The organism is Confluentibacter sediminis, assembly GCF_003258355.1.
Taxonomy (GTDB): Bacteria; Bacteroidota; Bacteroidia; order Flavobacteriales; family Flavobacteriaceae; genus Confluentibacter; species Confluentibacter sediminis.
This window is the reverse complement of sequence record NZ_QKPO01000004.1, coordinates 173015-230685: the sequence shown is the minus strand read 5'-3', so window position 1 is coordinate 230685 and position 57671 is coordinate 173015. Positions and strand designations below refer to the sequence as shown.

The 57671-nt window shown below is 33.1% G+C and carries 45 protein-coding genes and 1 pseudogene (2 of these 46 running past the window's edge); 22 read left to right on the top strand and 24 right to left on the bottom strand.

Annotation, left to right across the window (positions count from 1 at the left end):
• From DKT72_RS04450 to DKT72_RS04440, 3 genes are all read right to left on the bottom strand, one after another.
• Window positions 1-65, bottom strand: the start of a protein-coding gene (locus DKT72_RS04450; protein WP_111307508.1) for a TIGR01777 family oxidoreductase. Its footprint begins 838 nt before the window's first position; only the first 65 of its 903 coding nucleotides appear in the window; the start codon lies at window positions 63-65; its stop codon lies beyond the left edge, outside the window.
• A gap of 300 nt (window positions 66-365) precedes the next feature.
• Window positions 366-1055, bottom strand: a complete 690-nt coding sequence (gene mnmC2 / locus DKT72_RS04445) for a tRNA (5-methylaminomethyl-2-thiouridine)(34)-methyltransferase MnmC2 (protein ID WP_111307507.1) — start codon at window positions 1053-1055, stop codon at window positions 366-368.
• A 2-nt stretch (window positions 1056-1057) separates the two neighbouring features.
• Window positions 1058-1552: a DUF4920 domain-containing protein gene (locus tag DKT72_RS04440; protein ID WP_111307629.1), complete on the bottom strand. Its 495-nt coding sequence runs from the start codon at window positions 1550-1552 to the stop codon at window positions 1058-1060.
• A gap of 94 nt (window positions 1553-1646) precedes the next feature.
• Here DKT72_RS04440 and DKT72_RS04435 point away from each other — a divergent pair, with 94 nt between their 5' ends.
• Window positions 1647-2711 (top strand): branched-chain amino acid aminotransferase, encoded by a 1065-nt coding sequence (locus DKT72_RS04435; protein WP_220628080.1) that lies wholly within the window; start codon window positions 1647-1649, stop codon window positions 2709-2711.
• A 79-nt stretch (window positions 2712-2790) separates the two neighbouring features.
• Here the strand turns inward: DKT72_RS04435 and DKT72_RS04430 are convergent, their stop codons facing one another.
• Both DKT72_RS04430 and DKT72_RS04420 read right to left on the bottom strand, forming a co-directional pair.
• Window positions 2791-3177 (bottom strand): pyrophosphohydrolase domain-containing protein, encoded by a 387-nt coding sequence (locus DKT72_RS04430; protein WP_111307506.1) that lies wholly within the window; start codon window positions 3175-3177, stop codon window positions 2791-2793.
• Between the two features lie 556 nt (window positions 3178-3733).
• On the bottom strand, window positions 3734-5773 hold the full coding sequence (locus tag DKT72_RS04420) for a dipeptidyl-peptidase 3 family protein (protein WP_111307504.1): 2040 nt from the start codon (window positions 5771-5773) through the stop codon (window positions 3734-3736).
• A 168-nt stretch (window positions 5774-5941) separates the two neighbouring features.
• On the opposite strand from DKT72_RS04420, the gene DKT72_RS04415 reads away from it, so the two are divergent.
• From DKT72_RS04415 to DKT72_RS04365, 10 genes are all read left to right on the top strand, one after another.
• Entirely contained in the window at window positions 5942-6982 is a 1041-nt protein-coding gene (locus DKT72_RS04415; RefSeq protein ID WP_111307503.1) for an SRPBCC family protein, read from the top strand.
• Window positions 6979-7350 (top strand): fluoride efflux transporter CrcB, encoded by a 372-nt coding sequence (crcB, locus tag DKT72_RS04410; protein WP_111307502.1) that lies wholly within the window; start codon window positions 6979-6981, stop codon window positions 7348-7350. The genes DKT72_RS04415 and crcB overlap by 4 nt, the downstream gene beginning before the upstream one ends.
• Window positions 7351-7554: 204 nt before the next feature.
• A complete protein-coding gene (locus tag DKT72_RS04405; protein WP_111307501.1) occupies window positions 7555-7920 on the top strand; it encodes a hypothetical protein in 366 nt (121 codons plus the stop codon).
• A 120-nt stretch (window positions 7921-8040) separates the two neighbouring features.
• The gene (locus DKT72_RS04400; RefSeq protein WP_162623237.1) at window positions 8041-8283 is read left to right on the top strand and encodes a DUF7683 domain-containing protein; all 243 of its coding nucleotides are present in this window, start codon (window positions 8041-8043) and stop codon (window positions 8281-8283) included.
• Between the two features lie 547 nt (window positions 8284-8830).
• Window positions 8831-9274, top strand: coding sequence for a hypothetical protein (locus DKT72_RS04390; protein WP_162623236.1), 444 nt, complete (start codon window positions 8831-8833; stop codon window positions 9272-9274).
• Window positions 9275-9630: 356 nt separating this feature from the next.
• Window positions 9631-10395, top strand: coding sequence for a DUF6090 family protein (locus tag DKT72_RS04385; protein ID WP_111307497.1), 765 nt, complete (start codon window positions 9631-9633; stop codon window positions 10393-10395).
• 168 nt (window positions 10396-10563) lie between these two features.
• On the top strand, window positions 10564-11337 hold the full coding sequence (locus DKT72_RS04380; RefSeq protein ID WP_111307496.1) for a helix-turn-helix transcriptional regulator: 774 nt from the start codon (window positions 10564-10566) through the stop codon (window positions 11335-11337).
• A 149-nt stretch (window positions 11338-11486) separates the two neighbouring features.
• Entirely contained in the window at window positions 11487-12206 is a 720-nt protein-coding gene (locus DKT72_RS04375) for an ester cyclase (RefSeq protein ID WP_162623235.1), read from the top strand.
• Between the two features lie 545 nt (window positions 12207-12751).
• Window positions 12752-13486: a phospholipase D family protein gene (locus DKT72_RS04370; protein WP_111307494.1), complete on the top strand. Its 735-nt coding sequence runs from the start codon at window positions 12752-12754 to the stop codon at window positions 13484-13486.
• A gap of 149 nt (window positions 13487-13635) precedes the next feature.
• Window positions 13636-14601: an SRPBCC family protein gene (locus tag DKT72_RS04365; RefSeq protein ID WP_111307493.1), complete on the top strand. Its 966-nt coding sequence runs from the start codon at window positions 13636-13638 to the stop codon at window positions 14599-14601.
• Window positions 14602-14671: 70 nt separating this feature from the next.
• On the opposite strand, the gene DKT72_RS04360 is transcribed toward DKT72_RS04365, so the two are convergent.
• The 3 genes from DKT72_RS04360 to DKT72_RS04350 form a co-directional block, all read right to left on the bottom strand.
• Entirely contained in the window at window positions 14672-15271 is a 600-nt protein-coding gene (locus tag DKT72_RS04360; RefSeq protein ID WP_111307492.1) for an MCP four helix bundle domain-containing protein, read from the bottom strand.
• A 198-nt stretch (window positions 15272-15469) separates the two neighbouring features.
• Entirely contained in the window at window positions 15470-16210 is a 741-nt protein-coding gene (locus DKT72_RS04355) for a LytR/AlgR family response regulator transcription factor (RefSeq protein WP_111307491.1), read from the bottom strand.
• A gap of 10 nt (window positions 16211-16220) precedes the next feature.
• Complete coding sequence (locus DKT72_RS04350) at window positions 16221-17999, bottom strand: tetratricopeptide repeat-containing sensor histidine kinase (RefSeq protein WP_111307490.1); 1779 nt, start codon at window positions 17997-17999, stop codon at window positions 16221-16223.
• A gap of 158 nt (window positions 18000-18157) precedes the next feature.
• Between DKT72_RS04350 and DKT72_RS04345 the strand changes: the two genes are divergently transcribed.
• Together DKT72_RS04345 and DKT72_RS04340 are read left to right on the top strand one after the other, a co-directional pair.
• Window positions 18158-18616, top strand: a complete 459-nt coding sequence (locus tag DKT72_RS04345; RefSeq protein WP_111307489.1) for a PspC domain-containing protein — start codon at window positions 18158-18160, stop codon at window positions 18614-18616.
• Between the two features lie 6 nt (window positions 18617-18622).
• Complete coding sequence (locus tag DKT72_RS04340; RefSeq protein WP_111307488.1) at window positions 18623-19213, top strand: hypothetical protein; 591 nt, start codon at window positions 18623-18625, stop codon at window positions 19211-19213.
• An 81-nt stretch (window positions 19214-19294) separates the two neighbouring features.
• Here DKT72_RS04340 and DKT72_RS18870 read toward each other — a convergent pair.
• The 6 genes and pseudogenes from DKT72_RS18870 to DKT72_RS04315 all read right to left on the bottom strand — a co-directional run.
• Window positions 19295-19402: pseudogene (locus DKT72_RS18870) on the bottom strand (IS200/IS605 family transposase); the annotation flags it as partial.
• A complete protein-coding gene (locus tag DKT72_RS04335) occupies window positions 19372-19542 on the bottom strand; it encodes a hypothetical protein (protein WP_235841609.1) in 171 nt (56 codons plus the stop codon). The gene DKT72_RS04335 and the pseudogene DKT72_RS18870, both read right to left, overlap by 31 nt.
• A gap of 667 nt (window positions 19543-20209) precedes the next feature.
• The gene (locus DKT72_RS04330) at window positions 20210-21490 is read right to left on the bottom strand and encodes a TolC family protein (protein WP_111307487.1); all 1281 of its coding nucleotides are present in this window, start codon (window positions 21488-21490) and stop codon (window positions 20210-20212) included.
• Between the two features lie 109 nt (window positions 21491-21599).
• Complete coding sequence (locus tag DKT72_RS04325; RefSeq protein WP_235841608.1) at window positions 21600-24800, bottom strand: efflux RND transporter permease subunit; 3201 nt, start codon at window positions 24798-24800, stop codon at window positions 21600-21602.
• Window positions 24801-24815: 15 nt separating this feature from the next.
• Window positions 24816-25829 (bottom strand): efflux RND transporter periplasmic adaptor subunit, encoded by a 1014-nt coding sequence (locus DKT72_RS04320; RefSeq protein WP_111307486.1) that lies wholly within the window; start codon window positions 25827-25829, stop codon window positions 24816-24818.
• A gap of 151 nt (window positions 25830-25980) precedes the next feature.
• Window positions 25981-26904 (bottom strand): helix-turn-helix domain-containing protein, encoded by a 924-nt coding sequence (locus DKT72_RS04315; RefSeq protein WP_111307485.1) that lies wholly within the window; start codon window positions 26902-26904, stop codon window positions 25981-25983.
• A 131-nt stretch (window positions 26905-27035) separates the two neighbouring features.
• Between DKT72_RS04315 and DKT72_RS04310 the strand changes: the two genes are divergently transcribed.
• The 4 genes from DKT72_RS04310 to DKT72_RS04295 are packed head-to-tail and all read left to right on the top strand — an operon-like array spanning window position 27036 to window position 28881.
• A complete protein-coding gene (locus DKT72_RS04310; protein WP_220628079.1) occupies window positions 27036-27473 on the top strand; it encodes a DoxX family protein in 438 nt (145 codons plus the stop codon).
• Between the two features lie 3 nt (window positions 27474-27476).
• The gene (locus DKT72_RS04305) at window positions 27477-27965 is read left to right on the top strand and encodes a glutathione peroxidase (protein ID WP_111307484.1); all 489 of its coding nucleotides are present in this window, start codon (window positions 27477-27479) and stop codon (window positions 27963-27965) included.
• The gene (locus DKT72_RS04300) at window positions 27962-28426 is read left to right on the top strand and encodes a MarR family winged helix-turn-helix transcriptional regulator (RefSeq protein ID WP_111307483.1); all 465 of its coding nucleotides are present in this window, start codon (window positions 27962-27964) and stop codon (window positions 28424-28426) included. Before DKT72_RS04305 ends, DKT72_RS04300 begins: the two co-directional genes overlap by 4 nt.
• 38 nt (window positions 28427-28464) lie before the next feature.
• Window positions 28465-28881, top strand: coding sequence for an Ohr family peroxiredoxin (locus DKT72_RS04295; protein WP_111307482.1), 417 nt, complete (start codon window positions 28465-28467; stop codon window positions 28879-28881).
• 356 nt (window positions 28882-29237) lie between these two features.
• On the opposite strand, the gene DKT72_RS04290 is transcribed toward DKT72_RS04295, so the two are convergent.
• From DKT72_RS04290 to DKT72_RS04270, 5 genes are all read right to left on the bottom strand, one after another.
• On the bottom strand, window positions 29238-30605 hold the full coding sequence (locus DKT72_RS04290; RefSeq protein ID WP_162623234.1) for an alpha/beta hydrolase family protein: 1368 nt from the start codon (window positions 30603-30605) through the stop codon (window positions 29238-29240).
• Between the two features lie 50 nt (window positions 30606-30655).
• A complete protein-coding gene (locus DKT72_RS04285) occupies window positions 30656-32641 on the bottom strand; it encodes a TlpA family protein disulfide reductase (protein ID WP_111307480.1) in 1986 nt (661 codons plus the stop codon).
• A gap of 66 nt (window positions 32642-32707) precedes the next feature.
• A complete protein-coding gene (locus tag DKT72_RS04280) occupies window positions 32708-34123 on the bottom strand; it encodes a RagB/SusD family nutrient uptake outer membrane protein (RefSeq protein ID WP_111307479.1) in 1416 nt (471 codons plus the stop codon).
• Window positions 34124-34135: 12 nt separating this feature from the next.
• Entirely contained in the window at window positions 34136-37648 is a 3513-nt protein-coding gene (locus DKT72_RS04275) for a SusC/RagA family TonB-linked outer membrane protein (RefSeq protein ID WP_235841607.1), read from the bottom strand.
• A 181-nt stretch (window positions 37649-37829) separates the two neighbouring features.
• Window positions 37830-38966: a FecR family protein gene (locus DKT72_RS04270; RefSeq protein ID WP_111307478.1), complete on the bottom strand. Its 1137-nt coding sequence runs from the start codon at window positions 38964-38966 to the stop codon at window positions 37830-37832.
• Between the two features lie 131 nt (window positions 38967-39097).
• Between DKT72_RS04270 and DKT72_RS04265 the strand changes: the two genes are divergently transcribed.
• From DKT72_RS04265 to DKT72_RS04245, 5 genes are all read left to right on the top strand, one after another.
• Window positions 39098-39679, top strand: a complete 582-nt coding sequence (locus DKT72_RS04265; RefSeq protein WP_111307477.1) for an RNA polymerase sigma factor — start codon at window positions 39098-39100, stop codon at window positions 39677-39679.
• Window positions 39680-40285: 606 nt separating this feature from the next.
• Window positions 40286-40843, top strand: coding sequence for an RNA polymerase sigma-70 factor (locus DKT72_RS04260; RefSeq protein ID WP_111307624.1), 558 nt, complete (start codon window positions 40286-40288; stop codon window positions 40841-40843).
• Window positions 40844-40966: 123 nt separating this feature from the next.
• Window positions 40967-42127, top strand: a complete 1161-nt coding sequence (locus DKT72_RS04255) for a FecR family protein (RefSeq protein WP_111307476.1) — start codon at window positions 40967-40969, stop codon at window positions 42125-42127.
• A 165-nt stretch (window positions 42128-42292) separates the two neighbouring features.
• Entirely contained in the window at window positions 42293-45604 is a 3312-nt protein-coding gene (locus DKT72_RS04250; RefSeq protein WP_162623233.1) for a SusC/RagA family TonB-linked outer membrane protein, read from the top strand.
• A 255-nt stretch (window positions 45605-45859) separates the two neighbouring features.
• The gene (locus tag DKT72_RS04245) at window positions 45860-47257 is read left to right on the top strand and encodes a RagB/SusD family nutrient uptake outer membrane protein (RefSeq protein WP_235841606.1); all 1398 of its coding nucleotides are present in this window, start codon (window positions 45860-45862) and stop codon (window positions 47255-47257) included.
• A 408-nt stretch (window positions 47258-47665) separates the two neighbouring features.
• Here the strand turns inward: DKT72_RS04245 and DKT72_RS04240 are convergent, their stop codons facing one another.
• The 5 genes from DKT72_RS04240 to DKT72_RS04220 all read right to left on the bottom strand — a co-directional run.
• Complete coding sequence (locus DKT72_RS04240; protein WP_235841605.1) at window positions 47666-49153, bottom strand: calcineurin-like phosphoesterase C-terminal domain-containing protein; 1488 nt, start codon at window positions 49151-49153, stop codon at window positions 47666-47668.
• A 5-nt stretch (window positions 49154-49158) separates the two neighbouring features.
• A complete protein-coding gene (locus DKT72_RS04235; RefSeq protein ID WP_235841604.1) occupies window positions 49159-50940 on the bottom strand; it encodes an alkaline phosphatase in 1782 nt (593 codons plus the stop codon).
• Window positions 50941-51029: 89 nt separating this feature from the next.
• Window positions 51030-52616, bottom strand: a complete 1587-nt coding sequence (locus DKT72_RS04230) for a RagB/SusD family nutrient uptake outer membrane protein (RefSeq protein ID WP_235841603.1) — start codon at window positions 52614-52616, stop codon at window positions 51030-51032.
• A gap of 21 nt (window positions 52617-52637) precedes the next feature.
• On the bottom strand, window positions 52638-55691 hold the full coding sequence (locus tag DKT72_RS04225; RefSeq protein WP_111307472.1) for a SusC/RagA family TonB-linked outer membrane protein: 3054 nt from the start codon (window positions 55689-55691) through the stop codon (window positions 52638-52640).
• 171 nt (window positions 55692-55862) lie between these two features.
• Window positions 55863-57671, bottom strand: the 3' portion of a protein-coding gene (locus DKT72_RS04220; protein ID WP_111307471.1) for a two-component regulator propeller domain-containing protein. The gene runs 1890 nt beyond the window's last position; only the last 1809 of its 3699 coding nucleotides appear in the window; its start codon lies beyond the right edge, outside the window — the gene reads right to left on this strand; the stop codon is at window positions 55863-55865.

The following is a 57671-nucleotide window of genomic DNA, read 5'->3' as shown; positions in this document are numbered from 1 at the left end:
ATATGACACTGTTTTACAATCTCCTGCCCTATAAGTCCCGTTGCTCCTGTAATTAAAACTCTCATAAAAACTTTTTTTATAAAGTTACAAAATCATAAGAGTTTAAGCTTTGTATTTGTATTAGGTTTAACACAATGATTGTTTAAGTGGAGCGGATACTTTGTGATTCAAATATTTAGTTTTTACTGAATCCTCAGAGCTTTTTTGTGGCTAAACATTTGGCTGACGCCGAATGCTCAGAGCTTTTTTGTGGCTATTCATTTGGCTGACGCCGAATGCTCAGAGCCTTTTTGTGGCTAAACATTTGGCTGACGCCGAATGCTCAGAGCCTTTTTGTGGCTAAACATTTGGCTGACGCCGAATGCTCAGAGCTTTTTTGTGGCTCTGAGCATTTCACGTTTTCCGGGTGGGCCCGGTAATTTTTCTACCTTAAAGCCAACGGCCAACATGGCTCTACGAACGCTTCCTTTTGCTGCATAGGTTACCAAAACACCATTTTCCTTTAAGGCATTGAACATCTTTTCAAATATAGCTTCTGTCCATAATTCTGGTTGGACTCTCGCCCCAAAAGCATCAAAATAGATGATATCGTAACTATTTTGTTCTTTTATTTCAGAAAACAATAGCTGTTTCTTTTTAAGCGAAAAATGAGGGATAAGCTCATGATGTGCTTCCCAAGGAATGTCATGCATCTGCTTAAAAATGGATGCTCCGTTTTCTACATTCAATGTATTGGTATAATTAAGCTGACTTATTTCTTCGGCAGAAACAGGATAGCCTTCTACGCCAACATAATGAATAGAGGTATTCAACTTTTCAGCTTCTATTAAAGTAATGAGGGCATTTAACCCCGTTCCAAATCCGATTTCTAAAATAGCAACCTCTTTAGGAGAGGTATTTAGGTCTTTTGAATGACAAAAATATTGCAACCCATGAGTTATAAATACATGATAGGCTTCTTGGATAGCACCATGTTTGGAATGATAGTGTTCATCCCACTCTGGTAAGTGAATGGTTGAAGAACCATCGGCAGTAATAATAACTTTGCGCTCCAAAATTATGGCTTAATTAATACACCATCAGCTTCAAAAGACAAGGTTCTTTTAGGCGCAACGATACTGGCAATGTCAGCCGTTGTCTTTCCTGCATCTTCTGCGTAATGCTGTTGTTCTTCTACAGGCATTTCTTCAATATAGGCTAGACCGTTAATGATAACGTCTTTACCAACGATGTCTTTTGGAACAAAAAAGCCATAATCTTTAAACTTCACCATGACCTCATTTCCATTTTCTAAATTTAAAGTCATCCAACACCCTTTTGCTTGACAAACACTGCTAACCTTACCTTTCATTTTAGAATTAATGGTGTCTCCCACACTCATAATTTCATATTGCATGGCCATATCTGTAGGGCTTAAAGCGTCTTGGTCGGAGATTTTATCACCAAAAGATTCGTATTCAGTTCTATCGGTATTGCTTATAGAATGTTGTTCTTTTTGCTTGCAAGAGATCAATATAAAAATACAAATACAAGATAATAATGGCTTTATCATGTTAATAAAATTAAAATTTAAACGATTTGTTGTAAATCTAATCATTTTTTCAAAACGATTTTGCTTAAATTTGTCTTAGCTAAGACACTAAATTATGAATACAATAACAAGTGATATAAAAATAACGAAAACAAAGGCTACAAAAATTCATGATGTAGATTTTGATAATTTAAATTTTGGAAAAACATTTTCAGACCACATGTTGGTTTGTAATTATAAAAACGGCCAATGGCAATCTCCTGAAATAGTGCCATACCAGCCTATTGTTTTAGATCCATCTGCTAAGATTTTTCATTATGGACAATCTGTTTTTGAAGGTATGAAAGCTTATAAAGACAGTGATAATAACATCTTTTTATTTCGTCCTTTAGAAAATTTTAAACGTTTGAATATTTCATCAAAACGTTTGGCTATTCCTGAATTACCGGAAGACTATTTTATGGAAGGTCTAAAAACACTTTTAAGAATAGATGCTGATTGGATTCCAACAAAAGAAGGCAGTTCTTTATATATCAGACCTTTTATTTTTGCTTCTGGTCAAGGGTTCCATGCGTCTCCAGCAGACGAGTACAAATTTATTATTTGTTGTGCCCCTTCTGGTTCTTATTTTTCTGGAAAGGTTAAAGTTTTAATTGAAGAAACCTATTCCCGTTCTGCTAATGGCGGTGTTGGATATGCTAAAACTGGTGGTAATTATGCTGGGCAATTTTATCCAACACAATTGGCTGTTGAAAAAGGATACCAACAAGTTATTTGGACAGATGACACCAACCACGAGTATATCGAAGAAGCTGGTGCCATGAATATTTTTATTAGAATAAACGACACGCTTATCACAGGGCCTACTAGCGACAGGATATTAGATGGTATTACACGTAAAAGTATTATTGAGTTAGCTAAAGCCAAAGGCATTCATGTGGAAGTTAGAAAAATAACCGTAAACGAAGTTATAGAGGCTGCTAAAAATGGTACCTTAAAAGAAATGTTTGGTGCTGGTACCGCTGCTGTTATTTCTCCTATTTCTGGTTTTGGTTACAAAGGCCATGATTATGATTTACCTGAATTGGAAGATACTTATGCTGCATTTTTAAAGAAACATATTACCGATATACAAACCAATAAATCTGAAGATCCATTTGGTTGGAGAGTTAAGGCCTAATAAGCCTTTTCCGTAGCCCTAACTTTTGGGAAGGGGCGTTTAACCCATAAAAAAAGAGAAGCAAAATGCTTCTCTTTTTTTATTTTTTTAGAATGTCATTTATATTCGGTTTAAAATAATTTGGTCCTTTTAGTACCTTTCCATCTTCTCTATAAATAGGCTCTCCGTTTTCACCTAGTTTACTCATATTACTGCGTTGTATTTCATTAAAGACTTCTTCTATTTTATACTGCAGGCCATGTTCTATAATAGTGCCACATAAAATATAAAGCATATCACCCAAGGCATCGGCAACTTCTACCAAATCGTTATTGTTTGCGGCCTCTAAATACTCTTCGTTTTCTTCTTTCATTAAATTAAAACGAAGGGTGTTTTTATCTTGTCCTAAATCTGCTTTTGGAGATTCCAGGTGTCCTATTTTAAATGCTGTATGAAATGCTTTTACAGCGTCTAGTTTATCCTTCATATATATTCCCTTTTTTCATTTCTGCAAAGGTAGAAATCTCAATTTGTTTTCATTAAATTTGCATAAAAATAACTATATGTTCAGTAAAGGTCAAATCTATTTCGCAATTTTATTCATTATTGTTTTTGCTATTGTGATTGCTTACGCTTATAGAAAAGATTTTAAACTTCATAAGAAATTTTATTCGGGGAGTATTTGGGTACTGCTTGCTTTTATTGGGTTTATAGCTTTAATTTCTGCTATAAAATTCTTTTTTAAATAATCCCTCTATCAATCTGATTGTAGGGTAATTACGATTTATCTTGTACTAATAGCTTCATACAGATTAAACCTTTTACAAAAAAAGTAGTCTTTTTTACGCAACCTTTTGTAAAATGGTACATCTATTGATTATTAAAGCCTAATAAAAAACAATAAACCCAATCAAAAAATGAAACTTTTAATCATCATCAGCGTTCTTATCGTTGTTAATTTAATTCTTTTGGCGTTTAGTGTCAATAAAAAAACAGAACCTTGAAATAGATTCTGTTTCTTTAAAACTTTTATGTAAAAGCGTTTAATTAACTTCTGGCAAGAAGTGATACTGTTTACTGTATTCCAACATTTGACCTGAAAACGTTTCAGGGTAAGTAACGTCAATGGCAGTAATCTCTCCTTTATCATTCGTTTTTGGCACTAGCACTGGGTTAACAAAACCTGAATATGGGGCTGAATTAAATTGTTTATTTCGTTCCAATATTTCTTTATGTAGTGCCTGATCTACTTTCACACCATAGGTTTCTACCAAAGTTTCTGCTGCTTTATAATCACCTTCTGATTTTATACGTTGAACGTCTCTTAATAACTGTCCGAATAGTTCACGAAGTTTATCATAATCATTGATATTGAAATAGGTTTTTCCGTCACGGGTGATTTTCTCAATCACATGATCTGCTTTTCCTTTCTCAAATACCCAGGCTGAAATCCATTGTCTGTTACGCATGTGTGCTTCTTCTACATCATCTCCTAAATTCAGGCGAATCAATTGGGTTAACAATCCGTTTCGGATATAATCATTATATCCTGCCATTCCAACTTTTTTCCAATCGTCCACCAAGCCCAATTCTTGAAGTTTGGGGTTGTATAGATAATACAGAGCCACCAAATCTGCTCGTCCTTCCTCTATAGTGGACGCATAGTTTTTAAGGGTTTCTTTGGTTTCTCCTACTCCTGGGTTTAATTTACCAGAGGCATGACCTATAACTTCATGTAAGGCGGTATGTAATTTATCTGATACTTGTCCGTACTGTTCTGAAAGCTGAAATTCTTCATCGTCATTTACAAATTCTTTTAAACGGCCTGTACTTCCGGCATTATTATAGGCGTCAATGATATTCCCTAGGGATACCGATTTACTACCTACTTCTGCACGGATCCAATTGGCATTGGGTAAATTAACACCTATAGGGGTGCTTGGTGAAGCGTCTCCGGCTTCGCCTGCTACGGTTACTACTTTATAGGTAACTCCCACAACGCTGTCTTTTTTATGCTCTGGCATCAGGGTAGAATTATCTTCAAACCATTGGGCATTATCTGATAATACTTTCATTTTTTGGGACATATCAAAATCATTGATTTGTATGATCGATTCATAGGAGCCTCTGTAACCTAATGGGTCGTTATAGACTTCTATAAAACTGTTTATGTAATCTACATTTCCTTCTGTAGCGGCTGTCCATGCCACATTGTAGTTGTCCCAAGTCTGTAAATCGCCTGTTTTGTAATAATCAATCAACAACCCTAGGGCATTTGCTTGAGCGTCATTTTCGGCCACGCCTTTTGCCAACTCCAACCATGTAATTATCTTATCAATGGCTGTACCGTATAGACCACCCGATTTATAAACTCGTTCTTTTAACACTCCGTTTTCCTTTACTAATTGGGAGTTTAATCCATAGGATAATGGTTTTTTAGGATCGGGTGCTATTTTTGTTTTATAAAATCCTTGTACATCGGCATTTGTTACATTGGGACCATAAAAATTAACCGCAGATAGGGCCACATTATCAACGCCTTTAGCTTGGTTTACCTTTTTGGCATCTTTGTCATTAAAAAGAACGTCGAAAGCCTCTCCTTCTAAAACGGTGTTGGTATCTGCCAACAGTTGTTTTAAATATTCAGGTGTGAAATCTGGTTTTATTTTATCGTTTGAATAGTGGTGATGGATACCGTTACTAAACCAAACTCGTTTTAAATACACTTCAAAGGCCTGCCAATCCTTGGTGGTTTTATCTCCAGCATATTGGGTATAAACAGATTCCAAAGCCTTTCTAATGGTTAGGTTATGCCTGTAATTTTGGTCCCACATAATATCGCGGCCAGACAAGCCTGCTTGTACCAGATAATACACTAATTTTTGCTCTTTTAGGGTGAGTTTTTCCCAGCCTGGAATTTGGTATCTCAACACTTTGATATCAGCAAACTCATCTGCTTTGTAATCAAAGGCAGGTTCTGTTTTTGTGGTCATAGGCTCCTTTTTTTTATCAGAGGCATCTTGTCCACAAGCCACCAAAAGACTTGTTGCAACCAGCATGGTTGCCATTAATTTTAATTTCATTTGTAATTATTTTATTGTTAGTCACTCTATTATTAGAATTTATTATTGAATAATCTCGATTATGGAATCTTGGATGAAGAATATTTAATTTTATGGTAACAAATGTAGTAATTTTTCAATAATAATTTTATAATACGTACCTTTGATTTTTGCCATTCTATCATCAAAATGAAAACGTTTAAATACTTCGCTTTTATATTTTTAATAGCCATTATTGGTACCGCCATTTACATAGCGGTGCAGCCTAACGAGTTTTCTTTTAGCAGAAGTCGTGTTATGAAGGCTCCTGCCCCCGTCATCTTCAAAAAGATAAATGACTTTGAAAATTGGCAAGTATTTTCTCCCTGGATAGAGCGACACCCAAATACTGAAATAACTTACGGCACGAAGCACTTTGGTGTGGGTGCTACTTATAACTGGCATGGTGCGGTTTTAGGTGAAGGTTCCATAAAAACAGTGGCCGCCAATGAGAATCAATTTATGTCGCAACACATGTCTACCCTAAAACCTTATGAGTCGGAATCTGAGATCCATTGGGATTTGGAACCTACTGACGAAGGGACTAAAGTGACTTGGAGCATTGAGGGCGAACAAAGTTTTATGGCTAAAATGTATGCCACTTTTACTGGCTCTGTTGAAACGCATATGGGTCCTGATTTTGAACGTGGTTTGTTTAAACTGGATAGCATCGTGACTGCTGATATGAAAGTATATAGCATCACCGTAAATGGTATTACAGATCATGGCGGTGGGTATTATCTGTATAATTCTGCTTCGTGTAAGATTGACGAAGTGGAAAGCAAAATGCAAGACATGCTTCCTAAAGTGAAGGCCTATGCTCTTAAAAACAATATTACTATGGCTGGTTCTCCTTTTATACATTACATTACTTGGGATGCGGAAAATAATGCGGCTATTATTTCTTGTTGTGTACCAACTACTGATAGGGTTATTACCACCGATAGCGATATCTTAACCGGGCAACTCCTGCCTTTTAAAGCCATCAAAACGACATTGAAGGGGAATTATAGTCATTTAAAAGAAGCTTGGGCAACGGCTATGAAATACATCCCTGAGCATGGTTTTGAGCTTGAAGACAACGGCCCTATGCTGGAAGTGTATACTACAGACTCTGCCACACTCCCCAACCCTGCTGATTGGGTAACGGAACTTTATATCGCTATTAAACAAACACCTCCTACCGAATGAAAAACCTTTTACTTGTTTTTTTAGGTGGTGGTTTGGGTAGTGTTCTGCGCTATCTCATTGGTAAATATTTGAACAGTGCTGAAAGTGGCATTCCTTATGGTACCTTTACCGCCAACATTTTAGGGAGTTTATTTATTGGGGTTATTTTAGGTTTGGCTGCCAAAAATGATGCGCTTACCCAAAACCAAACTCTATTGCTTGCCACAGGTTTTTGTGGTGGCTTTACCACCTTTTCTACCTTTGCTTACGAGAACCATGTGTTTTTAAAGGCTGGGGATTTTACCAGTTTTGCCCTTTACACGATTGCCAGTTTTATTATGGGCTTTTTAGCCGTGTTTTTTGGGGTGTATCTGGTAAAATATCTATAGTCGGTACCTCACTGTTTTAGCTCGTTTGGAGGGCTAACCTAGTCCTATTCAAGCATCTTTGGTGTTTTATGTAGGCATTACCGCTTCTTTGATATAAACGCCAGTAACGCAGAGCATTCTTTAAAAAAGCTTATGACTCTGGCCATCTTCTACATCGGTTTTTAGGATTTGTGTTGGATGTTGCTCGATAAAAATCAATAAATAATGTCTTGTCCTAAAATAGCTATACACAAAACCACGAGTATGGAAACATCAAAACAAACAGAAAATTATGTATTGCGTTCAAGTAAACAAGCTCATTATGACAAACGATTAATTAGGAAAATCGTCCAAGAAGTAGAAGCAGGCTTACCAAGAAAAGAAGCCAAACGGATTTATAAATTAGGCAAAAGTTCTTTGGATCTCTGGATGAACACATACGGTTCAGACCACTATCATCACAACCTGACCCGTCCTGACGTAGCTATACAGGTTAATGAATACATCCTGTTATTACTATACAAAGACATACACATAAAGCCGTTTTATGCTTTTTTAACATGTAAGGTGTTAGTGCTTTTAGGTGTTTAATAAAATAATGTCGTAAAATGTGTTTTTTGTAAGTGTTTTAGGTATTTTTGGGTGTGTCGATATAAGGTATATAGTTACTGGTGACTATATATCTATGTTGGCAATAATTTGGAGAAACGAATGAAAGTAATTAGAATGTTTGACGTTTTTGATAAGAATTCGGACAAATTAATGGATGAAATAGTCATTCCGGATTTAGATATAGAAGCTGTAAAAAAGTTGGTCAATTTAATAGACGGAGACCCAAAACTTTATTATCAATATGAAGTAAAAGGAGAACTAAAAGAATATTTTGAAAAACTCGGATATGAATTTCAAACTGAAAAATTTGATTATTTTCTATCTTGTTATCAAGACAATTAGCTAAATACGATGATTAAAAAAATATTTATCGGACTAATATTATCAATCCTGATTTTTTTCTCAATTTCATTCACTAGTGTTCTTGTATCAATCTTAATTCCGATAAACCAAACAATTGGATATACAATTTTAGAAATCGGATTTCCTTGGACTTACTATGAGCAGTTTATGGTTGCAAATGAACTACATCACGGATGGGATTTCAATAAACTAATATTGGATTGTGTTTTGACTTGGATAATTGTAAACGGACTGTATTACTGGAAAATAAAAAAAACTATTGCCAACACCGGTAACCGTTGCACAACCCCATAAATTATAAAAAACAGACTTCTATAACTACCTTTTGAGGCAGTTTCTTTTTTTAGTTGACTTCCTGCTGTGGCGAAGTTTGCAACTTCCCAAAATCATTGCCATTAACAATAAAACCATTATAAGCCTATAGGATACCTTGTTTAAAAGTAATATATTGCATACATAATCAATATAACTACAATAGGATGGGTATTTATTGTGGTTATACAAGTGTTGGCACCAATTAGAAAAAATGAAATCGAAAATATTCCTACTTCTGACTTTAATTTTATTTACGTCCTGTTTTGAGGAACGGAAAATCGGACAACTGAAAGTGAGCGGAATAGAAAATACTTTTGTGAATATTTACCAAAAAGACGAATTTGACTTTGTGACACCATTGTATTATGAAATATTGGACTCTGATAAAAATCTGATTTTGGAAAAGTATCATTTAATTGGAACTAACGACCATATTACTGATTTGGAAAATTTTAAAGCCAAATCCTACGACAGTATTGTCTATCTGACTTGGGGAAATGAAAGCGAGATTTATGCTGTTTATGACCTAAAATCTGGAAAAGGATATCCGAAAAGTAAACTGAATGGAAATTGGAAATCGGAATTGGAAAATGGAACTGAATTAATAAATAAATTAAAAGAAATTAATCCTAATTTAATTGCTAACTGGAAATAAATAACTGGTGCCAACACCGGTAACCGTTGCACAACCCCATAATTTCAAAAAAACATGATACAAAAACGCCCAATTTAAGGACGTTTTTTGGTTTTAATAGGTTCTTATCTTGTACATTGAAAGATGATGATATGAGTTTAAAATGACGTTTATAAACGCCTTTTGAGGCAGTTTCTTTTTTAGGGCTGCTTTATTTATACCAAAACCATTGCCATTAACAATAAGACCATTATAAGTCCATTGGATACGTTGTTAAAAAGTAATATATTGCATACATAAACGATATAACTACAATTGGATGGGTATTTATTGTGGTTATACAAGTGTTAGCCTTCATTATGACCAACAATTGACCAATGATAAAATTTTTTAGAAAAATTAGACAAAAAATGCTGATTGAAAATAAATTCAGTAATTATCTGATTTATGCAATCGGAGAGATTATTCTTGTTGTTATTGGAATTTTAATTGCACTTGCCATCAATAACAGTAATCAAAATAGAGTTATTCAGAAAAAAGAGCAAACTTATTTGAATGGTTTAAAAGCAGAATTTCAAACAAGCAAATTTAAATTAAGTGAATTGATTAAAATAAACAAGAGTAATTTCTACGGAGCAAAAAAGTTATTAGAAGATATTTCTAATAAAAATGAATCACCATCCGAAAAACAATTTTCTGAATTATTGCTCAATACATTTTCCTCTGATATTTCTTTTAATCCTAACAACTCACTTTTAAGCGAAATGATAAGCTCTGGGAGTTTAAAAGATATTTCAAATACGACCTTAAGAATAAAATTAACAAATTGGATTTCGACTATAGAAGATGTCTCAAAGCAGGAAAGCGAACTTGGAATTCAAAGAGAAAAAGTTCTTGATATTTTTAGAACAAATGAAAACAGTTTAAGAACCATATTTGACCTAACCGGTATAAGCCAAGAAATAGGTTTACAAAAAATGGAGCAAACTGTTAGCAATCTGGATCTATTAAAATCAAGAAAGTTCGAAAATAATATCTTGATGTTTATTCTAACGACTAACGCAATGGAAAAAGCACATTACCAACCCTTAATGGAGGATTTAGATTCTATTTTAAAGCTTATTGAAAATGAAATAAAATAACGAAAGGCTAACAATGTATATAAAAAATAGGCGAAATAGTAGTAAAATCAAGGTTTTTTACTCGAAGCAAAGTTTCTACTTATCCGAAAGTTTAGTGCTTCGAAATCGCCTACTTTTCATATACTAAACGTTAGCTGTAACCAAAAAGAACACGAAAATAGATTGTAAATGACCATAAAAGAATTCATTCCAATTAATCAATTAATGCCATACGTCCAGTGCTTTAAAATTATTGAAAGTGAATTAGAGACAATAAACAGGATTTTACCCAATAATTCATCTACTATTGCTTTTCAACTTCAAGGAAAAATTTCATATATCGAGAATGAAAAAGAAATTGAACTACCAACAGCTTTTTTTTCAGGGCTAAGAAAAACTGCTAGATTCATTAATTATAAAAAAAAATCAAAATCATTAGTAATCCAATTTACAGAAATTGGGGCAAGTTCTCTTTTTGGTGTTGCTCTGTTTGAATTTTACGGAAAAAGTATTCCGTTAAATATACTAATGGAAAAAGAAGAAAAAAATAACCTGGAAAGCAAGTTAAATGAAAATGTAAATGACAGGCAACTAATTTCTGTTGCCGAAAACTTTCTGATGTCAAAACTTTCTTATTGTAAAATCGACAAGTTGATTAAAAAATCAATTTCAGAGATTTATAAACATAATGGTATTATTAAAATAAAAGACCTTGCCGACAACTTGTTTATAAGTCAAGATGCATTTGAAAAGAGGTTTAGAAATGCAATAGGCGCATCCCCAAAAAAATTTGCTTCAATAGTCCAATTAAAAAATGTAATTAAAAAAGAACCTCAATTATCACTAACTGAATTTGCTCTTGAATGTGGCTTTTATGACCAAGCCCATTTCAATCATTCCTTTAAGTTATTTACAGGCGCTACACCATCAGAATTCTATAATGCTTTAGATGATTTTTGTTAAAAAATCAATGATTTTTTACAAGATTCTAAATTTAAGTATTACGACTTTTGTTTGAAAAATGTAATGTGATGGGACACAAAAGTAAATTATTACTGATAATGGTTTTAGTGGCCATTTTTCACAATAGTTGTGCCGAAAAGAACAAATATATGGAAGCTTTAAAAAACAAGGAAATAGTTAAGGAGATGTATGAAATAGTCCTTAACCAAAAGCAAATTGATAATGTAAATTTGTTTTTAGATGACGATTATATAGAAGAATTCAACAATACTAATAAACTATTATTTACGGCATTTCCAGATATAACATTTACGATTAAAGAAATATTTGGAGATGGAAACAAGGTGGTTACCATATATGATTGGAGCGGAACGCATCAAAAAAAATACAACAATATTACACCTACTAATAAAAAAATCACTGTTGAAGGAATCAGTATCTATGAGCTTAAAAATGGAAAAATCATTGATAATAAGGCGCACCCAAATAAATTATCTTTTCTACAACAATTAGGTCTTGTTCCAAAAGATTTTAACAATATAAAATCCAATTTAGAAGAAGAGATTTATTTTATTGACGAATTTGAAATTCCCAAAAAATCATTTGTTGCTTTTAAAGAAAAATTGGACTATAACAGAGCCTTTATCAAAAATATAGAAGGGTTTATAGAGGATAATGTGATTGCAAAAAAAAACAATTCAACCACAATATATCTAACAACTATTGCTGTTTGGCAAAATCAGGAAAGTTTAGATAATGCAAAAAAAATGGTTCAGGCGGAATATAAAAGAATTGGATTTAATCCTTCAGAGTTTAACAAAATACTCAATATTAAAATGACTCGTGGAATTTATTCGAGAATTAAATAAATGGCAGCAGCTAACATTGGTAACCGTTGCACAACCCTATAATTTCAAAAAAACATGATACAAAAACGCCCAATTTAAGGGCGTTTTTTGGTTTTAATAGGTTATTATCTTGTACATTGAAAGATGATGATATGGGTTTAAAATGACGTTTATAAACGCCTTAATACGGTAAAAAACGAAGTGCAGACTTACCGCCCCACTTTTACTATGTTTTTCTATAAATTTCAGGTACTTTTTAAGGTTATAGGCCATAGCGGAGGTTGGTAGTGACCCGTCCTGACGTAGCTATACAGGTTAATGAATACATCCTGTTATTACTATACACAGATATAAACACAACGCTGTTTTATGTTTTTATAGCATTCAAAGCATTAGTGCTTTTGATTGTTTAATAAAATAATGTCATAAAATGTGTTTTTTGTAAGTGTTTTAGGTATTTTTGGGTGTGTATATACGTGGATAAAGACAATGTCTGTATCTAATTGTTGTAACCAATTTGAGAAAACAAAAGAAACCAAAATAAAAAATAAATTATAATAAAATTCATGGCTAAATATTTAAGAACTTCTAGCATTACGGCAGAATTGGAAAACTTAATAAGAGATGCAAGAAAAGAACTTTACATTATAAGTCCTTACCTGAAACTTTCTGATAATATGAAAGAATTATTAAACGACAAAGAAAGAGAAAAGGTTGATGTCAGAATCATTTTCGGAAAACAGGAACTTGCTCCAACCGAAATGAGTTATTTAGAGAAACTGAAATATGTAAGATTATATTTCTCTAAAAATCTTCACGCAAAATGCTACTTGAATGAAAATAAAATGATTATTGCATCAATGAACCTTTATGAATTTTCTCAGCAACACAATCGTGAAATGGGAATTTTAATTGACACAGCAAATGATGAAGATAAAGAGGTATATGAAGATGCTTCAAGTGACATTGAATCAATAATGCACAATAGCGAAGATTTTTCATATATACAAGCTCCACAAAAAACTATAGTTGAAGAAAATAAGACTAATAATTCTAGCGGAAAAAGTAAAGTCCAAAATTATTCAAATTCAAAATTATTAACCACAAAAGAATTATCTCAAAAAACGGGATTGAGTAGCCGAAAAGTTAACTCTTGGTTCGTCGACAATGAATTTATGTATAAAAAAGATGATGACTGGTATGCTACAAAAAAAGGATATGAAATGGGTGCAAAACAAATGGAAGGTTCTTATGGGAAATTTATCATTTGGCCAGAAGAATTAGCAACCGAAATTAAATAATAAAAACTGTTTAAACATTGTGTCCTAAAATTAATTGCTAGCCCAAGCTAACTTAAGAAAATCCTCGTGGAATTTTATTATGTTTATATTTACTAAATTAGGTGCTTAACCAAGCGACTAATATATAACCGTAGCCACCCATTTGAGAAATGAACAGAAAAATTAAAAACTTCCTTATTGTGATTGGAATTCCAGTCATGTATGCCATTTTCGTTAGAATAATTTTTGGAATGAAATTGGAAACCTGGGATGACTTTTTTTCTGTGATGTCTACAACTTTTTTGTTCATTCTTCCCACAGTAGTTGGTGCTTTAACCGTTTATTTATCAAGTTATGAGAAGGCTAAAAGTATTGTGTATAGAATTTTTACCCCTTGGATTCCTATTTTTTTATTTTTAGTGCTCACTTTAGCTCTTGCAATCGAAGGATGGGCTTGTTGGATAATGATTCTTCCAATTTTCCTATTAACAGCGTCCATAGGCGGCATACTCGGTGGCTACTTAAAAACGCAAAGAAAAAATGACCGCCTAAATATCTCCATATTGGTTCTTATACCATTTTTATTGGCACCAATAGAACGTATGATAAAAATAATTCCTGGAACGTATAAAGCATATACTTATATCGATATTGATGCTCCCTCTGAAAAAATATGGGATAACGTAACTCGTGTAAAGGAAATTACAATGGAACAAGACAAAGGATATTTGACAAGAATACTTGGTTTTCCGCGACCTGTAAAAGCAGAGTTGAATTTTGAAGGTGTTGGCGCATATCGAGAAGCTATTTTTACAAAAGGTCTTGTATTTCACGAAACCGTAACGGAATATAAAGACAATGAAAAAATGGTTTTTACAATAAAAGCTTATCCTCACGACATTCCATCAACAACATTAGATGAACACGTAGTTATAGGAGGGGATTATTTTGACGTTTTGAATGGAACTTATGAACTTGAAAAATTATCGAATGGAAAAAATCGTTTGCATTTATACAGCCATTTTAAAATGAACACAACTTTTAATTTTTATGCAGGTTTGTGGGGAAAATGGATAATGAAGGATATTCAAAACAACATTTTACAAGTTGAGAAAAAAAGGTCTGAAAAGAAATAAAAACTGCGGGCAGCCCCTGCTATGGCTGGTTTAAAACGAGTGCCGTCAGCCGCTCTCACAAATATTAAATTCAGGGCTTTTCTTTTGGGTTATACATGACGATGATTTGAATCACTATGGCCAAGAATACCAGTATATAAATCTCTATTTGTGTAAATAATTCAACGGTCTCTAGTGCTTGTTTACTAATGGACATTTGCCTACTGCCTTCATTAAGCTGAATTTTGGATAGATCATCGAGGTTGGTTTTTAAGCTTTCAAGGTGGGCATCAACTTGGTTGTTATTGCTATAATTGGAATGTACTAATTGCTTTTCGGAATCTAATAAGGACTGCACATTCCTTTTAAAATCATTAAATACCTTCGTTTCTTCTGGCGTTAATTTTGTTTTCTCAAATCTGGATACCAAGGATTGTAAATGATCGTTGACCTTTACGTTTTGAATTTTAAAAAACGTGGAGTCGGACAATGACACGGCTAATTCCTTCTGTTGAATGGCCTTTAGCATTTCAAAAATTAAATCATTGGCTATCAACCTGTCTTCGTAAATGGTAACGACTGAATCGCGAACGCGAACAAAATTGGCCTTATCAATTAAATTTGTAGCGATGATTAAAACAAAAACCATTAGAATTCCAAGGATCCATTTCAATTTATTATAGAATGCCATATTTCTTGTATTTCAGAAATTAAAAACCTAATGACAAATATACAAAAAGGTTGTACATCAAGGGTAACTGTAGCAAAAGCCCATGGGTGCATAAAAATAAGATCTCCGCGCAAAACAAAAATGTTAAACCCACAAAAAGCAATGTTTATGGGATCTGCTTTAGGGATTTATAAATCTATATAACGACCACCATAGCGTCTATTTTAAAATCCAATGGCAAGCTTTTAAAAAAGCGTCCTTTCTTCGAACGGAAACTTCTAACTTACAATTATCTGACAATGTTACATAGCCATTTTTGGAGTAGGCTTTTATATAACTCATATTAATGAGATGTGAATTGTGTATTCTAAAAAAGCCATAATTTGTTAGAAGTTCTTCAAAATATTTTAATGTTTTTGACACGGTATACTTTTTTTGGTCTACAGCGAATATATGTGTGTAGTTGACATTTGATTGACAACGGATGATATCTGAAATACTTAAAAATAAATAGCCATCATGTGTAGGAATGCTTATTTTTTTGGATGTACTATCATTAGAAAAATTTGCCAACAGCATATTTACTTGTTCAGTCAGATGTGTTTGTTCTGCCTTTTTGAAAATTCTTTGTATGGTATTTTCAAAATCTTCTTCGGTAATGGGTTTTAGTAAATAATCTAATGCGGAAAATTTAAAAGCTTCAATGGCATACCGCTCATAAGCAGTTGTAAATACTAAGCTGAAATTATTAAAATCTACAGCCTTAAGTATGTCAAATGCCGTTTTGTTGTGTATTTGGACATCCAAAAAAACAATCTCTGGTTTTACTGTATTGATTCCTACTATAGCGGTTTCTACCGAACTATAGGTTACCACCTTCATTTTATCTTTATATGGTTCTAATAGTTTTACTATACGGTCGATGCAGTGCTGTTCATCATCTATTATGGCTATGGTCATTATTTCAATTTTAAAAACAAAATTCCAATGGAAGGCTTATTTCTATATAGGTTCCCGAATGATTTGGCTTCTCGATAATACATAGTTTGCCTTTCTTTAATTTTCTTTGGTTCAATATTTTTAATCGGTTTTCTGTAATGGCTATTCCGAATGATTTATTTTGGTCTTTTCTAGTCGAATTTAAATTCCTGCCTGTTCCATTATCATCGACACTGCACAGCAACATGTCCTTTTCTTTTTTTATTGTTATTAAAATATGGCCTTTTGTGTTTTCGGTATTAAAACCGTGCCAAATACTATTTTCTATAAAAGGCTGTAACAAAAGCGGTGGAACAAGAATGTTTTCTGAATCTAAATTATCCATTAAAATAATGGAATAGGTAAACCGATTTGGTAAGCGTTTTGATTCTACTTGAAGATAAAGTTCCATAAATTTTAGCTCTTCACTAAGTAACACTTGTTCTTGTTCTGAATTTTCAAGAACCATACGCATCAGCTGAGCAAACTGTATTAAATACTCCTGCGCTTTATCTTTATCATGTTTCAAGATGTAATCTCCTATGGAGTTTAGTGAATTGAAAATAAAATGTGGATTCATTTGAGCTCGTAATGCTTTCAATTCGGTTTCGGAAACTAATGCATTAAATTCGGCTTCTTTTTGTTTACCAACTGCATCTCGCCTACGCTTGTACATAATAAACCCGATAAATGATATCAAAACAAATCCACTAGCCCCTATAACTGTTGCTCTTTTTATGGTAGATTGCCGGTTTAATTCCATTTTCCCTAATGCTTCTTTTTTCTCGAAGTCAAATTGCATTTGTTGTCTGTTAATTTCCACACGACGGTTTTGATTGTTCAGGCTATCTTTAAATACGGCATATTTTTTATAGGCATCGAGTGATTTTAGATAATCTTTTTCAGCTTCATACACATCGGCAAGTGTTCCCCAAGCAGATTTTTGCATAAATAAATTTCCTAAGTCCTGACTAAACTGTAATGCTTCCAAGGCATATTTTTTTGCTTGGTCATATTCTTTATTGGCCAGATAAACCATCGCCGCATTGGTGTAAGCTGTTGGACGAACAAATTCAATTTTATGGGCATCTATTAACTGTAAACTTTTTTCGATAGCCCTTTTAGCTTCTTTTAAGTTATTGCTTTGTTGGTACATCAAAGACATATTGCTCCATAAATTGGCTTCATACATGACATTACCTTCCAATTGCGGATGGTTCAATGCTTTTTTGTAATAATAAATAGCGGAATCTTGCTTTTGTAAGGAGCCATAGATATTAGCGATATTCGCAAGGGAACGAAGTTCTGTGGTTTTACTTGTGTGTAAAATATCATTAAAAATGGTAAGGGCTTTTTGATATTCTTCCTGCTCATAATAAATTATGGCAATATTACCCAATACACCTCCTTTAAAAACATTTAGTGACCTGTTATTTTCAATAATGCCAAGGGCTTTATGATAGAATTCTAAAGCTTTGAAAGGATTGGAAAAACTATATTGTTGTAATAAGCCCATTCGTTCATAAGCTAATAAAATTCCTTTTTTATAAGATAGTTTATTGGCTAATTTTAATGTTTCCTCTGTAAATTGAAATAAGGTTGTATCGGCAGGGTTTGAAAATAAAGCCTGCTTTATATAGTCATTTCTGGCATTAATAGTTACCGTATCGTTAGGGGGAAGTTTGATTAATTTATGGTATAAAGAATCGTGTGTTTGCGTATAGCAATTGGCACACATCAACAAAAAGTAACACTGTAACGCTCTAATCATACTTATTACCGTAATCCCTTTAACTTCTTCAAAGATATTGTTTATTCAGAAAATAAATTATACTCCACACTAAATCAGTATGGTTTATCAATAAATAAATATAAATTTTATAAAAACTACAATGCATTTATTTTCGAGGGATAAAAACCAAAAACAAGATGGATACCCAACGTATAGTAGACTTTTTTACGCGACAAGAAAAATCTCTTTTCGGTGCTTGTAGCAAGCTTTCTCAAAAACTAAATACCAACCCTTTGGCCATTAGGATCATTCTTCTGGTTCTTACACTTTTATTTATACCCTTAGGGATTATTGTATATGCTGGCCTATACTTAATGTTGAATCAAAACAATCACAAAATGGTAACGTTTGGCCTGATGGGTGCCTTATTGGGCATTCCTTTAAGTTATTATTTTCAATCAAATATTATAAAAAATTATGGGGGTAATAGTGGTGTGTTTGGCTACTTGAGAAACTTTCCTCAAACTCTAGAACGCTATAACAAGTTTGTTGGCAATGGTGGGGATATTATTTTCAATGTATTTTTAAGTGTGGTGGTGTTTGCTATTGTGGGTGGGGCTGTTGGCTATTTTATAACTAAAAAAGACATAAAATAATCTGTTATGAAACAAGGACTTGTACTTTTCACTCTCCTTTCTTACTTGACTATTATAGTAGCATGTACATCAAACAACGATGACCATAATGATAATCAACTAACGGATTACTATTTTAAGTTTACCATAGATGGAACGCCTATAAGTTACAATTTGAAACCAGACGCCCAAGTTAATTTAACAGGCTCTTATGTATCTGATGAACATAACCAATTGTATGCCATCCAGATAACGGGTAGTAGCGATATTTTTAAACCTAATGAAAACCAATTCGTTATTTATTTGAATGATAGTTCCGAATTTACAATATCCACCACCTATTCTAATTCAGAATCGCCAGATACCGAGACTCCTTTTTACTTTGTTATGGGATATTACGATAAAAATGGAGAGATTTTCACGGCATCTCTAAACTCACCTGCACTTCAATTATGGGAAAATTGCTATGTGAAATTTGACGAAATTACAGAGTCTGGTATAAAGGGCACCTTTTCGGGAGATCTATTGCGCTATGATACCAGTTCTGGAAAAAACCTCCTAGCAGGAAGCGTTCATATAGAAGATGGTAAATTTCATGTCCCTAGAAATAACGAATGACGCTCAACAGGTATTCAAATAAATCATTATGTACCAAAGTGCCATAGTTTTTTTTATCTGACTAAAGTCTGCATTACGTAATTACTCCAGAATAAAATTATCGCTATCGTGACTGGACTTGTAAGGATGTTCGAGATAATTATTAACCATTTTATCCGTTATATTTCCCGTACTCCAACAACCAAAGCCTCTGCATCAGTATTTTGTATCAAAGGTTTTCTATATTCTTTTTGAATACATAGAGATACAGGGTAACGGTATTTAGTACTCCAATCTATATGTTCGGTTAGGCGAGAAAATGTATATCCATTTATTATTTGCTCTGACATAAAACAAAGGTAGATTTTTTAGAAGCTAAAGCGAAATGTACTAAAGTGCATAGTTTTTACTAATTTTGAGACCAATAAAAAGAGGTACTTACTTATTAAGAAATAAGTAATGGATTTAGAGTTCCAATACGAACACTCTTCAGATGGCAAAACCAAATAGTGTAATAAGCTATCATCAAGATATATACGGAAGTATTATACAAGGATATTAAAAATAACCCCGATCATTTTCAATATGAGTGTTCAAAAAAATTTGGAATAAGCCAATACTTTTTGTGAATGGTGTTTGTTATACGATTTGTTGTCCTTTTTAAAAGTTTTTTTATTTTCTAATGATATTGACAAAAATGAAAAGCCTATTAACCATATGATTAACAGGCTTTTCACATAGATTGATATACAATTTTGTAGGGGTAACAGAAACCACACCAAACTTTATAAGTATTTACAAATCAATATTTTGACACCTTATCTTAAAAACATTACCGTTATGAACAAGGAAAGCAAAAAAATGCTCTATATATTAAATTAGCAATCGCAAAAATGATTGATGAGGTATTTAAAATTACTTCCCCTAAAAGATTCTGCATTAACATTTCAGCTAATTTCAAACTAATTGTTTTTTTGCATTTCCTCTATTTTATTTGTTTTTAAGGTTTATCTGTATTTATTTAAAATCTCCAATTACTTTTTTATAATTGGCTTTACTTATTCTATGATTTGCCTTAGCATCAATAACGTCTGAATACGCTTTCTGCCAAAGTACCTGAGCTTCTAAAACATCTTTTCCGGTTACGGTTCCTACATCAAATCTATCTTGATTTAATCTTAAATTTTCCTCGGCTTGTTGCAATGATTCTGTTGTAATCTCAACTTTTTGTATGGACTGTTGAAGCTCCAAATAGGCTTTTTCAATCTGAAGTGCCAACAATTCTTCTGTCTCGTCCAATTCTAATTTTTGTGCTTCAATTTTAAATGCTTGTTCTTTCACTTTTTGCTTTCTGCTTCCCCAATCAAATATGGGTATATTAACGTTTAACAAACCGTAATAAGAGGTTAAATCATTACTTCTATCTGTGAAATTAATTTGTTTACCGTTGGCATAGACTCCACTGGCATTAAGTCCAATAGTAGGCTTTCTGTCAGCTTCTAAAACTTTAGATTGTAATTCTTCTATTTCAATAGCGCTTTTAAGCATTTTTATTTCTGGTCTATTATCAATGGCCGTTGATGGTGACACTTCTTCCAATAAAACAACATCATTACTAATACTGTCTTTTACTAAAAAATCGATATTAGACATACCTGTTAATTGTGACATCTTAAGCTTTAGCAGTTTAAGTCCATCGTTTGCCTTTGTTAAATCCAGTTCTGCTTGATTTAATTGTACTTGCACGCGTAAAACATCATTTTTATATATGATGCCAGCATTGTATGAATTGGTTAAATCTTTTAGTAGTTCTGTTAATAGTGCTTTATATTTATGAGCCAGCTCAACTTTACTTTTTACATTTATGAGTTGCCAATACGTTGTTTCAACATCCAAAAGCACTTCACTATCTGTTAATTCTTTTTGTGAAGTATACAAATCGACTGCTGTAGCACTCATTTTTTTAGCGGTGTTTATTTTACCACCTGCATAAATTACTTGAGTTACGCCTAAAGATGCATTGGCGAAAAATTCTGGTAGTAATGTATTTAATGGGTCTCCTACATGAACTCCCATAGCACTTGCCTCCACAAAAGGTTTTTTTGATGCATAAACAGATGCCTTTTTAGCCTTGCTAGCTTCAATCGTTTTATCTGCTTTTTTAATTTTTTTATTATTGGACAAGGCCATTGATTTTGCTTCTTCTATACTCAATAACCTATCTTGGGCAATGGCTTGCTGAAAAGTGGTACAAACCAGCAAAAAAAATACCGATAGCGTATATTTATATGTACTCATAATTTATTTTTAAATTTTTCACAAAAGAACTATAGAAACTACTGCCTTATTCAAAAAGGGGATGAATTGCTATTAATCTTTTTAAACAGTAGCTCTATAGTCTTTCTTTTTATTTCTTGATTCGTTTTTTTAGTTTATGCTTCATCACTTCTAATTTGCGAAGTGTTCTATTTCTTTTTTTGGGCTTATATAAAATGGGTTCAAATACTTCTGCATTAGGATGAGGATGTGCTTCATCTGGTTCTGGATTAACAAATTTGTAATAAAGTATAGGCACTATAAATAAGGTTAACACCATAGAAACTATTAAACCAACGGCTAGTACACTTCCCAAAGGTGCCCATAGTGGTGATTTGCCTATAATCATAGGTACCACACCAATGGCGGCAGCGGCAGATGTTAAAAAGATGGGACGCATTCGTCTTTTGCCGGATGCTTTAGCTGCTGCTTTTACTGTATAACCATGCTCTAATACCAACTCATCTGCATAATCCACCAAAATAATTCCGTTTCTCACTACGATTCCTATGAGGCTGATAATTCCCATAAAGGCGGTAAAACCAAATGGGTTACCCGTAAATAATAGCCCTAAGAACGCTCCTAATAAACTCAACGGAAACGTTGCCAACACAATTAATACTTTGGTAAAATCTTTAAATTGAAATAAGAGTACCAAAAAGATAAGGATTAAACTTATGCCCAAAGAAGCCATCATATGGGGTGCCGTTTCATTGGTGCTTTCATACTCACCTCCATAGTTGATTGAAATTCCCTCTGGCAAATCCAACGCCTTTATTTGAGGCATAATATCATTTTGTATAGTAGCTGCTTTTATACCCAATTGAGCTTCTGCGCGAACCGTTAATGTTCTTAAGCCATTTCTATGTGTTATGGCTCCTGTATGCCACTCAGGGGTAATGTCTGCCACCTCTTTTAAAGTCACTTTTGTTCCAAATACTGTAGGTATGTTTAAAGCGGCCAAATCGTTAAAATTCTCGCGATTTTCAACATCAAAACGCAAAAGGATATCAATAGATTTATCTCCTTCATATAATGTAGATACAGGGTATCCTTTTAAGCCCGCCCCCAAGGTTTGCGAAACCATAGCATTTGTTACTCCCAAACGATTTGCCTTATCGTCGTTTAGGTTTACTTTTACGCCATAATAATCATCTTGATAGGATGTTCTTACCCAATTTGTACCGGGTGCATTTTCTAAAATTGTTTTTACTTGCTCCGCTACTTGTCTTTGCTTATTTAAATCCTCACCTACAATTCTTACTTCAACAGGTGCAGGGGTATCTTTCATTGACAGTTGTCTTATGCGTACATAACCATCTGGAACAAAGCCTTCGAATTTTTTAATGTATTCGTCTACCAATTCTTGTGTAGCTTCTTTCCCGCTTGTAGTTATAAATATTTGGGCGAAGTTTTTTCGCGGAAATTCTGGCGCATACGTAGAATGAAATCTTGGGGAACTAGTCCCCACAAAACTTGCAACTCCTAAAACCCTTTCATCTTTTTTTATTTCATTCTCAACACGTGTTACTACCTCTTCAGTTTGTTTTAAATTTCCTCCATTAGGTAACCAAACTTCTATATTGAACTGATTTCTTTCGGTAGTTGGGAATAATTCTTGCTCTAAACCCATGGCTACTAAAATTGCCAAAACAACCGATAAAAAACCAGCAAATAAGGTTGTCTTTGGCCATTTAAAACTATAATCCAGAGCATTGTTAAATACATGTTGTAACCTGTCCAACATGCTTTTTTTATTTCCATCACTTAGCTTGTGCTTTAATCCTTTTTTTATAAAGACATAACACATATAGGGCGTTAGCAATAAGGCGACTAATAATGATGCAAATAAGGCAACTGCTACAGCTACGGGTAAGGCTTGTATAAATTCTTTAGCTAACCCATTTAAGAAAAAAGCCAATGGTAAAAAAGCAAAAATAATGGCCATTGTTGCGGTAAAAATTGGCACCATTAATTGGGTAGCACTTTGCCAAGCAGCTGTCCATCGGTCTTCTCCTTCATCCAATTTTTCTATATAATTATCTACAACTACAATGGCATTATCCACCACCATACCCAATACTATAATTAAAGCGGCTAAGGTTACCTGATGAATTTCTATACCAATAATATTTAAAGCTCCGAATGTTATAACAATAGCTATAGGGCATGCCACCGCAGAAACTATCGCTACCCTAAATGGTAATAACAGAATGACTACAATAATTACGGCCACAATGGCTATAACAAATTCTAACATAAAGTGGCTAATACTCCCTTTTACCACGGTAGGCTGATCTACAATGGTAGCAACTTGAACATCTTGGGGTAGTTGCTTTTTTACTTCATTGATTTTTTCCGATATTTTCTCTCCAAATTGAACAATGTTATTACCTGGTTGCATCTCTACGGTCAGCATCATTACTTTTTGATCATCTACTTTTATATAGCTTGAAACTTCTTCGTAACGGCGTTCTATGGAGGCCACATCTTTTAAGCGAACCACTTTACCATCTGGACTACTATATATAATTTGATTGCTTAAATCAGCTTCATTCTTATATTGATTTTTTGCAAAAACGGATACTTCGGCATTTTCTAAAGTAATACCTCCAGAATACCCCGTATTATTTTGCCCTTGTATAACTTGGGCTATCGTTGAAAAATCGAAACCGTACTGTTTCATTTTTTCATCTTGAACCGTTACATAAATTTGTTGTTTTTGACCACCGTAACGTTTTATTTTCGAGGTTTCGTTAATTGTTTTTAAACCATCTTCCAACTCATCTAAGTAGGATTCAATTTCTGCATAACTACGTCCAGGTGCGGAAACGGTTATCATTTGTGCAACCACATCACCAAAGTCACTATTAACAATAGGACCTATCATACCTTGTGGCAACGTGTAATTTTGCCTAAATGTAGTATTTAAACCATGTTGTAAAGTCGCCCAAAAACCATCAGTATCTTTTACATTTTCATTTAATTCTACCGTAATAACAACTTGTCCTTCTTTGGTTTCTGAGATTGTTTTTTCCTTTCTAACCTCCTCAAAACCAAACAAAAACTGCTCTATCTGATTAGTTAATTGTTGTTCAACCTGTAACTCATCTGCACCAGGAAATGCTGCTATTACCAGACCTTTACGAACGGTAATTAACGGGTCTTCACTTCGAGCCATAGTAGCTAAAGAATATATCCCTAAAATCATTAACAATATGGTAAGTACAATGGTAACCTGACGGTATTTCATTGCAGCTTCTATAAAGTTTATTTTTACTTTTTTCATCATCTTATTCAGTTCTTTTTATAGAGACACTGTTTGCCCGTCTTTTAAATTTTTATTTCCTGCAATTACAACGGAATCACCTATTGACAAACCATTGGTAACTATGACTTCATTTCCTTTAAAACTCCCTAGTGACACCCTTTTTTTAATGGCTTTATTTTCTTTTACTACGAATACATAGAGTATATTGTTCGCATCTCTCACTACACTTTCCGAAGGGACTGTAATAACATTTACGGTATTACCAGTATTGATTTTTATATAGCTAATCATTCCCGGTAATAGTTTATCGTCTTTATTGTCAAGACGAACTTTTACATTAAAAGTTCTGGTTAAAGCATCTGCGCTTGGATTTATAATAGCTACTTTACCTATAAAAGTTTCATTTAACGAAGAGATTTCCACTTTGGCATCTGTACCTATTTTAAGTTTAGATATTTCAGATTCAGCAATAGACGCCTTGGCGTATACCTTATCCGTTTTCATTACAGTAAAAGCAGGAACGCCGGGTGCTGCCGTGGCTCCCATTTCTGTCATTTTGGCTGTAATAATCCCAGAGAAAGGGGCGTAAAGCTTAGTGTCTGTTAAATTTTTTGCTGCTAAATTTTTATTAGCGTTAGCTTGAGCTACAGCCACTTTAACAGCAATAAAATCGCGTTCTGGCAAACTCCCTTTTTGATATAAACTACTTAATCTTTTGAAATTATCATTGGCTTGTTCTAAACCGGCATTTGCTATATCAAATGCATTTTTATAGGTGGTTTCGTCTATGGATGCCAATAACTGACCTTCTTTTACTTTTTGTCCTTCTTGGACATTAACTTTTGAAATTCTACCCGGAACTGAGAAGCCTAAAGACACCGTGTTGTCCGCTTCAATGGTTCCACTATATGTTAGGGATTCATCTTCTGCTGTTGAGGTAATTTTTTTAACAGTGACCTTTGGAATAAGAACTTCTTTTACAGTTTCCTTTTTTTCTGAACAACCTACTAATAATAAAGCCAAAGTTGTTAAGGTGATAATTTGCTTCATACTTATTGCTATAATTTTATAATAATAGGATGCAAAAATCCTACTATTGACATCATTACAACAGGTCTACAAAAGGGAGAAATTGGTCAAAATCAGTTATTTTTATAAAAAAAAGAGGGGAAAACTAAAAATATGGGCTATAAAATTATAATTATTGGTCTAAAATTAATTTTTTAAACTTAATTTTCCTGAACTCCGAAGGCGAGTAACCAGTATGCTTTTTGAAATATTTACCAAAGAAAGATTGGTCACTAAATTGAAGTTCGTTAGCCACTTCTGAAACGGATAGGGTTTGATTTTTCAAGAGCAGTTTGGCCTCCATTATGACTGCTTCATCAATTAATTGTCCAGCTGTTTTTTTTGAAATAGTTTTTAAAACCTTAGACAAATATCCAGGTGTTAAACATAAGATATCTGCGTAAAATTGAACCGTTCGTTCTCGCTTAAAATTTTCATTTAACAATTTCAAAAAACGAAGAGCTAACCTTTCTTGCCTGGTTAAATTGGCCTCTAAATCAGGAAACTCGATCTTTAATAATGAAGCATAATGATACACTAATAAATTAAAACAGTGCGTTATTATTTCACCATTATATGGGGTATTTTTTCCAAATCGATTATTTCTTTCTAAAATTTTTGAAACGGAAATAAACATTTTTAAATCATCCTTAGATAATTTTAATTTAGGAATACTATTAGCCGTAAAAATGTCTAAAGTATCAATGTCATTTTTACCAATAGCGTCTCTCAATACAAAATCAACATTAAAATTAATAATTGCGATTTCAAGGTTGTTACTCATTTCTTGAATATGAGTAACAGTTTGTGGATTTACAACGATGATCTCAGAATTTTTTATAGTATATCTAAGTAAATTTAATTGGATTTTTAAACTTCCTTTAACCACTAATAAAAAAGCATACGAATTTCCTCTAAAAGGATAACCTATAGGAATTTCTTTAAACTTATTTTTTGATAAATGGACATGTAATCCATTTTCCTCTTGTGGTATATCTCCGATAATTCCCACCAAATCATCTATTGTTAGGCTTTTTATTGAAGGTTGTGGATACATTTTGAGTTGGTTTTGAACTCAAATATACTTTATTATTTTATTTTGATTTAGAATGATTTTTTTTATTAATGCGTAAAAATGGAAATCATATTATTTTATTTCGTAAATTTGCATCGCACACGATTAAATCTATGAAGATTTTTAATATAAAAACAAGCTTATTTCAAAAAATAGCAAGGATTCTTTTAGGATTCATGATGACTTTTGCAGGTGTTGCCCACCTTACCTTTCAAAGAGATGAATTTCAGGCTCAGGTTCCCAGATGGCTTCCTGACAGTTACGCATTTATGGATTTTGTGGTTATCTCATCAGGAGTGGTGGAAATTTTGTTCAGTCTTTCTATGGTTTTTCTAGTGAAATATAAAGTCAAGATAGGAATTGCATTGGCCATTTTTTATGTGTTGATCTTTCCAGGAAATATTTCCCAATACACCAATGAAATCAGTGCTTTTGGACTGGACACCGATCGAAAAAGATTGATCCGCCTGTTTTTTCAACCCGTTTTGATCCTCTGGGCATTATGGTCTACAAGCGCCCTAAAATATTTAATGAACCGATTAAAAAATTGAATTATGGATAATACAACATTATATGACTTTGAAGCAGTTAAGTTAAATGGCGAAAAGCTGCGTTTAGATCATTATAAAGGAAAAACGATTATTGTGGTCAATACCGCAAGCAAGTGCGGGCTTACGCCCCAATACGAAGGTTTGGAAAACCTTTATCAAAAATACAAAGATAAAGGTTTAGTCATTTTGGGATTTCCGTGTAATCAATTTGGGAATCAGGAAAAGGGAACATCAGACGAAATTCAGGAATTTTGTCAAGTGAATTACGGGGTGAGTTTCCCGATGTTTGAAAAAATTGAGGTGAACGGTAAAGACGCACATCCACTCTTTAAATTTTTGAAATCAAAGCTTACCGGTGGTCTGTTGGGCAGCAAAATCAAATGGAATTTCACCAAATTTCTTATTGATAAACATGGAACTCCTATAAAAAGGTTCGCTCCCACAACAAAACCGGAAAAAATGGAAAATGACATTAAAAAAATTATAGAATGAAAGAAGAGCAGGTACCAGAACTGTATTTGGACAACCAACTTTGTTTTCCACTCTATGCGGCATCCAGATTAACAACCAAAATTTATGCCCCTTTTTTAGAGGAATTATCCATTACCTATCCGCAATACCTGGTAATGTTAACCCTTTGGCAGCATGGTAATCAAAGCGTAAAGCAAATTGGCGAACACTTATACCTAGAGTCAAATACTCTGACCCCCCTCCTAAAGAGATTGGAACAAAAAAAACTGATAAAACGAACCCGTTCCAGAACAGACGAGCGTACGGTGATGATCTCACTGACCCTTACGGGAAAAGAACTGAAGCAAAAAGCAAAGGAAATACCCAGTAAAATAGTTGAATCTTTTGATGATAAAACGATTACAGAAGAAGAAATAAGTTTTTTTCAAAAAACCCTATTTAAATTACTGGTTATACTAGATAATAAAAACGAACGTCCATAACTCAATAATGGATAAAAATTAATTTAATTGAAAAAAAAATGGTAAAAAAAATATATACGACCAGTGCCACAGCGACTGGAGGAAGAGAAGGACATGTAAAATCTGTAAACGGTGAACTGGATGTAGATGTACGAGGTCCCGGAACACCGGGCAACTACCTGAATCCTGAAATCATGTTTTCGGGCGGGTATGCAGCTTGTTTTGACAACGCCATAATGGGTACCTTACGGATCATGAAAATCAAAGATGTTTCACACGAAACGACCATAGAAGTTACACTTGGGGAATTACAAAAGCAGCAATATGGTTTCGAAATTAGTATAACTGTTACTTTTGGAGGACTGGATATGGATAAAGCCCAAGAAGTTATTACTATGGCCCATCAAATGTGTCCCTATTCCAACGCTATCAAAAATAATGTAAAGGTGGATCTTAAGATTGAGAAACTTCCATAGCCCCACTAAAGGTCTATGGTCAAAGAACCAGATCTATATTTATTTGGGTGCTGTTGCATTAAATATCTAAGATTTATATTTGGTGTCCTATCCTTTTGATATTTACAAAAAATACAAAAACCTGTAACTCATATGATTTACAGGTTTTTGATATAGATTGACATACTATTTCGTTGGGGTGGCAGAATGAAATAAAAATTTAGAAACCAAGGTTTTTCAGAAACTTAAATACTATTAATACTCAAGTATTGTTCCCCAAATTGCCACTAAAGTCAAAAAGAACTAATTAAAAACAAATTATATTTGCCTTTTAAGGTTGCAAACACACTATTTAAATGAGACACATTGTTTCAAAATTACTGGTTTTTAAATTTTCTATTGATCCATTTTGAAATGTCTTCCAAAACCTCGGGAGCAAATACCTCATCAATTTCTGGAATTTCAGCTGTGGTACATGCATCGCAATGCTGATACATATGGTTTAATTTTGGATAGGATTTTAAGGTTAAATCTGTTGTGGTAGGTAAATAGGTTTTGAAACCATTTAAATTTTCGTTAGCAATAACATTAATATCAGCGTCTCCATTTAATGCTAAAACGGGGATATTAATTTTAGATAAAAAAACTTTAGGATTATAATGAATCATATACTTATACCAATTGGTTTTTGCCTCTTTGCCATATCTGTATATCAAAGTTAAATCTCTACCATCTAGCAACTGCAACGCTTTTAAAACCGTAGAATCTTGCTGCTTTTTAAAAGCATTAACAGCATGAGTTAAATTTAACTCCAAACTATCTCCTTCTTTAAAATTATATACTGTTCTAAACATGGTTTTATATAATTCCATGTATTTAACAACTAAACTATCAGAAATATCAAAACTTTGTAAAATAGCTTTATTTTGTAATTCTAAATTCTTAAAACCACTAACAGCTATACCAGATAAGCTTACCATAAACTTAACATCTTTATTTCTAGATGTTTCAATAGATGCAATCATACCTCCTTCACTATGACCTATAACTCCTAAAAATGAAGTATCGATATTAGATTGTTGGTTAAGATAGGTACATGCTTCATGTAAATCATTTGCAAAATCAAGACTTGTTGCCAAACTAAAATCACCTGTAGTCTCGCCTTCTCCTCTATCATCAACTCGTAATGATGCAATGCCATTTCTTGCAAGCCAATCTGCCAAAACAGTAAAAAACTGGTGTCCAGAATACTTATAATCTCTATCCTGTTTTCCTGTACCTGAAACTAAAACAGCTAACGGATATTTTTTTTTCCCTTTAGGAAGCGTTAAAGTTCCTCCATACGTAAGCCCTGTTTCTTTTCCATTAAATTTCACATGCTTTACAAAATAAGGAAGCGGGGGTATGGGATGTTGCGGAAAATATAATGGTTCTATACTATCTACTGGCTTAAAGTTTAAATAAAATGGGGTATTACTATTATTTTTAACAATAGATGGAACCATATTTCCATCAAATGCTTTAGCTTTTAATTTAAAACCATACCTATTATTTTCGGCTACCAAACTATCGTTTTTAACTTTAACGAGTAAAGGAACAGATTCATAGCCCTGCTCTGGTATGGATAAAAAAATAGTATCTAGCTCGGTATTTGTTTTTTTTAGAAGCACAACATACCGCTTAGAGTGGTGTTGTGCTTGCCATAAATTTTGTGCATAAACACTGTTTAAATAAAAACATGCCATCAACACTATTAAAAATTTATATATCCGCATTTAACTTGCTTATACTTGCTTTATTTCTCGGTTTTTAAATACTCTATAATTATGGATATTTCATCGGCTAACTCACTTGGACTGCCCATGTAACCTGTAGAGCGCCATCTTAGGTTTCCTTTGGCATCAATAATCATTTTTTGGGGTATTCCAGAAAATTGAAACGCTTTTGAGTATTTTGAATAGGTGTTATCTAATTTTCCGGTTTCAGGATTTTTTTCATCAAAAAGAACATTAAAGGTATATCCTTTTTCTGCAATAAATGCTTTGACTTTTTCCCTGTAATTTTTTGCATACTCTTGAGTATCTAAAAAATAGAATTGAACCGCATTGTCTGTTGCATATTTAGTTACTGCCATTTGCATACCTGGCATCGCTTTTTTACATGGTGCACACCAAGTGGCCCACATATCGATCACTACTATTTTCCCTTTTTGTTTTTTTAGTTCTACCTTTCCTCCTTGCATGCTTTCCAACTTAAATCCCTCAATAGGTTTATTAATTAGTTCTGAAATGACTTTATTGTATTGGTCTTTCACAACTTGACTATTTGATTTAAGGGTTGTCATATAATTGCTAAAGCTTCCTTCATCATTTTCTCCACCTTCATGATTTTTACGCAAAATTTCCAGCATTTCTGGAGTTACATTATTCACTTTAAGGCAATCCTTAATATAATTTATGGCCTCTTCCTTCTTATTATCCCTTAATAATTGCTTTGTGTACAAATAATTAAAATCGGAATTTTTATATTCTAAATTGGGTTTTATTTTTTCTAAAAAAACTTTACACTCTTTATAGCTTTTGGTTTTTTCCAATATTTTAATATAGGTAAGATATTCTGTATCAACAAAATTTAAAAATTCTTCCTTCCATTGATTTGGAGATAACTGGTTTTTATACGCTTTAGGAATGATGGTTTCCCTCCTTTCTAATGCTGATACAATTTTATCTGCAAAAACTTTTAAGCTATCTACAGATTGGGTTTCTCTATCGTAAGGAATGGTTACCAAATGCCAGCTATAATCCAATAACATAGAGAATGGTACCTTACTTAAATTATCAAAAATAAAACTGTAATCATTTTTGTTTATTATATATGTATACGCAACAGATTTATATGCTTTATCATAATATAGAGCTTCTGTTTCAGTATAAACATCTTTAAAATTTTCTTGGGGAAAACTTTGTTCAAAATCTTTATATGCCTTTATTTTTTTATCGGGATCACTTTCCTTGAATAAACTTAAAATGCCATTATCTCTAGCTAAAACACCTTTTGGATATTTTTCCAACAACACATTTTGAATAGAATCAATAAATGTTTTTTCTTCTTGCTGTGAAAGTAGCCCTAATGTTCTTTGTAATTTATATTGCTGGGAATTATTTAACTGTAACCCCAAAATATATTGTATTTCCTTTTTAATTCGTGCCGTATGATTACCTTCTTTGGAAGCCTTCATTAACTTTAACCCTTCATAGAAAATTTCATCACGACTTGTTGGGTGATACTTCATCTCATTATTCACCCAAAATAGAGATACACTATCATCTATAAATGAAGAATCACTTACAATAGAAGGCCTTTCATCCTCTAATGTTTTATTTCTTAAAAGTCCCCATGCAAAATAAGATCCAGGTACCTTATCCAACATCCATACATAAGGTATTCCTCCCCCATTATCTGTTAACTTATCCGTTTTAAAAACACAAGCAATCAACGCAGCCTTATCTTCTAATCTCACTTGGGTTTTCCAAATATTTTCAGATTCTTTCTTTAATGAAATATCACTGACAATCCACTCGAAATTATCATAAGTATAGAGCAAACCTATTATTGTTTTTGCATTTTTTAAAACTGTATTTTCTGAATTATAGGTTATGATTATCTCTTCGCCAGGATTGGGTAATTCTGGAAAAACAGTAAAAACTTTATTAGGCTCTTGTGCCAATAGTAAGCTATTAATAAACAAAAAGCCTATTAACAATAATTTTGTAATTCTCATTTATTTTTTTGTTTAAGAGCATCCAAATAAATTGGATGCTCTTTATTAAAATGGAGTCTATTTATATTAATTCTGTTCTAAATCTGGAGCATAGCTAAATAAGGTCGATGCAAACGGAAACTGATAACGTTTGCCTCCTGACTCTAGAGTAAAGGTTTCGTCTAGATAAGTATGAGTAATGGTTTTGGCAAAACGGGAATCTTTATTTAGACGTTTTAAATCAAACCAACGGAAACCTCCTTTAGCCATTAATTCTCGTCTGCGTTCCTGTAAAACTTTCACTAAAGCATCTTCTGCATCTGTAGCTGTTAAATCTACATAATCAGCTGCTTTAAATCTTTTTTTACGAAGCTCATTAATCGTAGACATTGCTTCAGACGGGTTATTTGCTCTAGCCAAACACTCTGCTTTTATTAGCATCACTTCGGGTACTGTTGGACCTGCATTTCTTGCTTCTCCCGTTAATATTTCTTCACAAAAGGCTCTTCCATCAGAATATGCATCATAGGTCATAATTCCCATAGGTCTTGTAAACAATTGATAGCGTAAATCGTTAGGATCGAAAGAGTTCAATAACTCATCGCTAAGTGACAATAACAATGGTGAATTATTATAAGATGTAATACTTTGTTTTGAAAGTATTAACTCTGGATTTTGGTAACGTTTCGGAAAACTATAATCGGATACATCTATATAATCTTCTAAATTAAGCAATGTATTTTGTAAACCTAAAGCATTTTCGGCATTCATTAATGCTTTATCATAATGCCCCATATATAAATAGGTTCTTGCCAATAAAGCATAAGCAGATGCTAACGATGGAAACGCTACATTTCTACCTGATTGAACTTCCGGCAAACCAGCGTTTATAGCCTCTGTTAAATCTGAGATAATTTGAGTATAAACCTCCTCTACACTAGCTCTAGTTATTTCTCCATCTACTGTAGGTGTAGTAAAAATTGGAATACCAGGATCTGTTGATGAGGTGTTAACATCGTAAGCTTTTCCAAAAATATTCACAAGATTAAGAAACATATCTGCGCGATGTACAAGTGCTTCCCCTTTAAGAGCTAATTTTTCTTCCTCTGTTCCATTATTACTATTAAGCACTTCAGATATAACAACATTTGATACATACAAACCACTGTAAATAACATTTAGATTATAATCTGGCTCACCAGTATAATAAATAGAATCTGCCCATTTATACGTTTCTCTATAAGGACGATAATATGAGCTTGTCCCGTAATAACTTTGGAAATACTCTGCATGGTCATCTCTAATCACAATATCATCTGGCATAATATCAACTAGGGGATAAGAATTGTCAAAAGCAGATGTGTTATTTAAAAGGTATCTATAGTTTATGGTTTCTTCCGGAATTAATTTGCCTTCCGTTTTAATGTCTACATAATTATCGCAACTCGTTAAGTTTAAACCAACTGCTATTGAACATAATATATATGATAAATATTTTTTCATTTTTTTTTAAAATTAAAAGTTAACATTTAGACCCAAAGAGTACATAGCTGTTGGGGGCAATTTTATTTGAAAGCCCGTATATGGCAGAAAATCTGGATCTATGCCATCCTTGTTTTTTTTCCATAACAACCCTAAATTTCTAGCTGTAAACGATAATGAAGCTCCCTTTATAAATGTTTTATCAAAAGCATTGGACAAATCATAACTTAATGCAATTTCCCTTAAACGAATGTGATCGCCATCTATAACTTTATCGCTACCAAATCTGTATCTGCTATAACCGTAACCTCCCATACCTTGTACTCCTGGCACCTTTGTAGTGGCCTCATCTCCGGCTTGTCTCCATCTATTATCTATATCTTTATTTAAATCGTAGCCTGAAAATGTACCATATCGTGTAATGTAACTGTTAAAAGAAGGCTTAAATAATGTATAATCGAATTTATAAGTAGCTAATGCATATACTGTCCACTTTTTATAATTAATAGATAGATTAAGACTTCCATAATACTTAGGTGTTGAAGTCCCCATATACTCCATATCTTCAATATCTGTTAAAAGAGAATAAGCATCCACAGTTTCCCCATCTTTATTATAAACAAGCACAGATCCATTTTCATCTAAACCAGCCGATCTAAAAGCAAAAAGACTATTTAAGCCATACCCAATAATTGGAGGTGTGCTTCCTGTTCCGTTAAGGTAATTTGCATAACTTTCGTATCTAGAATCTGTTACTTCATTTTTATTATACGAAAGCACAAAACTTGTATTTAAACTAAAATCTTTCGCTTTTAAAACAACACCATTCAAATTAAAATCAATTCCCTTACTTTCTAATGTTGCTGTATTCCGTGTTAAACTATTACCTGGCAAACCATAAAACTCTGACACCGGAAAGTCTTGAATTAAATCTTTACTATTTTTTGTATAGTATTCTAGGGTTCCACTCAATCTATTGTTTAATAGAGAGAAATCAAGGCCAAAGTTTAAAATTCCTGTTTTTTCCCATCTTAAAGAAGGATTAGCTGCTGCTGTAATAAATGCATATGGTAATTGAGACAAGTTATAATCTGAACCTGATATCGATATGTTTGTGAAAGGGAATGTTGTTAAACTTATGTTTCCGTTGAAACCATAAGACATTCTAAAACTTAAATTATTTATCACATCAACATCTTTTAAAAAGGTCTCTTTACTTATATTCCATTTTGCTCCTGTAGACCACAATGGTGTTCTCCTGTATTTTTTATCGACACCAAAATTGTTATAATCGTCTAAACGGATGCTTCCAGAAATGGTATATTTATTATCATATGAATAGGCCGCATTTCCATAATAAGACAAAAACCTACGTCTTACATCTTTATTTATATTTCCATATGAAATATTATAGGTGCCTCCATAAACTGAAGTATACGTTGAAGATGGTAAATCTACCGAAGTCTGTGTTTGTTCATTATAACCATACAAATTCCCTCCTGCTGTTTTCTCTCTTATTTGTCTTACTTCTATACCAGCAATGGCATCTATAGCATGTTTACTATTAAACACATTGTTATAATTTAATTGTGTTCGTGCAGTATAGCTCTCTTTTACATAATTGTTCTTTTGGAAAATACCTCCATTAGGAACACCTTTTGTTAGATTTCCTGTATTGGTATCTTGATATGTAGCGGAATTTATTAAGTTGCGGGTATAAAAGGTGTTTTCGTTATAATAATTAGGATTATCTAAATAAGAACGCTCCATATAATAATTGGTTACCGCATTTAATCCTTTTCCAAAGGGAAGTGTAAGGGCAATATTTGCTGAGTAATTTTGCTCTTTAATACGACTATCTTTATTTTCTAATTCGTCTATGTAATTATAGCCCCAAGGTAAATATCCTGCATTTTCAAAGCTTTGACTTTGAGCGCTATAAAATGCTGTATAATAACTTACGGAATTACCATTATTATCTACTATTTGATCATATGGTAAATACGTTGTCAAGCTTGATGCTAAAGGAGACAAGCCTAAACTATTTTGAGAATAATCGAAAAAAGACCCTTTTAAACTCGTATTTAAACTGGCGTAATTAAAGAGTTTAAAATCTTGATTGGCAGTTAATGTAAATCGCTTCCCTTCAGAGCCTTTTGCTTGGGTTTTTTCTTTTGCAAAAGATACCGATGTAAAATACCTATAATCGTTTTGTCCACCACTTAATGATAAATCGTGGGTAATAGCTTCAGATGGTTGCAAAAGGTATTGTTCTATTTGCCCATAACCATTTCTGTTTTTTAAAACATTAAGTGCTGCTTCTTTTTCTGCTGAAGTAATATCTCCTCTTAACTCTTGAAACATAATTTCCATACCTCGGCTAATTGGCGTTGCACTATACAAACTGCTTGCACCGGCAGGATCATAAACCATGTTTTTATTAATTAATTCTTGTTCCAAATCTAATATTTGGGTTGAATTCATGAGTGGCAAACTAGACAATGATGGCTTTGTAGAAAAAGTATAACTTTGGGAATAATTAATTCTGGTTTTTCCCTCTTTACCTTTTTTGGTATCAATAACGATCACTCCATTTGCAGCTCTAGCTCCATAAATGGATGCAGAAGCTGCATCTTTTAAAAAGGTAATCTTGTCAATATCCTTAGGGTTTAAAGTTCTTATATCCAGCTCTGTAGGGGTGCCGTCTAAAACTATCAATGGCATATCCTCCGCTTTATAAGTAGATTGTCCTCTAATTCTAAAATTGTAGCTTGTATTACCTTCGGTTTCTGGCAATAAATTGCCATATACAAATGTATTGTCAGATTCTAAAAGATCTATTTGAAGACCTGGAACTTGTCCTTCTAACTTCATAATAGCATTAGAGCCTGGTATTTTATCTAAATCTTCAGCCTTTACTACTGCGAAGGAACCTGTTGTTCGTTCTTTAGAAATGTTTTGGTATCCTGTAGATACAATGGTAACTTCATCAAGTCCTTCAACAGACTCTTCAAGAGTGACATTAATTGTTTTTTGATCGCCTATAACAATTTCGACCGCTTTAAAACCCAGCGCAGAAAACACCAGAACATTTTCTTTATTCATAACAGCAATCTTGTAGTTTCCATCTATATCGGTTGCTACACCTCTAAATGTTCCTTTTATTAATACTGTTACTCCAGGAATTGGAATGCCTTTGCTATCCACAACTTTACCTGAAACACGTATTTCTTGCTGGTCTTTCTTTCTTTTTATCAAAATCGTATTGTTCTCACTTAAAACCAAATTAAAAGCTTCGTCTGTTATACTATTTTTAAGTAATTTATCGAGGCTCACAAACCCTTTTTTTAACTGTATTTTAGGTAAATCTTTAAATAAATCTTCAGGGTACAGAAATCGATACTTGGTTTGATTCATAATAATTTCAAAAACCTCATCAATAGTAACCGTTTTATCCGACTCTATTTTAACACGCTCTTGCGCTAAAACACTTCCCGTATTTAAACTAAAAACCGTTGTACATAATAAGAAAATGAATGTTCTCATAATAAACATAAGTAACCGCTTTCTAAAGAAAGAACGGGGATTAATCAATTTAATTTGCATAAATTTGTTTTTGTGTTAGTTAGACATTTGTTTAATAATTGCACTTTAGAGGGACGAAATCTGAGACACCGCCAAATGTTTGAATTTCGCTCCCTTTTTTTATATATCTTATCGAAGTTGTTTATTTTAAAATAACTTGTTTATTCGTAATCTCATACCCATTAATAACACCTAATTCTTTAATGGTGTTTAATATTTGAACAATATCCTGTTCTCTACCTAAAACCCCAACAAATTTCACATCTTCTAAGCTCTTTTCCTTAAAAACCACATCCATATCGTACCATCTAGATAATTCTTTCATAATGGTTTTAAGAGATTTATGTTTTATAATGAACTCTCCATTAACCCAGGCAATTTCATCTTTTACTTTTATATCACTAACAACTATTTTGTTGTTGACATTGCTTAAAATAGCTTGTTGATTGGGTAATAATATTTTTCTTTCTGATGGAGTGCTAATGGCAACTTTACCTTCAACCAATGTGGTGTAAATGCTAGCTTCATCTTTATAAGCTTTTATATTGAATTTCGTACCTAAAACTTGAATTTCTTGTTGATTATGTATAACTTTAAAGTTAGAACCACCATGTTCGGTACTATGCGATACATCAAAATAAGCTTCACCATATATGAGTTCTACGTTTCGACTTTCTCCATCTATAAAAGTAATTGGATATTTTAATTGAGATTCTGAATTGAGCCATACCTGAGTACCATCAGCTAGGGCAATCTGGAATTGACCACCTCTTGGGACGGTTAAAGTATTAAAAGAAACATGTGCATTTTCGGTTTGGCCTGTAACATACATCAATGCCTCTCCGTTACTTTGGACATTCTGAGATTTATAATCAGTTCCTTTCCCTAAGACTACCTGTGAGCCATCTTCCAATGTTAAGGTAGCTTTGTGGATCCCTGTTTTTATTTGGTTATTTACTATGACAGGCTTATTATCTAATAGCATTTTACTATCATTAAACAAATATCCAAAAGCAAACAAGATGGCTACAGCAGCGGCCACAGCATATTTCCAAATACTATATCTTGAAGCTTTTTTATGCTTTACAATGCTCATCTTCACCTTGTTTAGAGCCTTATCGTCATCAATTTCTTCATAAGACATATTTAAGTGATAATTTTCTTCAACAAATGTTGCAAATTTCTTTTTGTTTTTAGGTTTTCTAAGCCAAAGCAGTAATTCTTGGTATTCATTATCCGTGAGGGAATCGTTTAAATATTTTATTATGATTTTTTTCATTAAATTCAGTAAATTATCTTATTTATTGAAATGTCGTCATGAATTTTAAAAAACCCTTAGTGAAAAAACACTTTTTTTTGATTTTTATCTTAAATCTTTTGTAATCTTGTAATGAAAATTGCCAATTTTTCATGGAAGACCTAGATCTTATTCAGAAAATAAAGACAGATGATAGTGATGCTTTTGATGTGTTGTTCAAGACTTACTACAAAGATTTGGTTAGATACATAAGGTCTTTAAACAATGATTTAGCATTATCGGAAGATATTGTACAGCAAGTTTTTGTTAATCTTTGGATAAACAGAAGCACCATAACCATTAAAAATTCAGTAAGAGGCTATTTGTTTTCGGCTAGCTATACCACCTATATAGATTATTATAGAAAAACCAGAAGGCAATTAGATTTACTTGAAAATTTTAAATCTGAAATCATTAGAGATCATATTTCTGAAAACAAAGACTTATTGGAGCATAAAATCAAACGTCTAAGAATGGTTATTGACACCTTACCTCCTATTTGTAAGAAAGTTTTAGAACTCAATAAATTTGAAGGCTTAAAATATGATGAGATTGCGAATGAACTAAATATTTCAAAAAAAACGGTGGAATCACATATGAGACTTGCTTTTAAGAAAATAAGACAAGGATTTAAAGATGATACATTATTTTTATTTTTTGCTCATAAAGTTTTTAAAACACCTTTAGATAAATAAAAATTTTATTATCTACTACTTAGGTGGCCAGTGGCTTCATATTGATATACTTTAAAAACTTGTCTAAAAATTAAATTGTTCTGAAAGTAATTTGCAATGATCTAGATTTTATTACATTTTATTTTGCTGCGTCAATTTATTCATAGAAGTCATATAAAAAGTCAAATCACTTGTAAAGATACATACATTTTATATCCCAACAGATGGCTCAATTTTAACAATTAGGTCAATCCGTTTTTAAACGGTATTTGGTATGTGATTTGATAACCTTTTTTAAAGTATTTTTTGTATTCTGATGATATGCCTAAAAAAGAAAAGAAAAAAAAACTGTAAATCATATGATTAATAGCTTTTTGATTGTGAATGAAATGTAATAGTGTAGAGATGTGATGACAGAATCTTCACCCTTTTAGATTAAGGGTTTTATTTCTATTAAGCCATAGCAACCTTATTCTCAAATAACAATGTCAAATTTTTATATTTCCGAATATTTAATTTACATAATATTTGGGTTTGAGATAAGTGTAAATATTACAATTATTTTCTTTAAAATTATCATATTCATTTTTTTTGTTTAGATTTGAATATGCATTAATAAAAAAACAAGTGCAAAAAACAGAAACATATACATTAACATTGAAAGAATACAAATATTTTTTCAATAAATTATATACTTCATTATGCTTGTTTTCAAATAAGTATATTGAAGACATTGAAATATCAAAAGATCTAGTTCAAGATGTTTTTATAAAAATCTGGGAAGACAAAATTGAGTTTCAAAGTGAAAGCAGTGTTAAATCATATCTATATACTTCAGTAAGAAATAAATCCCTCGATTATCTTAAAAGCAAACTCTATAAATCAACATCTCACTTACCAATAAGGGACATAGAGAAACTAGAAACAGAACCATTCTTTTTACGTGAAGTAGTTGTCTTAGAGGCTTCAACTATTATTGAAGAAGCTATTAATACTCTTCCGTACAAATGTGCCCAAATTATTAGAATGAGTATTAAAGAACTTTCAAATGCTGAAATTGCCAATACCCTAAGTTTGTCAATTAACACGATTAAAGCGCAAAAAAAAATAGCCTATAAAAGGCTAAAGCCACTTTTAAAAGAGCACTTTATTTTGATAGCGTTTATATTTATAAGTTCTAAATAGACTATTTAATTCCCCTTTTTCCAAAATTTTTAATTTTTTTTAACTTTTTCTTAACCCTCTGTGTACTTTTTATCGTCTTATGGTTAATAAAGCACATATTTTAGATAATTTAACATATGTTTCATGCCCATATTTAATAAAATAATAGTCCTATCAAAACAAATTGCAGCATCTTTATTAAAAGGTGAATTACCTACTGATTTAGATAATTTTGAAATTTTCGACAAAAAAGACAAACAATACATATTAAAGAATCTCACCGATGAGTCTTTAATAAAACGACGTAAAAATTTAACAAATCAAATCAACAAGCAAGCCGATTTAGAAAAGGTTCAAAATAAAATAACCATTCCTGTACGAAAGATATCATGGAAATATGCAGCTGCAGCTGCAGTACTTGGTATATTGACAACCAGTTATTTCTTTAAGGACAACTTGTTCCCCCCTACTAAAGGCATCTCCAAAATTGTAGATAGTAAGATAGAAACAGGAACCGATAAAGCTATTTTAACATTAGAAGATGGTTCGACTGTTGCGTTAGGAAAAAGTACAACATATCAAAAAAACAATATAAGTAGCAATGGTGAAAAATTGGTATATAACCCATCGGAAAAATCAAAAAATAAAATAAAATATAATTATTTAACCATTCCAAGAGGGGGCAAGTTTTCTATAAAGCTGTCTGATGGCACTCAAGTATGGTTGAATTCAGAATCACAATTAAAATATCCCGTTGTATTTGTTGAAGGTGATATCAGAGAAGTAGAGCTTGTTTATGGTGAAGCCTATTTTGATGTTTCTCCCAGCACTAAACATAACGGAGCTAAATTTAGAGTTATAAACAAAGATCAAGAAGTAGAGGTCATAGGAACGGAATTTAATATAAAAGCCTATAAAGATGATACAGATACTTACACGACTTTGGTAAAAGGAAAAGTGGCTTTAAGCTATGAAGGAAAAAAACAAAATTTATTACCTAATCAACAATCTCATTTAGATTTTAAGACTAATACGCTAGCGTTAAAAACAGTAGATGTTTATAATGAAATTTCATGGAAAGAAGGCGTTTTTAGTTTTGAAAATAAATCATTGAAGGAAATCATGAAAGTTTTAGCCAGATGGTACGATATAGAGGTGTTTTTTGAAAATCAAAAAAGTGAGAATGTAGAGTTTAATGGGATATTGGATAAAAATCAAAACATAGAAGAAATACTAATCATTATTAAAAATTTTAAAATAATTAAGGACTACAAAATAAACAATAAAACAGTACTCTTAAAATAAGAGTACTTCACAAAAAAAGGGCGAAGTCATAACATGTGGCGTGTATCAAACTTCGTCCCTCTAAGAGTGTATTAATTAAATGTTTAACTAACACAATGCAAATTTATGAAAATTAAATCAACTTTTGTCCGTTCGATTATTCGGAGACGGCTATTATTCCCAATTATGAAAACGTTTATCTTTCTATTTTGTACAACAGTTTTCAGTTTAAATGGAGAAAAATTATTTTCACAAGAAAAAGTTTTGATTGATCGAGATCAATTGGTTACCGTTGACCAGGTTTTTAAAATCATCAAACAGCAAACAGATTATCGTTTTATTTATCCAAGAAACTTATTTAAGGATGCTCCAAAAGTACAATTGGAAAAAGGAGAGATTTTGGTAGCAAAGTTACTAGATAAAAGCTTATCAAATGAAAACTTAAATTTTGAATTATCTGAAAAAAACACCATTATTATTAAAGAAAAACCAGTAGTGACCAATTCAAGTCCTTTAGATAATACAAATGAACAAGGTATTGAAATTTCTGGAACTATATCAGATAGTAATGGCCAACCATTACCTGGAGCTAACATTATAGAAAAAGGCACCACAAATGGTACGCAGTCAGACTTTGACGGTAATTTTACTCTTCATGTTTCAAATAAGAATGCTACACTTGTGATTTCTTATGTTGGTTTCTTAACAAAAGAAATAGTTATTGGTAATCAAACTAATATTGCCATTATGTTGGCTGAAAATGCAGCTGCGCTAAACGAAGTTGTGGTGGTTGGTTATGGAACCATGAAGAAAGCCGACGTGACCAGTTCAGTAGCCACTGTAAAAGCTGATGATTTCATCAAAGGAAGTGTTGCTGACGCAGGTCAATTAATACAGGGAAAAGTAGCTGGTCTAACAATCATTTCTCCTAGTGGTGACCCTACAAATAAAACCCAAATTCTTTTACGTGGAAATACTTCGCTTATGGGAGCAAATCAGGATCCGCTTGTTCTTATTGATGGAATTCCTGGCGACATGAAAACAGTATCGCCTCAAGATATTGAGTCCATTGATGTGCTAAAAGACGGTTCTGCAGCTGCAATTTATGGTACTCGGGGAACAAATGGTGTAATCCTGATTACAACAAAAAGTGCACGCGGAGATGGAAAAAGCACCGTTGAATATCAAACCTTTGTAAGTACTCAAACTATCGCTCGGAAGCTTAATTTATCGACCGCTGCCGATTTTAGAGATCAGATTGCCGCAGGTTTCCGCCAAAATGAAATGCCTGATTATGGAGAAAGCACAGATTGGTTTAAAGAGATAAGCCAAACTCCATTGATTCAATCTCACAACTTAACATTCCGTGGTGGTAACCAAACAACTAATTACCTGATAAGTTTAAACTATGATAACAAGGAAGGAATATTTAGAAAGTCTTACAATGAGAAATTCTCAGGTCGCGTGGATTTTAACCATAGTATGTTTGATAATAAACTGAAATTCAACATCAATTTATTTAGTTCCTCTTCGAAATGGAATGGTTTTAATCAGAATATCTACCGACAATCGGTCATGCAAAACCCAACCGCTCCTATTAAGAATCCTGACGGAACATGGTTTCAGGAACTTACGAAGTTTGACTATGAAAGTCCCGTATCAGATTTATACGAAAGTGATGGGCAAGCAAACAACCAAGTTTCGAGATATAAAGGCTCTGTTGTCTATGCGCCGATTGATGGCCTAAAATTATCCGGAGTCTTTTCATATGGGAAAAGAATTGAAGAAAATGGCTATGCTGAAACGAAACAACATGCAAGTACCTTACGGGATAATCGGAATGGTTATGCATCTATTGGAGGAAATGAATCGATCGATCACCTGATTGAACTCACTGTAGAATACAAAAAGTCTATAAAGGATCATAATTTCGCTATTTTAGGAGGGTATAGTTATCAGGATAATGAATACAGCAATTATGGCATGAGAAACTGGGATTTTCCAACCGATAAGTTTGGATACAACAATATTCAACTTGGACAAGCTATTAGTAGTGGAAAATATGAGGGCATGATTGATAACTATAGACAAAAGACCAATCTTATAGGCTATTTCGGGCGTTTCAACTACAATTATAATAACAAATATCTTTTGATGGCAAGTATACGCCGTGAAGAAGCCAGTCAATTATGGGGTACGAATAATCCTTGGGGTACATTTCCAGCAATTTCAGTAGGTTGGAGAGTTACAGAAGAATCTTTCATGAAAAATCAGACCCTATTTAATGACATTAAATTAAGGGCGGGATATGGAGTCACTGGGTCACAACCTTCTGATTTGTTCAAGGCAGTTGGAATTCTTGATTATGGTTATGGCTATGTGTATTCCAATGGTAATTGGATAAAAACACTGGTTCCTGCTTCTAACCCAAATCCTAATCTGAAATGGGAAGAAAAACGAGAAACAGATATTGGCGTTGATTTCAGCATGTTGGATAACCGTGTAAGCGGTAGCATTGATTACTACAACCGACAGGTCCATGATCTTCTATCCATATTTGCGGTGCCGAGTCCTCCTAATCTTTACAATCAAACCTTGGCTAATGTGGGTGTAATGGAAAACAAGGGATTGGAAGTTATGCTCAATTTTGAGGCTGTTAAAAACAAAGATGTATTTTGGAATACCAGCGTTGGCTTTTCTACGAACACTAATAAGCTGGTCAGTCTTTCAAACGACATTTACCAACAGTCAACAGATTATTTAAGGGTAGGAGCTATTTTCCCTCCAATTCAGACTTTCTCCCATCTATTAAAAGTTGGAGGGCCGGTTGGTGATTTTTATGGCTATAAGGTAATTGATATTGGCAACGACCAGACTGGTGACCCAGGGAATTATGGGCAATGGGTTTATGAAGGAGCTGATGGCCAACCTGTAAAATATACCGATTTTGGGCATTCTTTCGAGGACAAGAAAGTAATTGGGAACGGCATTCCAAAATACCACATCAGTTGGAATAATACCTTTAAATTTAAGAACTGGGATTTAAGTATTTCACAAAGAGGTGCGTTCAAATTTCAGGTGGCAAACCTACAACGTATGATGTTTGAGAATCCGACATATGTCCAGTACAATGTGCTCAAAACAGCATTCGATCCGATATTTGGAAAAACCCAATTAAAATCACCACTTGAGTTCAACAGCTATTACATCGAAAATGGGGACTACTGGAAAATTGATAATATCACGTTGGGGTATAACTTCAAAAGTATAACCGGGATCAAATTCCAGTCGGCGCGCATTTACACATCGGTACTTAACGCTTTTATCATAACTGGCTACAAAGGGATAGACCCTGAAGTTAGTTTACGCAATGGAGTCTCAACAGCACAGGCAGGTGTTGTTCAGACGCCAACATCTGGATTGGATCCAGGAATGGACTCTCCGTACAAATATCCTACTACGAGAACTTTTACTGTTGGACTTAACGTGACATTTTAATTATTAAATTAGAGAGAGATGAAAAAATTAAAATATAATACCTATTCAGGAGTAGCTTCTGTTGCACTCTTACTTATCTTAATGACTTCTTGCACAAAACTAGAAGATACTTCTTATAATCAGATTATTTCAAGTGAATTTGTTCCATCCGCTTATGATATACCAGCAATTACCGGTGCACCTTATGTAGATTGGCGTGGTCTTCTCCTACAATGGAATACCGTATATCGTGCACAGGAAGTTTCCGGTGATCAAATGTTAACTCCTGCTCGGCCAAATGGTTGGGTTGATGGAGGGGTATACCGCCGAATCCATGAACATAAATGGACAACCGATGATGATATTGTTATCAATATCTGGACAAGGGCATACGGTGGAATCACCAATTGTAACCGAATAATTTATCAAGTCCAAACAGGACAAATTCCTGTTGCAGCAGAAGACGTTGATCCATTAGTCGCAGAGATGAAAATCTTAAGAGCCTCCTATTACTGGATTTTATGTGATATATACGGTAACGTACCAATTGTTGATAATTTCGATGTGCCTGAAGGTTATTTGCCTCAGCAAAACACCCGAAAAGAGGTATATGATTTCATAGTAAAAGATATAATCGACAATATCTCGATGGTAAGCGAAGAAAACAATCAAGAAACCTATGGAAAATTTACCAAATGGGCAGCCCTTAGCCTACTGGCCAAATTGTACCTTAATGCTGAAGTGTACACTGGAACTCCACAATGGAACGCTTGTATTGAAGTGTGCGATGAAATCATTAATTCAGGCAAATTTAGTTTGGAATCAAACCAGAAAAATGTATTTATTACAGAGAATCAAAATTCGAATGAAATCATTTTTGCGTTGCCATTTGATTCAAAGTATGTCAATGACTGGAATTCGTTTGATGTACACATGCAAACATTGGATCCAGGCAATCAAAAAACTTATAATTTGGAATATGGTCCCTGGGGAGGCGTTTGTGCTGTTCCTCAATTTATAAGTACATTTGATACACTAGATTCCAGATATATTGATAATTATATCAAAGGACCACAGTATGCCGCAAATGGAGATCCCATCATAGCAAGCATGGGCGATTGGGCAGGTAAACCATTATTTTTCCGCAATTATGTTGCCGGAGTTGATGAATCAGAAGAAGTAGATGGATTTCGTTTAGGCAAGTTTGAAATTGCCATGGGAGCTACCAACCGTTTGAGCAATGACTGGCCACTTTTTAGATATGCCGATATTTTGATGATGAAGGCAGAAAGCCTCTTAAGAACAGGATATGCTGATGAAGCAGCAGTTATTGTCTCTGAAGTACGTGCTCGTAACTTTAGGAACAATCCTGAACGAGCAGTGGTTACTGGAGCAGAACTCATGGGAGGAAGTACCTATGACTATGGTTTGCGTAATCACTTGCAATCAACTGAAGAAGGTGGAGCTAATATTCAATATGGGCGTATGCTTGATGAATTGGGTTGGGAATTTTGTCAAGAAGCCCGTCGGCGTTCTGATATGATCCGGTTTGGCGTTTTTACCACCAAATCTTGGTTGTCTCACTCACCAAATGGTGATTACCGTGCTTTGTATCCAATTCCACAGAGTGAAATTGCCAAAAACTCAAATCTGACTCAGAATAGTGGGTATTAATATTATTTAAATTGCTTATAATTTTAATATCTAGTGGTAAGTTTATATATAAACTTACCACTAGATATTATAACTTAAAATAAAAAGAAAAGAATTATTTTAAAATGTAGCCCTTGACTTATATATACCTACGCTTTATTTATCAGACAAGATAAATGCAGTAGAATTCCTTTTAATTTAGAATCAGAATCCTTTGCGAAAGAAATTTTTCAACCTTCTTGAAACAATTTAAAACTCCCGAATGGTTTAGAAATTCTAAGTTCTGAATGTGGGTACATTCGAAACCACAATGCCTGCCAGAACAGGGTGATTGGTACGCTCGAAACATGTATGAATCAAGGTAGTGCATAATATAATTCTCATTTATAAAAAGTGTCCATATTGAGATAACGGTTGTTAATGGTGTTTTTATTTTAGAGTAAAAACACGTTTTCCTAAAGCCTTCAAACCTGTTAAAGAATCAATAGCCTTAACTTGAACCAAATACGTATTTTTTGGTAAATTTTTAGGAATCTCAAAACGCCATAAATGTGTGCTTACTGTTTTTGGCTTTGGCATGGCACTAATATTCTCACCACTAAAACGACCTAATTCCTGAAGCTTAAACAAGCTCTTTAATTTAGGGGCTACTCCATCATATCTCTCCATCTTTTGCCAATGATTCCCGTCAAAGCTTATCTGCACTTCGGTATCATTTTTACCTGCAAATACATTGGCATAAATAAAAGGCTCATTTAAATCATTTAAAGATGTATCCCACTCATTTATTTCAGGAACTGTTATTTCCATTTGAAACTCTTCGGATTTTCCAGATACTTTATAAGTAAGCTTATTATCTTTTGTTTGTAAAAACCAATAACCTTTTGGCGTGCCGTCATACATAAAAGAAAAAGGTATATTGGCACTGTCATGCGGTCCTTGCCACCAAGAACCACAAACAGCACCTGCTACTAATTCTCTTAACTCTGTAAGACCTTCTCTTTTAAAACTTTTTTGATACTGCGTATGCGTATGGCCAGCAGCAATAAAAACATTGTGATAATCTTTGAATAATTTTATGAATCGCTCTTTATCTTCCATCTCTTCCAACGGGATGTGCATAAATATATACAGCGAATCGTGCGTATCTTTCATAGCTTCTAATAGCTGACGTAAGAAAGCGTATTGATCTTCATCAATCTTTCCAATATAATTTTTATCTTCCTTTGGATATATATTATTCACTACCAGACAAAGTGATTTACCATATTGAAAAGCATAATAAGATGGTCCGAAAAACTTCTCAAAATCGGCATCTCTTTCATTCAGAGAAGTGGCATAATAGTTTTGATCATGATTCCCCATAACATTAAAAACGGGTGATCCAATTAAGCCTAAACTTGATGACAATGGCTCAAACATATCATGATTATCAAATGTTAAATCGCCCAAAGGCACAATAAAATCAATTTGTTTACCTGCTAACTCTTCTGTTACCAATTTATTAACGTGATGCACATCATCAATAACATCTACTTGTGGATCCCCTAAAAGGACTATATTTGAACTATCCGCTTCATCATGTACCAATAAAGGAAAATCATACGATTGTTTTCTATCTTCAATATTTGAAATATAGAACTGAGGTCTATTCTCTTTTAATGGAGACAAATAGAGGGAAGGCTTTACAATAAAAATACAATTTCCTTTTATAGTTGTTATTTTATAGATTCCTTGCTTATCACTAAGAACAAGGTCTCTACCATTTGAAACTAAAACATCTGACAAAGGTATTTCGCCCACATCCCATTTTTGATTATTATTTGTATCAACAAAAATTTTTCCACTAACTGTTGTTTGCGAATAAGCAGAACAAAGCCCCATAATTCCTAAAACAAAAAAGATAAAAAATTTCATAATAATTAGTTTTTTGAAAGTTTTAAAAGTGAAAGTATTTTATGAAACACCTCGTTATTTTCGTAAACCCCAGTAAATTCACCTGAATGTGGTCCATATGCAAAGATAGGAACCAAAGTTCCTGTATGATCGTGTGTTGTAAAATCACCTTCAATTTGATGCGCCTTTAAATCGCCTTGTGGAATACTAAATCCTGACGTTTCATGATCTGCCGTAATAATAACTAGAGTTCCTTTATTGGCATCTGCAAATTTGATGGCTTGGGTTACTGCTTTATCAAAATCGACACCTTCACTAACAATGCCAGCGACATCATTTCTATGTCCGTAACTATCAATTTGCGCCCCTTCAACCATTAAAAAGAAAGGTTGTTTTTTACTTTTAAAATAAGCTAAACTATGTTCCGTGATTTCAGCTAAAAGGTTATCTCTTCCTTCCAAAACTCCTGGCACTCCACTATTAGACATAAAAAAACCAACTTTATTATTTTTTGAAGTACCAATGGCTTTAGGTGATTCCAAAATTTTAAAATCCCCAAAATCATTAAATCTATTTTTACCACCGCCAGCAAATAAATTAAGCTTACTTTTCAATAAATCTTGGGCGATATTGTGTTCTTCTCCTCTATCTTTTTGATGTGCGTAAAATGCAGCTGGTGTTGCCCCAGTAACATCGTCCGTGGTAATAATGCCCGTATTAAATTGGTGTGCTTGTAAAACTTCAGTGATATTTTTTATTCGTTTCCCTAAAGAATCCACACCAATAGCCCTATTATATGTTTTTTCTCCAGTAGCTAATGCCGTTCCCGCTGCTGCAGAATCTGTTGTAAAATCATCTGATGATTGCGTTTTCATTAAGCCTATGCTTTTTAATTGGGTTATAGTTAATGTCCCATTATTGGCGAGTGCAGCAGCCGAAAGTTCAGACAAGCCATTTCCATCTCCAATAAGCAAAATAATATTTTTAACGGATTGTGATTTTTGATCGTATTCAAATGAAGGGGTATAAACCTTTGAAAACACCTTATTTGTATAAACACGTTGCGGCAAGCTTTTTACATACTGAATACAATTAAAAGGATGGTCTGTGTTTATAAAATCGATACCTAAATCGGCAAAACATTTCCAAGCTGATTTTGAATCTGGTGTACCCCAAAACCGAAACGGTTTATTAAAACGTTTTGCCTCTTTAATAACATTTATAATTCTTTCCTTATCTGCTTTTGTTAATCTGCCTTTACCATTCCATTGTGAAAAATTACCATAATCTAAACTTACAAGTGACACTTTTTGCAAAGCATCTGCAGAAATAGCATCTAAGCTTTGATAATCGAATGTAATATAATCAGGATAGTTTTTGTATTCGGCTGGCTTTGGTCTATTACCCGAAATAGCAAAACTTATTTTATCGCTATGAATTAAAATTGGGTAGTTTTTTAAAACGTTTATAAGAACATCAAGCGTTTTATATGCATCTGATTTTACATCGACAAGCAATTGAACATGCTTATTTTCGCCAAAACCAAGAGAAACTACTTTTTGTAAAGGCTCAAGATATAAATTTTCTATGGTGCGCCCTTCAATAATATCTTCTTCACTATGTGTTGCATATAGCTTATTATCCTTTAAAAACACATCAACTTCAATGGAGTTTGCCCCTGCCGAAAAAGCATTCCAGAAAGGAACGGCTTGACTATAATCGTTATGGGAATGTACATAGGGCAAGTTTTGTGCTGCCATTGTATTGATAACTAAAAAAAATAAAACTATTTTATGAATTTTTGACATGATTTTAAATAAAATTTAAACGAAGAAGTTAAAGGGAGCCATATAACTCCCTTCAACAATAAAAAACTAACTGAATGAAAAAAACTATTTTACCAATTTTTATTTTGAGATATTCCTGAAGAATTTACTGATTGATTAGGAATTGGCCATACGTTCATATACGATGGGTCAAAATTTCTTGCAGGCCATATTTCTTCGATATTATAAGACGAATTTGGATTTGAACGGTCTGTATGAATTCTACCATGTAGTGGTTTGCTGTAAACCTCTTTTGCATCTCCCCAACGCACCAAATCAAAATGTCTGTCGGCAAACTCTCCCGCCAACTCTACTCTTCGTTCATGTTTTAAATCTGCCATGGTCGCATTTGTTATTGGAGCAAGACCTGCTCTATGCCGTACCAAATTTAAAGGCACATCTCCATTTTTCCCTTGCATAATTAATGCTTCCGATTTTATTAATAAAATCTCTGCATACCGTAATATAGGGACATTGTATATTGTGGTTGGACTATCTCCGCTAGGGTTTATATAAGTTCCTATTGGATTTTCAAATTGATACTCGTACATATATTTGTTAAATTGAAAACCGGACAATGAGTTTTCTGATTGATAGGTTCTAGTTTCTCCAAAAAACTGAAATTCGTCACCAAACTTAAGAATGGTTACTTCCCTTCTGGGGTCTCCATCTTCAAATGCATCATACAACTCTTCTGTTGGTTGGTAATAGCCCCAACCGTTATATATTCCCCAACCTTTATTTTCCAACATAACTCCAGGCAATTTACTTCCACCTTCTATACCTGAATCAACAGACCAAATGTATTCACTAGTCCAGTTATTTAAATAACTGTGTAATAATCTATAATCTTTAGAAGGATTACCGGTATCTATTAAAGCTCTTCCAGATCCTGAATTGGTAACGGCATCACATGCTGCAACAGCATCTGCATATTTAGTAGGGTCATATTGCGCCCAGTACAAATACGTTTTTGCAATATAAGCTAAAGCTGCATCTTTATGAGCTCTTCCATAATCATCCGCATTATATGTTGTATACAACGGTAATAAATCCTTTGCTTTATTTAAGTCTTCAATGATTTGCTTATAATTATCTACCACACTAGCTGGTCGCTCATAACTACCTGCTTCGTCATTCATGTTTTCCTCCGTAACAATTGGGATCCCTCCGTTTGGCCCATTATCTCCATAGTGATATGCTAACCAATGATAATGGAAAGCTCTCATAAAATAAGCCTCTCCTAAAATTCTTTTCTTCAAATTATCATCAATATTCATCTCTGGAACATTCAGTAAGATATCATTAGCTCTTCTTATAATTTTATAACTTTGTGGATACATCCATTTTAAACCACTTTCATCCCCTTTAATATTGAAGTTTTTAGTATTATCTGCATAATCTTTTATACGTCCGGTTACCATGTCGTCTGAAGCATTTATATACCACATGAATCCTCTGGTAAACATATCTTCATCTTTCATGTAGAAATACATACTATTTGCAGCTTCTACGGCATCTTGCTCTGTTTTCCAAAAGTTACCATAAGAAGAACTTCCTATGGGTTCTAAGTTGGTAAACTCATCGGAACAAGATAGTATTGTTAAACATGTAACGCCCAAAAGCACCATTACTGTTTTATAAATTTTAATATTCATTTTCTTGATTTTTTAATTAATTTATAGCTTTAAAGATAGTCCTGCTGTAATTGTTTTTGATACTGGATATTTAGCTAAATCTAATCCTTTACCTCCTACTTCTGGATCTATACCAGAATAGTTTGTGATGGTAAATAAATTTTCAGCAGAAACAAAAACACGTAAATCTGTTCCTTTTAATGTATTTTTTGGTAATGTATAACCTAATGTAATATTTTTAAGTCTTAAATAAGAAGCGTTTTCTAAGTACCAACTAGAAGCTGTACCAAAATTATGATTATTGTCTTTTGTTGAAATTCTTGGTGTATCTGTATTTGTATTAGCTGGTGTCCAAGCACTTAACACTCTATTATCTAAATTATAACCTTGAAGTGATGCATTATACGCTACATATTTATATCCGTTAAATACTTTTACACCTGCAACACCTTGAAATATCATGCCTAGATCAAAGCCTTTGTAATCAAAATTGAGTCCAAAACTGTAGGTTAAATTAGGCTGATAGCTATCCATAAAAACTTTATCGTCATCATTTATAACACCATCATTATTTGTATCTTGAAATTTCAAATCGCCAGGCACTGCATTTGGTTGAATTAAAACGCCATCTTTAGCATAGGCATCTATCTCTGTTTGCGATTGAAAAACACCTAAATAAGGTACTAAATAGGTTGAATAGAGTTGTTGCCCCACTACAGATCTATATGGTGCTATTACTTCTCTTACATTGTCACTATGTGCTATATAATCTATACCACTATTATTATATCCGTCTAAATTGACTAACTTATTTTTAAGTGTTGATGCATTCGCATTAATAGTAAAGTGTAAATCTCCTATAGCATCTGTGTAACTTGCAGCTATTTCTAAACCTGTATTTTTTACTTCTCCACCATTTACATCAGCCGCACTTGTTCCTTGATGATGATCTTCTAAACCAGCTAGAATCATTCCCTTTGTTGTTTTTTCAAAATAATCAACAGTTAAGGACAATTTTTGATTAAAAAGTAAAGCATCCATTCCAAAATCCAAAGATTCTGATGTTTCCCATTTTAGATTAGGATTTGATTGCTTATCTGCATATACCCCTTTATCATCCTGTAAACCATCTTCTCCAATAATTAGCGTCTGGCTTCCTAAAGGCACATCAAAAGAATAATACCCTACAGGACGAATGTTACCAATTTGCCCCCATGAAGCTCTAAATTTTAAATCGTTGATGGCATCGATATTAAAAAAATCTTCTTCAGAAATTTTCCATCCAAAAGATGCTGCTGAAAATATATCTGATTGATTAGTTAGAGCAAGTCTTGACGTTTCATCTCTACGAATACTACCACTTACAAAATACTTCCCAGCATAATTATACATAACCCTACCTATTGCTGAGGTCAGAGCATCTTCATGAGCTTGTGAGTCATAACTACTTATTTCTGAAGCATTTTTCATATATTGGTTAAAAGAAGCTTCGTTACTAAAACCTTTACCTGTTTGGCTCACATATTCATAATCACTATATTGAGCAGAATAAACGGCCGTTACATTTAAATTATGAAGACCAAAAGATTTAGTATAAGACAATTGGTTGTCCCAAACCCATCTGTTCGTTACGGCGTTACTTTGTGTTAAGGAATTTTCTAAACTAGTTCTACCCAACTCTGGTCTTTTAGGTGAAAATGCTTTATAGTTTTCATTTGTTTTACTAAAAGTATAGTTGGTTTTAAATTTTAAACCATCAATAATTTCATAATCCAAAAACACATTAGCGTTGATAAAAGAAACTGGATTTTCTACGGTTGGTCTTAATAACAATGATACAGGATTATAAACATCACCATAAGCTCCTGCAAATTGAGATAAATTATAAGGAACCACACCATGGAACTTACCTTCATCATCATAAACAGGAGCTGCAGAAGGCATATATAATGCACTTAAAATAGTTCCTGAATATCCGCTAGAGGTATTTGTTCCTAATGCTTCTGTGTTAGAAAAATATACATTTTCACCTACTGTAATTTTATCTGTTAATTTAAAATCTGTTTTAACGCGAAATGAATATCTTTCAGATTGAGTTCCTAACAAAACACCTTCTTTTTTGTTATAACCAAAAGACGTCATATAATTAACATTGTCTGAAGCACCTTTAATACTTGCAGCTACGTTGTATATAGCAGCAGATCTAAAAATAGCATCCATCCAATTAGTTCTTGTTGTTTGTCCCCATGGATTTTGAGTGACATTATGTGCAGACTGTCTAGGAGTTCCTCCATTATCTGCCGCTAAATTATAAATATCAGCTTGCTCTTTTGCATTTAAAGGGGTGGGTAAATTAGAAGCATTTTGAAACCCTGAATACACATCCAAGCTTACTTGAGGTTTTCCAAGTTTCCCTCTTTTCGTTTGGATAACAATAACACCAGAAGCGGCTTGTGCTCCATAAATAGCAGCTGCCGAAGCATCTTTTAAAATAGAAACAGAAGCAATATCATTTGGGTTTATAGCAGGACCATAATAAGGAACACCATCTACAACTGTTAAAGGAGATTCTGAATTAACAGAACCATATCCTCTTATTACAATACTAGCCCCCGAAGTAGGGTCGCCCCCTTGTTGCATTACAGTAACCCCTGGAACATTTCCTTGTAAAAAATCGGTAAGGTTTGATACCGGTCTGGAAGCAATACTTTCAACATTACTCACTGTAGAAATAGCCGATGTTAAATCTCCTTTTTTAGATGAACCATAACCAATTAAGACGACCTCATCTAAAGCGCTAGCCTCTTCCTCTAATGCAACGTTTAACGTTTGATTTCCCGAATAAGAAACCTCTAATCCTTTATAACCTAAATACGCTATTTTAATGGTTCCTTTTTCTAAAGATACATTTAACTCAAAATTTCCATCAAAATCTGTAGCCACACCATTTGATGTCTTTCCATTAGGAATAAGTGTAGCCCCAGCAATAGGCACGCCGCCTTCTTTTGAAACAACCGTTCCTTTTACTATAGTTTGGGCCATTGCACCCATAAAACTAAAGAGGCAAAGCACAATAAATACGTTGATTTTTTTCATTTATATAACATTTAAAATTTGAGGCTAAACTATGCTGAGTTAAGTTTTACTAGGTAGATTATTGTTTCTCAAAAGTGGATTGTCGATACGTTTTATAGGCTTATATATACCATTTTTTATCACTTTTGTTGCAGTAACGTTTAGGAAACATTGAGGTAATCTGGTATTAAACTAGATGATTGTTTTTATTTTTTTTTGAAACGATTTAGGGCTAACATTAAAATACTTTTTGAAAAGACGACTAAAGTATTTAGGATCATTAAAACCACATTCAAAACTAATTTCAGATATATTTAAATTCCCTATTGCCAGTAATTGCTCGGCTTTTTGTAAACGAAGACTTATAATAACATCGGAAGGCGATTGATTCATTACTTCTTTAAAGACACGATAACATTTAGTACGAGATATTTCCAGTAACCCTATTAGTTTATCAACATTAAAATCAGGATTATCTAATTGATCTTTTATGATTTCCATGGCTTGCTTTACCAATTTTTCGTGTACATTTAAAACTGTTTTATCATTTAGATTTTTATGTAAAACTTCAATTTTAGTTTGATACTGTGATTGATATTGCTTTATTAAAGAATGAATTTTTTTATGAATAAAGTTTACACTAGAAGGCAGATGGATCACCGTATTTACACCTGCTTCAAGAGCTTGCTCCTGCAAACCAAAGTCTATTTGCTCTGTAATGTAAATTATGGGGAATTGTTGAAATCTTTTCTTCTTTAATAATTGCGTAATGTCGTGATCAAAAGATTTATTATATATAATTAAAGCTTGTAATGGCAATTGTTGTGACGCCGAATCTATAGCTTGAACATCTTGCTCAAAAATCAATTGATAATCTTTATTGTCTAGCATTTGATAAACCAAATCTGCATTCTCTGGGTCACAAAACACTAAAACTATAGGCTGTTTTTCTGAAATAGCTCCTCTATTATATAAATGCTTTAAAACAACTTTACCAGGTAGAGGCATCTCTAGTGTATGTATTGTAATCGGTATGTTCAATGATATTTCAAAATCTGTTTTTAAAACGACTTCCAATTCTCCGTTAAAATCTGCTACCAAGGTTTTAGCTGCTTTATAATATGGGCTAAACTTCTTAATGTTTGTCCATTGTTCTTTTAACAACTCTCCGGTTTCCCTAATGTTTATTAATATCTTCTCCGAAAAGAGCTCACAAATCACAACTAATTTATCATCTTCTTCTGTGTACTTTAAAATATCATTTAACAAATATTGAAACAATAATCTAAACCTTAAAACATCTATTTGAATTGAATCTGAGCTTGTATGAATTTGATAACTAAATGTAGATTTAGAATTAATTCGGTCAGAATTAATTTGTGCGTACAGATTCGTTATTAACGTCTCAAAAAGAATTTGTGTTGGTTTTAAATCTCCTAAATCTTTTATCTGGTTTAAATAATCCCATTCAGATATTAACTGAACCAAACTCATAGTATCTTGCTGTAAGGCTTCTTTAATATCGCTTTGATCTAACTGCTGTATTTTAGTTATAATTTTTGAAAGCTTAGGCTTGAAAGATGAAAGCACAAACGCTTTAAACTTTTCTACCTCAAAGTCCTGACTCTTTATTTGGTGATGCAGCGTTAATAAGGTTTCTTTTTGTTTAATAATTTCTGTATTTCTTTCCTTTAAATTTTGATTAGCTACTAACAAATCTTGTTTCTGAGATTCAATTACAGCTGTTCTTCTTTTTATTTTATCTTCTAATTTCTGTTGATATTCTTTAGAAAGAATGTTTTTTCTGATAATAATTGTAATTATTACAATGGAACAAACTACTAGTAAAATAAAATAAAATAATATTGTTTTATGAAAAGGTTTATCTATTTGAAGCTGAAACACTTTATGAACGGTATAGTCATTATTACCTATTTTTGTTAAAAAATTATAGTCCCCAAAAGGAATACCCTTATAAAAAACCTCATAGTTTTTAAGTAA

Excerpts from the sequence above, each read along its gene's own strand:
- DKT72_RS04265 (WP_111307477.1), top strand. The coding sequence starts at position 39,098 with ATGGAAGACCTAGATCTTATTCAGAAAATAAAGACAGATGATAGTGAT.
- DKT72_RS04360 (WP_111307492.1), bottom strand. The coding sequence starts at position 15,271 with ATGGCATTCTATAATAAATTGAAATGGATCCTTGGAATTCTAATGGTT.
- DKT72_RS04245 (WP_235841606.1), top strand. The coding sequence starts at position 45,860 with ATGTTAACTCCTGCTCGGCCAAATGGTTGGGTTGATGGAGGGGTATAC.
- DKT72_RS04355 (WP_111307491.1), bottom strand. The coding sequence starts at position 16,210 with ATGACCATAGCCATAATAGATGATGAACAGCACTGCATCGACCGTATA.
- DKT72_RS04430 (WP_111307506.1), bottom strand. The coding sequence starts at position 3,177 with ATGAAGGATAAACTAGACGCTGTAAAAGCATTTCATACAGCATTTAAA.
- DKT72_RS04350 (WP_111307490.1), bottom strand. The coding sequence starts at position 17,999 with ATGATTAGAGCGTTACAGTGTTACTTTTTGTTGATGTGTGCCAATTGC.
- DKT72_RS04270 (WP_111307478.1), bottom strand. The coding sequence starts at position 38,966 with ATGAAAAAAATCATAATAAAATATTTAAACGATTCCCTCACGGATAAT.
- DKT72_RS04405 (WP_111307501.1), top strand. The coding sequence starts at position 7,555 with ATGTCTTGTCCTAAAATAGCTATACACAAAACCACGAGTATGGAAACA.
- DKT72_RS04380 (WP_111307496.1), top strand. The coding sequence starts at position 10,564 with ATGACCATAAAAGAATTCATTCCAATTAATCAATTAATGCCATACGTC.
- DKT72_RS04250 (WP_162623233.1), top strand. The coding sequence starts at position 42,293 with ATGAAAACGTTTATCTTTCTATTTTGTACAACAGTTTTCAGTTTAAAT.
- DKT72_RS04440 (WP_111307629.1), bottom strand. The coding sequence starts at position 1,552 with ATGATAAAGCCATTATTATCTTGTATTTGTATTTTTATATTGATCTCT.
- DKT72_RS04325 (WP_235841608.1), bottom strand. The coding sequence starts at position 24,800 with ATGATGAAAAAAGTAAAAATAAACTTTATAGAAGCTGCAATGAAATAC.
- DKT72_RS04335 (WP_235841609.1), bottom strand. The coding sequence starts at position 19,542 with ATGTCAGAGCAAATAATAAATGGATATACATTTTCTCGCCTAACCGAA.
- DKT72_RS04415 (WP_111307503.1), top strand. The coding sequence starts at position 5,942 with ATGAAAACGTTTAAATACTTCGCTTTTATATTTTTAATAGCCATTATT.
- DKT72_RS04300 (WP_111307483.1), top strand. The coding sequence starts at position 27,962 with ATGAAAGAAGAGCAGGTACCAGAACTGTATTTGGACAACCAACTTTGT.
- DKT72_RS04385 (WP_111307497.1), top strand. The coding sequence starts at position 9,631 with ATGATAAAATTTTTTAGAAAAATTAGACAAAAAATGCTGATTGAAAAT.
- DKT72_RS04375 (WP_162623235.1), top strand. The coding sequence starts at position 11,487 with ATGGAAGCTTTAAAAAACAAGGAAATAGTTAAGGAGATGTATGAAATA.
- DKT72_RS04280 (WP_111307479.1), bottom strand. The coding sequence starts at position 34,123 with ATGAAAAAATATTTATCATATATATTATGTTCAATAGCAGTTGGTTTA.
- DKT72_RS04390 (WP_162623236.1), top strand. The coding sequence starts at position 8,831 with ATGAAATCGAAAATATTCCTACTTCTGACTTTAATTTTATTTACGTCC.
- DKT72_RS04310 (WP_220628079.1), top strand. The coding sequence starts at position 27,036 with ATGAAGATTTTTAATATAAAAACAAGCTTATTTCAAAAAATAGCAAGG.
- DKT72_RS04285 (WP_111307480.1), bottom strand. The coding sequence starts at position 32,641 with ATGAGAATTACAAAATTATTGTTAATAGGCTTTTTGTTTATTAATAGC.
- DKT72_RS04255 (WP_111307476.1), top strand. The coding sequence starts at position 40,967 with ATGCCCATATTTAATAAAATAATAGTCCTATCAAAACAAATTGCAGCA.
- DKT72_RS04240 (WP_235841605.1), bottom strand. The coding sequence starts at position 49,153 with ATGAAATTTTTTATCTTTTTTGTTTTAGGAATTATGGGGCTTTGTTCT.
- DKT72_RS04315 (WP_111307485.1), bottom strand. The coding sequence starts at position 26,904 with ATGTATCCACAACCTTCAATAAAAAGCCTAACAATAGATGATTTGGTG.
- DKT72_RS04330 (WP_111307487.1), bottom strand. The coding sequence starts at position 21,490 with ATGAGTACATATAAATATACGCTATCGGTATTTTTTTTGCTGGTTTGT.
- DKT72_RS04370 (WP_111307494.1), top strand. The coding sequence starts at position 12,752 with ATGGCTAAATATTTAAGAACTTCTAGCATTACGGCAGAATTGGAAAAC.
- DKT72_RS04345 (WP_111307489.1), top strand. The coding sequence starts at position 18,158 with ATGGATACCCAACGTATAGTAGACTTTTTTACGCGACAAGAAAAATCT.
- DKT72_RS04235 (WP_235841604.1), bottom strand. The coding sequence starts at position 50,940 with ATGTCAAAAATTCATAAAATAGTTTTATTTTTTTTAGTTATCAATACA.
- DKT72_RS04275 (WP_235841607.1), bottom strand. The coding sequence starts at position 37,648 with ATGAGAACATTCATTTTCTTATTATGTACAACGGTTTTTAGTTTAAAT.
- DKT72_RS04365 (WP_111307493.1), top strand. The coding sequence starts at position 13,636 with ATGAACAGAAAAATTAAAAACTTCCTTATTGTGATTGGAATTCCAGTC.
- crcB (WP_111307502.1), top strand. The coding sequence starts at position 6,979 with ATGAAAAACCTTTTACTTGTTTTTTTAGGTGGTGGTTTGGGTAGTGTT.
- DKT72_RS04340 (WP_111307488.1), top strand. The coding sequence starts at position 18,623 with ATGAAACAAGGACTTGTACTTTTCACTCTCCTTTCTTACTTGACTATT.
- DKT72_RS04305 (WP_111307484.1), top strand. The coding sequence starts at position 27,477 with ATGGATAATACAACATTATATGACTTTGAAGCAGTTAAGTTAAATGGC.
- DKT72_RS04435 (WP_220628080.1), top strand. The coding sequence starts at position 1,647 with ATGAATACAATAACAAGTGATATAAAAATAACGAAAACAAAGGCTACA.
- DKT72_RS04230 (WP_235841603.1), bottom strand. The coding sequence starts at position 52,616 with ATGAATATTAAAATTTATAAAACAGTAATGGTGCTTTTGGGCGTTACA.
- DKT72_RS04400 (WP_162623237.1), top strand. The coding sequence starts at position 8,041 with ATGAAAGTAATTAGAATGTTTGACGTTTTTGATAAGAATTCGGACAAA.
- DKT72_RS04420 (WP_111307504.1), bottom strand. The coding sequence starts at position 5,773 with ATGAAATTAAAATTAATGGCAACCATGCTGGTTGCAACAAGTCTTTTG.
- DKT72_RS04320 (WP_111307486.1), bottom strand. The coding sequence starts at position 25,829 with ATGAAGCAAATTATCACCTTAACAACTTTGGCTTTATTATTAGTAGGT.
- DKT72_RS04290 (WP_162623234.1), bottom strand. The coding sequence starts at position 30,605 with ATGGCATGTTTTTATTTAAACAGTGTTTATGCACAAAATTTATGGCAA.
- DKT72_RS04225 (WP_111307472.1), bottom strand. The coding sequence starts at position 55,691 with ATGAAAAAAATCAACGTATTTATTGTGCTTTGCCTCTTTAGTTTTATG.
- DKT72_RS04295 (WP_111307482.1), top strand. The coding sequence starts at position 28,465 with ATGGTAAAAAAAATATATACGACCAGTGCCACAGCGACTGGAGGAAGA.